Genomic DNA, 56,712 nt, shown 5'->3' with positions numbered 1-56,712 from the left:
CCTCGACACAGCCCTTGTCGAAGTACAGCGGCGGGAAGTCCGCGGTTGGGGTGAGTTCGTAGGTCAGGCCATGTTCATCGCAGGTGGTTTCGATGACTTCGCGCACTTCGGCGATCATCGAGTCCAGGCGTTCCGGTTCCAGGTGGCGGAAGTCCAGGGTCATGCGCACTTCGCCGGGAATGACGTTGCGCGAGCCGGGATAGGCTTGCAGACAACCGACGGTGCCACAGGCATGGGGTTGATGGCTGAGGGCGGCGCGGTTGAGCGCACCGACGATCACCGCGGCGCCGACCAGGGCGTCCTTGCGCAGGTGCATCGGGGTCGGGCCGGCGTGGGCTTCGACGCCACGCAGTTTCAGGTCGAACCATTTCTGCCCGAGAGCGCCCATGACCACGCCAATGGTCTTGCGCTCGTCTTCCAGGATCGGGCCTTGCTCGATATGGGCTTCGAAATAGGCCCCGACTTTATGGCCGCTGACTTTACGCGGGCCGGCGTAGCCAATGGCATTCAGCGCCTCACCCACGGTCACGCCATCGGCATCGACCTTGGCCAGGGTTTCTTCGAGGGTGAATTTTTCCGCGAACACACCGGAACCCATCATGCACGGGGCAAAGCGCGAGCCTTCTTCGTTGGTCCAGACCACCACCTCCAGCGGTGCTTCGGTTTCGATGTTCAGGTCATTGAGGGTGCGCAGCACCTCGACGCCCGCCAATACACCGAAGCAGCCATCGAACTTGCCGCCGGTGGGCTGGGTGTCGATGTGGCTGCCGGTCATCACCGGTGGCAGGTCGGGATTGCGCCCGGGGCGTCGGGCGAAGATGTTGCCCACAGCGTCGATGCTGACGGTGCAGCCGGCATCGATACACCATTTGACGAAGATGTCCCGAGCCTGGCGATCGAGATCGGTCAGGGCCAGGCGACACACCCCACCCTTGACCGTGGCGCCAAGTTTGGCCAGTTCCATGAGCGACTGCCACAGGCGGTCGCGGTTGATGTGTTGATGGCTGGACTGCAGAACGTCGACGGCCGCGTTCATGATGATCTCCTCTGGCTGTTCTTATGGATTCCTTCAGGTGTTTCTTCGGTGGACTCAAAGCCCTCATCGCGAGCAAGCTCGCTCCCACATTGGATCTCCAGTGTTTACAGATCCCCTGTGGGAGCGAGCTTGCTCGCGATGGGGCCAGTGCTCACACCGCAGATTTCGCGACGGACGGACTCGGCCGCATCACACTCAACCCGTAATAAATCACCCCGCCCAGGATCGAGCCGGTGAACCAGCCGTAGCTGTAGAACCAGCTGAACGCATCGCTGCCCAGGGACGCCAGCGTCAACACCACCGGCACGCCGAAGGCCATGAAACCGCTCCAGTTCCACGCCGGATACACGTCATCGCGGTACAGGCCGGCAAGGTCCAGTTGCTGTTTCTTGATCAGGAAATAGTCCACCACCATGATCCCGGCGATCGGCCCGAGCAGGCTGGAATAGCCGAGCAACCAGTTGGAATAAACGGTTTCCAGGCTGAGATCCGAGACAATCAGGCCGAGCTTTTTCAGCAGCTCATGAGCCATCAACGCCAAGCCGACGAAGCCGGTCAGCAGCACGGCGTTGGTGCGGTTGATCACCTTGGGGGCGATGTTCTGGAAGTCATTGGTCGGTGACACGATATTGGCCGCGGTATTGGTCGACAGCGTGGCGATGATGATCAGCGCCATGGCCAGCGCCACCCACACCGGGCTCTGGATATGGCCGATCAGGGTCACCGGATCGGAAACCGTCACGCCCACCAGCTTCACCGAGGCCGCGGTCATCACAACCCCCAGGGAAGCAAACAGGAACATGGTCAGCGGCAGGCCAATGATCTGCCCGACAATCTGGTCCTTCTGGCTTTTCGCGTAGCGGCTGAAGTCCGGAATGTTCAGTGACAGCGTGGCCCAGAAGCCGACCATCGCGGTCAGCCCGGCGGCGAAATAACTGGCCACCCCGGCGCCTTCGGGACGCTTGGCCGGAATCGCCAGCAACTCGGTCATCGACACGTTCGGCATGGCCCAGACCAGCAGCCCTACGCCCACCAGTACCAACAGCGGTGCAGACAGGGTTTCCAGCCATTTGATCGACTCGGCGCCGCGTATCACCACCCAAAGGTTCAGCGCCCAGAACACCATGAAGCCGATGACCTCGCCGGTGCCACCCAGGGATTTCCAACCCTCGAACACCGAGCCGAGGAACAGGTGAATCGCCAACCCGCCGAACATGGTCTGGATGCCGAACCAGCCGCACGCCACCAGGGCACGGATCAGGCACGGAATATTGGAACCGAGCACGCCGAAAGACGAGCGCAGCAACACAGGAAAGGGAATGCCGTACTTGGTGCCGGGAAAGGCGTTCAGGGTCAGGGGAATCAGCACGATGATGTTGGCAAACAGAATCGCCAGCAGCGCTTCACCGACGGTCAGGCCGAAGTACGCGGTCAGCACGCCACCGAGGGTGTAGGTCGGCACGCAGATCGCCATGCCCACCCACAGCGCGGTGATGTGCCATTTGTTCCAGGTGCGTTCGCGCACCTTGGTCGGTGCAATGTCATGGTTGTAACGGGGACTGTCGAGTACATCGCTGCCGGCTTCCAGCTCGAACAAGCCGTCGCGCTCGGTCACTTGCGATCTGATCTGTTGCATGGCCGCTCCACTGTTCTTTGAATTATTGTTTGCTCATCGGGGGCTGGCGGCTTCAATAAACGTGCCGGGTACCCCGATTACGCATCGGGCAGTTCCATAAACACATTGCAACCAACTGATGTTTATCAGTTTTATTCGCTGACTCGACTAGTTGTCAGGCCACTCAGGCCGAATGCCAGGCAAGTTGTCCGGACAGTCAGGACTCAAACTGGTGCGTTGATCTTTTTTTCAATGGCTGCGCATCAACCATAGACCATACTCAAACAGCTGATTTCACATAAGAAATCTTGACTATTTTTCGATCCTGTCAAGTGCGTCAAAATGGTGAGGTCGCTCACCATTTTGGTGATTCTTGTATTTAATCGTTAAATATCAATCAGTTAATAACTGAATAAGCTTATAAAAAATATTCTTGCCGATTCGAATAACTGCAGCTAGCGTTTAATCCTGACAGCATTGACAGGAATACACCTGTTGACGCTGGCGTCATATAAAACATCTAGAACCGGCACAAGCCGGTCATTGCCTGCGAGGAACTCGGAATGTCTCTGTTGATCCGTGGCGCCACCGTTATTACCCATGATGAAAGTTATCGCGCCGATGTGTATTGCGCAGACGGCGTGATCAAGGCCATCGGCGAAAACCTCGAAATCCCCGCAGGCGCCGATGTGCTCGACGGCAGCGGCCAATACCTGATGCCCGGCGGCATCGACCCGCACACCCACATGCAGCTGCCCTTCATGGGCACCGTGGCCAGCGAAGACTTCTACAGTGGCACGGCGGCGGGACTGGCCGGCGGCACCACCTCGATCATCGACTTCGTGATTCCCAATCCGCAGCAATCCTTGCTTGAAGCCTTCCATCAGTGGCGCGGCTGGGCCGAGAAGTCGGCGTCGGACTACGGCTTTCACGTCGCCATCACCTGGTGGAGCGACCAGGTCCGCGAGGAAATGGCCGAACTGGTCAGCCAGCACGGCGTCAACAGCTTCAAGCATTTCATGGCCTACAAGAACGCGATCATGGCCGCCGATGACACCCTGGTGGCGAGTTTCGAACGCTGCCTGGAACTGGGTGCGGTGCCGACCGTGCATGCGGAAAACGGCGAACTGGTCTATCACCTGCAACGCAAGCTGATGGCCCAGGGCATCACCGGGCCGGAAGCGCATCCGCTGTCGCGGCCGTCACAGGTAGAAGGCGAGGCCGCTAGCCGGGCGATCCGCATCGCCGAAACCCTGGGTACGCCGTTGTACCTGGTGCACGTCTCGACCAAGGAGGCCCTCGACGAAATCACCTATGCCCGCGGCAAGGGCCAGCCGGTGTACGGCGAAGTGCTGGCCGGGCACCTGCTGCTGGACGACAGTGTCTACCGCCACCCGGACTGGCAAACCGCTGCCGGTTACGTGATGAGCCCGCCGTTCCGCCCTCGCGGCCATCAAGAGGCGCTCTGGCATGGCCTGCAATCGGGCAACCTGCACACCACCGCCACCGACCACTGCTGCTTCTGCGCCGAGCAAAAAGCCGCCGGCCGCGACGACTTCAGCAAGATCCCCAACGGCACCGCCGGCATCGAAGACCGCATGGCAGTGTTGTGGGATGAAGGGGTGAACAGCGGACGCTTTTCGATGCAGCAATTCGTCGCACTGACGTCCACCAACACCGCGAAGATCTTCAACCTCTACCCACGCAAAGGCGCGATTCGCGTGGGGGCCGATGCCGACCTGGTGCTGTGGGACCCACAAGGCACGCGGACCATTTCCGCCAAGACCCACCATCAGCAGGTGGACTTCAACATCTTCGAAGGCAAGACCGTGCGCGGCGTGCCCAGCCACACCATCAGCCAGGGCCTCGTGGTCTGGGCCGACGGCGACCTGCGGGCCGAACGTGGCGCCGGGCGCTACATCGAACGGCCGGCGTACCCGGCTGTGTTTGACTTGCTGAGCAAGCGGGCCGAGCTGCACAAGCCGACGGCAGTGAAACGCTGAGAGCGGCCTTCGCTCCCACATTTGGAATGCGATCCCTGTAGGAGCTGCCGAAGGCTGCGATCTTTTGATCTTGATCTAAAAAACAAAGTCAAAAGATCGCAGCCTTCGGCAGCTCCTACAGGAGATCGAGTTGAATCAATGCCCATTCAGAGGCAGCACCTCAAATAACCGTGAGGCCAACACCGTGATCAAGACCCTGGACCACCTCCCGCATCCCGTCGAGAATGCGGCCGCCCTCGCCGGCCATTTCACCGATCTGGCACCGCCACTCAACGAGCGCCAGGCTCAGCTCGAAGCTTCGCGCTGCCTGTATTGCTACGACGCGCCCTGCGTGAATGCCTGTCCGAGCGAAATCGACATTCCCTCGTTCATCCGCAATATCCAGCAGGACAACGTGCAAGGCGCCGCGCAGAAAATCCTCTCGGCCAACATCCTCGGCGGCAGTTGCGCCCGGGTGTGCCCGACGGAAATCCTTTGCCAGCAAGCCTGCGTGCGCAACAACGCCCACGAATGCGCACCGGTCATGATCGGCCTGTTGCAGCGCTACGCCGTGGACAACGCCCATTTCAGCACGCACCCCTTCCAGCGTGCGGCCGCCACCGGCAAACGCATCGCCGTGGTGGGCGCCGGTCCGGCCGGGTTGTCCTGCGCCCACCGCAGCGCCATGCACGGGCATGACGTGGTGATTTTCGAGGCGCGGCAAAAGGCTGGCGGACTCAACGAGTACGGGATCGCCAAATACAAACTGGTGGATGACTACGCGCAACGGGAGCTTGAGTTCCTGCTGGAAATCGGCGGAATCGAAATCCGCCACGGGCAGAAACTCGGGGACAACCTGACCCTCAGCGAACTGCATCAACAGTTCGATGCGGTGTTCCTCGGCCTCGGGCTCAACGCCAGCAAACAACTGGGCCTGGCCCACGAAGACGCGCCCGGCCTGCTCGCCGCTACCGACTACATCCGCGAACTGCGCCAAGCCGATGACCTGAGCCAATTGCCCCTGGCCGAGCATTGCATCGTCCTCGGCGCAGGCAACACCGCCATCGACATGGCCGTGCAAATGGCCCGCCTCGGCGCCCGTGACGTGAACCTGGTGTACCGGCGCGGCGCCGAAGACATGGGCGCCACCCATCACGAGCAGGACATTGCCAAGGCCAATCAAGTGCGGCTAATGACCTGGGCGCAACCCGAAGAAGTGCTGCTCGATGATCACGGCCGAGTGCGCGGCATGCGTTTCGCCCGCACCCATCTGGTCGAAGGTCGTCTGCAAACCACCGGCGAAACCTTCGAACTGGCCGCCGACGCGATCTTCAAAGCCATCGGCCAGGCCTTCGATGGCAACTCCCTCGCCGATCCACTGGCGCGTGAGCTCAAGCGTCAGGGCGAGCGCATCGAAGTCGATGAACAGCTGCGCACCAGCATCCCCGGCGTGTATGCCGGCGGCGACTGCACCAGCCTCGATCAAGACCTCACCGTGCAAGCCGTGCAACACGGCAAGCGCGCCGCCGAGGCGATCAATGCTCAACTGATGCTTAACGTGGAGGCTGCATAAATGGCCGATCTGTCGATTGTCTTCGCCGGCATCAAGGCACCCAATCCGTTCTGGCTGGCCTCCGCGCCACCCACCGACAAAGCCTATAACGTGGTCCGCGCCTTCGAGGCCGGCTGGGGCGGCGTGGTCTGGAAAACCCTGGGGGAAGATCCGGCGGCGGTCAACGTGTCGTCGCGCTACTCGGCGCACTTCGGGGCGAACAGGGAGGTGCTGGGCTTTAACAACATCGAGTTGATCACCGACCGCTCGCTGGAGATCAACCTGCGGGAAATCACCCAGGTCAAAAAGGACTGGCCGGACCGCGCGCTGATCGTGTCCTTGATGGTGCCCTGCGTCGAGGAATCCTGGAAACACATCCTGCCGCTTGTGGAAGCCACTGGCGCCGACGGCATCGAACTGAACTTCGGTTGCCCCCACGGCATGCCGGAACGCGGCATGGGCGCCGCGGTCGGCCAGGTGCCGGAATACGTGGAACAGGTCACCCGCTGGTGCAAGACCTATTGCTCGCTGCCGGTGATCGTCAAGCTCACGCCGAACATCACCGACATCCGCGTCGCCGCCCGCGCCGCCCACCGAGGCGGCGCCGATGCGGTGTCTCTGATCAACACCATCAACTCGATCACCAGCGTCAACCTCGAGCGCATGGTGGCCAACCCCATGGTCGGCAGCCAGAGCACCCACGGCGGTTACTGTGGCTCGGCCGTCAAGCCGATTGCCTTGAACATGGTCGCCGAAATCGCCCGAGACCCGCAGACCCAAGGCCTGCCGATCAGCGGCATCGGCGGCATCGGCAACTGGCGCGACGCCGCGGAATTCATCGCGTTGGGCAGCGGCGCGGTGCAGGTGTGCACGGCGGCGATGCTGCATGGCTTCCGGATTGTCGAAGACATGAAGGACGGATTGTCACGCTGGATGGACAGTCAGGGCTACGCCAGCATCGCGGAATTTTCCGGGCGCGCGGTGGGCAACACCACGGACTGGAAGTACCTGGACATCAACTACCAGGTGATCGCGAAAATCGACCAGGAAGCGTGCATCGGCTGTGGTCGTTGCCACATTGCCTGTGAGGACACCTCGCATCAGGCCGTGGCCAGCCTCAAGCAAGCGGATGGCACGCATAAGTACCAGGTGATCGATGAGGAGTGCGTGGGCTGCAACCTGTGCCAGATCACCTGCCCGGTGCAAGACTGTATCGAGATGGTGCCGGTGGAGACTGGCAAGCCGTTCCTGGACTGGAATCATGATCCGAGGAATCCGTATCACGTCAGCCCTTAGCATTAGCTGCGACTGAACCGTCGCCTTCGCGAGCAAGCTCGCGATGGCGTCAGCCGGTACAACACAGACCTCAAGGCTCCAACCCGATCCCCCGCAAAATCACACTGGTCACCGTCTGCACTGCCTTTTCAAATTGCATGTCCGACAGCGGCTGGTGATCGTTGAGAATATTCACCTGGTGATCGAAGTCGGCATAGTGCTGGGTCGAGGCCCAGATCATGTACAGCAGGCTCGACGGCTCCACCGGCAGGATGCGTTTGTCGTCCACCCACTGACGGATTTTCGCTTCCTTCATCTTGGCCCAGTCGTACAGGCTCGCATCCAGCGCTGCGCCGAGGGTCGGTGCGCCGTGGATGATTTCGTTGGCCCAGACTTTCGAACCATGAGGCCGGCTGCGGGAATGGTTCATCTTGGCGCGGATGTAGCTGCTGAGCACCACGCGCGGGTCGTCGAACATCTCGAAGCACAGCGCGTCCTGCTTCCAGACTTCCAGCAAATCGAACAGCACCGCGCTGTACAGTTCGGTCTTGGTGCTGAAGTAGTAATGCAGGTTGGAACGCGGCAGTTGCACTTCAGCGGCGATGTCGGCCATGGCCGTGCTGCCGAAGCCCTTTTCAGCGAAGACCTTTTCCGCCCCGAGCAGGATTTTTTCGACGTTACTGCGACGAATCTCGATCTTGTGATTGCCCATGCGGGTCCCCGACAACAGCGTTGAGCAAGACTAGCATCCGCTCTGGACTGCGGCGACAGGGTAAAACGAATCTTCGTACAGCCGCTGTCGGAAAGCTAAACTCTGCGCACTTGGAAACTGCCTGAGGTACTCACGATGCTGCTCAAGAAAACCCTGACCATCACGGCCCTGCTCGGCTCACTGCTCGCCGCTTCTTCGGTGTTGGCCCACGCCCACTTGAAAAGCCAGACACCGGCCGCCGACAGCACCGTGACCGCGCCCACGCAATTGCGCCTGGAGTTCTCCGAGGGTGTCGAGGCCAGTTTCACCAAAGTCACCCTGACCCGGGATGGCGCACCGGTGGCGGTAAAAGCATTGACCACCGAAGGCAACGACAAGAAGACCCTGATCGTCACCCCCGCCGCGCCGTTGGCCCCTGGCGCCTACAAAGTCGAATGGCACGCGGTATCGGTCGACACCCACAAAAGCGAAGGTGCCTACGCCTTCAAGGTTGGCCAGTAACTCATGGCGAGTGCGCTGGTGCTGTGTCGCTTCCTGCATTTCATCGTGGTGCTGATGCTGTTCGGGGCCTGGCTGTTCAGACCCTTGCTATCCAATGACGAAAGCGCACTGGATCAGCGCCTGGCACGCACCTGCCGTTGGCTGGCCGTGGTGGCGCTGGCCAGCGGGGTCTGCTGGTTGTTGCTGATTACCGCGAGCATGGCCGGGGCCTGGGACGCGGCCTTCGATCCGTCGACCCTGGGCCTGGTGCTGGGCAATACCTTTTTCGGTCAGGTCTGGCGCTGGCATTTGCTCATTAACCTCGCGCTGGTGGCGTTGCTGCTGACACCCTTGCGCGCAAGCCTTGCACTGCGCCTGAGCCTCAGCGGCCTGCTGCTGGCCACCCTGGCCCCGGTCGGCCACGGCGCCATGCTCGATGGCAGCGCAGGCCAGCTGCTGATCCTCAATCAACTGATCCACTTGTTCTGCGTGGGTGCCTGGCTCGGCGGTCTGTTGTTGCTGGTGATGATTCTGCGACAGCCTGCGGGGCATTCGATCCGCGTGATGTTGCAGCGTTTCAGCGGCGTCGGTTACGGCCTGGTCGCCGGGCTGCTGATCACCGGGCTGATCAATGTAAGGGTGCTCACCGGGGCGTTCTGGCCGACGCCGTTGTTCAGCGGGTTTGCGTTGATCCTGTTGATCAAGGCTGCGTTGGTGGCGACGATGCTGGGCTTGGCCTTGTTCAATCGCTTGCGGATCAATGATTGCGAGCAGCGCCTGCAGGCATTGCGCACCAGCGTGATGCTGGAGTGGATGCTGGGGCTTGGTGCAGTGGCAGCGGTTTCTTTACTCGGCACCCTGCCCCCCATGATTTCCAGCTGACAATCCATTCCCCTGTGGGAGCGGGCTTGCTCGCGAAGGCGTCGTAACATCCAACATTGATATCGCCTGTGCTGACGCCTTCGCGAGCAAGCCCGCTCCCACAGGTGTTTCTCGGATATCCCTAAGTCCGCACCAAGTCATCGTATAACTTCCGATTGACAACCCACAAAAATCCCGCAAATATCGCCCCCCTATGTTGTACGACGACGTATGACAACAATAAAAACAAGAAACAAGGGAGCGTCACAGTGAGCAAGCTCGTCCGTAATTCGTCCGCCCGTTCTTCGCGTGCAAACCTTTCTCGTCGTCATACCCTGAGCCTGATCGGCTGCAGCGGGCTGGCCCTCGTCTTGCCCATCAACGCCCAGGCCGCAGGTTTCACCGACGACGCCAAGGCCACGCTGAACCTGCGCAACGCCTACTTCAACCGCAATTTCATCAACCCGGCCTACCCCCAGGGCAAGGCTGAAGAGTGGACGCAAAACTTCATCCTCGATGCCAGGTCCGGGTTCACCCAGGGCACCGTTGGCTTCGGTGTCGATGTATTGGGCCTGTATTCGCAGAAGCTCGATGGCGGCAAGGGTACTGGCGGCACGCAACTGTTGCCGATCCACGACGACGGCCGCCCAGCCGACAATTTCGGCCGCCTGGGCGTGGCGCTCAAAGGCAAGATTTCAAAAACCGAATTGAAGGTCGGCGAATGGATGCCGGTGCTGCCGATCCTGCGTTCCGACGACGGTCGTTCGCTGCCGCAGACCTTCCAGGGCGCCCAGGTGACGTCCGCCGAAATCAGCGGCCTGACGCTGTATGGCGGTCAATTCCAGCAAAACAGCCCGCGCAATGACGCGAGCATGGAAGACATGTTCATGAACGGTAAAACGGCGTTCACCTCCGACCGTTTCAACTTCGGCGGCGGTGAATACGCGTTCAATGAAAAGCGCACGCAGGTTGGCGTCTGGTACTCGGAACTCAGCGACATTTACCAGCAGCAATACTTCAACCTGACCCACAGCCAGCCCGTCGGCGACTGGACCCTGGGCGCCAACCTGGGCTACTTCATCGGCAAAGAAGACGGCAGCGCCAAGGCCGGAGACCTCGACAACAAGACCGCGTTTGCTCTGCTCTCGGCCAAATATGGCGGCAGCACCTTCTATGTCGGCCTGCAAAAACTCACCGGCGACGACGTGTGGATGCGGGTCAATGGCACCAGCGGCGGCACGCTGGCCAACGACAGCTACAACTCCAGCTATGACAACGCCCGGGAGAAATCCTGGCAGGTGCGCCACGACTACAACTTCGTCGCCCTCGGTATTCCCGGCCTGACCCTGATGAACCGCTACATCAGCGGTGACAACGTGCACACCGGCGCCATCACCGACGGCAAGGAATGGGGCCGCGAATCCGAACTGGCCTACACGGTGCAGAGCGGTGTGTTGAAAAACCTCAACGTGAAATGGCGTAACGCGAGTATCCGCAAGAGTTTCAGCACCAACGAATTCGATGAAAACCGGATTTTCATCAGCTACCCGATCAGCCTCCTGTAAACACAGAACCACTGTGGGAGCGGGCTTGCTCGCGAAGGTGGAGTGTCAGTCGACATGTTGTTAACTGATACTCCGCCTTCGCGAGCAAGCCCGCTCCCACAGGAGGGTATTTCAGTTCAGCGAATAGGGACGACCCTCCGTCAATTTCCACCCATGCCGCGTTGACAAGCAGCGGAGACCCTAACGATACTTCACTCAAGTCATACGACAACCTACAACAAACCAATAACAGCGCACCCAGGATTCCCATGACGACCACAGCAACCGCCCGCCCCCCTTTCAACCGCCTGCTGCTGACCGGCGCCGCCGGTGGCCTCGGCAAAGTCCTGCGCGAAAGCCTGCGCCCTTACGCCAATGTCATTCGCCTGTCGGACATCGCCGACATCGCGCCCGCCATCGATGATCGCGAAGAAGTGATGCCGTGCGACCTCGCCGACAAGCAAGCGGTGCATCAACTGGTCGAAGGCGTGGACGCGATCCTGCACTTCGGCGGCGTGTCGACCGAGCACTCGTTCGAAGAGATCCTCGGCGCCAACATCTGTGGCGTATTCCACATCTACGAAGCCGCGCGCCGCCACGGGGTCAAGCGAGTGATCTTCGCCAGTTCCAACCATGTGATCGGCTTCTACCGGCAGGACGAAGTCATCGACGCCCACTCCCCTCGCCGCCCCGACAGCTACTACGGCCTGTCCAAGTCCTACGGCGAGGACATGGCCACGTTCTACTTCGACCGCTATGGCATCGAGACCGTCAGCGTGCGCATCGGCTCCTCGTTCCCCGAGCCGCACAACCGGCGGATGATGAGCACCTGGCTGAGTTTCGGCGACCTGACGCAACTGCTCGAACGCGCCTTGTACACCCCGAACGTCGGCCACACCGTGGTCTACGGCGTGTCCGACAACAAGAACGTCTGGTGGGACAACCGCTACGCTACAGCCCTGGGTTTTGTCGCGCAGGACAGCTCCGAACAGTTCCGCGATAAAATCGAAGCCCAGCCGATGCCTGCCGCCGATGACCCGGCGCGGCTGTACCAGGGCGGCGCCTTTTGCGTAGCCGGCCCGTTCGGTGACTGAACCTTCGCGCCCCGCTTGATCCCCACAACAAAAGCCAAGGGAATGAGTTGCCATGCAAGCTGAATTGATTGTCGACGCCCGTAACGCAGTCGGTGAAAGCCCGGTCTGGGTGCCTGAGGAAAGCGCTCTGTACTGGGTCGATATTCCCGCCGGTGGTTTACAGCGCTGGAGTGCCGACACCGGGCGGGTAGATACCTGGAAAACCCCGGAGATGCTCGCTTGCATCGCGCGTCATGCCGACGGCGGCTGGGTCGCCGGCATGGAAAGCGGGTTCTTCCGCCTGCATCCGCGCAACGACGGCAGCCTCGACAGTGAACCCTTGGCCCATGTCGACCATGCCCGCGCCGACATGCGCCTGAACGACGGCCGCTGCGATCGCCAAGGACGCTTCTGGGCCGGCAGCATGGTGCTGAACATGGGCGCCAACGCCGCCAACGGCAGGTTGTACCGCTACAGCGCCGGGCAACGCGGGCCACTCGATTCCCGGCTGAGCGGGTTCATCGTGCCCAACGGCCTGGGCTTCAGCCCGGACGGGCGCACGATGTATCTGTCCGACTCCCATCCGCAGGTCCAGCAGATCTGGGCCTTCGACTACGACATCGAAACCGGCACCCCTTCCAACCGCCGCGTGTTCGTTGACATGAACCGGCACGAAGGTCGACCCGACGGTGCGGCGGTCGACGCCGATGGCTGCTACTGGATTTGCGCCAACGATGCCGGCCTGATTCACCGTTTCACCCCCGATGGACGCCTCGACCGTTCCCTCGCCGTTCCGGTGAAAAAACCCAGCATGTGCGCCTTCGGTGGCAGTCGGCTGGACACCCTCTTCGTGACCTCGATTCGCCCCGGCGATGACCATGACGTTCAGTCGCTGGCCGGTGGCGTGTTTGCCCTTGATCCCGGGGTGAAGGGATTGCCTGAGCCTTTGTTCAAGTCCTGACGGATCGCAGCCTCGTTGCACCTGTAGGAGCTGTCGAGTGCAACGAGGCTGCGATCTTTCCCCCCCTTCCAACGCAGAACGAAAAACAATGAATCTGCTCGAACTCGAAGACGACCTCACCCGCCTCACCCTCGCCCCCGACATTGGCGCCAGCATCGTCAACTGGACCGTGCGCAGCAGCGGCCAGCCCTTGTTGCGCCACGCCGATGAGCACGCCCTGAACACCGGCCTGCCCGGCAAGCTCGGCTGCTTTCCCTTGGTGCCCTGGTCCAACCGCATCGCCGAAGGTGGCTTCGACTGCCCCGATGGCTGGCTGGCATTGGCGCCCAACAGCCTCACCGATCCGCTGCCGATCCACGGCAGCGCCTGGCAGCAGGCGTGGGATGTGGTTTCCCGGTCGGAAAATGAAGTGGTCCTGCAACTCGACAGCACAACCCCCTTCGCTTATCGCGCCCGGCAACGTTTCCGTTTGAGCGGGGGCAAGCTGAGCATCGAATTGAGCGTTACCCATCTGGCCGAACACGCGGCCTGGCATGGACTGGGCCTGCATCCGTATCTGCCGCGCACCGCCCACACCCGACTGCAGGCCGTGGCCCGCGAGGTATGGTTGTGCAATGAGAAAAAACTACCGACGCAACTCAGCGCATTGCCGGTCGAGTGGGATTTTCAGCAGCTCAAGCCATTGCCCGAATCGCTCGTGGACAACGGCTTCTGCGAATGGAACGGCCACTGCCTGATCCGCCAGCCTGACCTCGGATACGAACTGGACTGCCAGGCCACCGGCAGCGATTACTACCTGCTCTACTGCCCCGTGGGCCTGGAATTTTTCTGCATCGAACCGGTGAGCCACCCGGTCAACGCGCACCACCTGCCCGGTCGGCCGGGGTTGCGCTTGCTAGAGCAAGGTCAAGCCATCGAACTGGGCTTGACCTTGCAGTATCGGCCGTTTCAGGCAGATGCCCCCAACAGTTGACTCAACACCGCTCGCAACTTGCCGGGCTTCACCGGTTTGTTCAGCAAGGGCGCATTGAGCCGCTGCAACGCACGCCGACAATGGTCGGTGCGGTCGGCAGTAATGATCACCGCGGGAATGTACTGGTGGAAATGCTCGCGCAAATGTCGCACCACATCACAGCCGACCACCCCGTGATCGAGGTGGTAGTCCGCGAGAATCAGTTCCGGCGCCTGCCCGCCTGACGCCGCCAGCGCAGCCGCTTCATCGGTGGCGACCAGAACCTCGCAGCCCCACTGCCCGAGCAACGCGCCCATGCTCTGGAGAATGCTCACTTCGTTGTCGATCACCAGTAAACGGCGTCCCGGCAACGGGTTGCCGGTACCCGGCTGTGGCACCGCCTGGCTCACGGGCAATGGAACCTCGTCGGATAACGGCACCTCGATGCTGAACATCGAACCCCGCCCCGGCAACGAGTGAACGCCAATCCTGTAGCCAAGGATCTTGGCGATGCGCTCGACAATCGCCAACCCCAGGCCCACGCCCTTGCGGTCGGCGGCGCGGCCGACGTCCAGTTGGTTGAACTCGAGGAAGATCGAATCGAGCCGGTCGGCGGCGATGCCACGCCCGGTGTCCCAGACCTCCAGGCGCAACATCTCGCCCCGACGCCTTGCCGCCAGCAGGATGCTGCCGTCATCGGTGTAGCGGCAGGCATTGCTGAGGAAGTTGCGCAGGATCCGCGTCATCAGGCGCAAGTCGGTGCTGATGGCGTAATCGGCCATGTGCACCCGCAGGTTCAAGCCGGCCGCCTGGGCGACGGACTGGAACTCCGACACCAGAGGCCCCAGCAGTTCGTCGAGGCGGTATGACGCAACGTCCGGCTTGACCGCGGCCTGATCGAGCCGGGAAATGTCCAGCAGATCCGTCAGCAGGTCTTCGGCCCCTTCCAGGGCCTGGTGAGTGCGTTCCACCAGCACCTGTTCGGCTTGCGGCAATTGGCGTTCGCGCAAGGTCGATATCAGCAACCGCGCGGCGTTCAGCGGTTGCAGCAGGTCGTGGCTGGCGGCAGCGAGGTATTTGTCCTTGCTGTGGTTGGCGGCCTCGGCGGCATCGCGGGCATCGCGCAAAGCCTTGGCAATCTGTTTACGCTGGGTGATCTGCTGCTGAAGGTTGCGGTTGGCTTCGAGCAATTCATCGGTGCGCGCGACGACGCGCTGCTCCAGTTCATCATTGAGTTGCTGCAGGCGTCGCTGGGCCAGCTTGCGCTCGGTGATATCGGAGACGAAACCTTCCACCAGGCCCTCCTGGCCGGGCTTGAGCAGCAGGTTCATCAACACATCCAGGTGACTGCCATCCTTGCGTCGCAAGCGGGTTTCATAGCCGTGCAGGCTGCGCTGGTGCCTGAGGATTTCGCCGATGGCTTCCAGTTCCTGCGCGCCGTCGACGAACAGGGTGCTGCCCAGGTCAGTCAGGGAGAACAGCACCTCCTGCGGGTCCTGGTAGCCGAGCATGTGTGCCAGCGCCGGGTTGGCGGCGCGCATGCCATCGTGCAGGCTGGCCTGGAAGATCCCGTGCACCGCGTTTTCGAACAGCCACTTGTAGCGGTTGCGCTCGGCTTCCAGATCATCCAGGCGCGCGGCCAGTTCCGGGTAATGACTCTTACGCGCCGAATGGCTGCCCAGCCCCAGCAGCCCGGTGAGGGCCCGTTGTTGCTCGTCAGAGGGCTTCGCCATAGACGACCTCGACATCGCGCTGGCTGGATTCGCGCGGGTTGGTCAGGATGCACGGATCGTGCATCGCATGCTGCGACAGGAACGGAATGTCCGAGGTCCGCACGCCATGCAAACCGAGGGTTTCGTGAAAGCCGATGGCGTGCTTGAGGGCGATCAGGTGTTCGACCAGGCGCCCGCAGATCTGCCGGTGATTCAGGCCCCGGCAGTCGATGCCGAACGTCTCGGCGATTACCTTGAAGCGCTCCGGTGCCGAGTTGTAATTGAAGGCCACCACATGCTCGACCAGCACCGCGTTGCACAGGCCATGGGGCAGGTCGAGAAAGCCGCCAAGGCTGTGGGACATGGCATGCACGGCGCCCAGGATGGCGTTGGAGAACGCCAGCCCGGCCTGCATGCTGCCGAGCATGATCTTCTCGCGCAGGGCAATGTCGCTCGGGTTGGCGATCATCTGCACCAGGTTGCCATTGATCAGGCGCATCGCCTCCAGCGCATGAGGATCGGTCAGCGGCCCGTGGCCCGTGGACACGAAGGCTTCGATGGCATGCACCAGGGCGTCGATGCCGGTGCAGGCCGACAGGAACGGATCCATGCTCAGGGTGGTTTCCGGATCGATCAGCGAAACGTCCGGCACCACGGCCTTGCTGACGATGGAGAACTTCATGCGCTCCTGCTGGTTGGAAATGATCACGAATTGCGAGACATCGGCCGAGGTGCCGGCGGTGGTCGGAATCAGGATCAGTGGCGGGCTGGGCACGCGGATGGTGTCCACGCCCTCGAAATCGAGAATGCTGCGGCCATGGGCGACGACAATGCCGATGCCCTTGCCGCAGTCCATCGGGCTGCCGCCACCCACGGCGACGATCACGTCGCAGTGGTTTTCCCGGTACATCTCGGCACCGAGCATCACCTCTTCAACCCGAGGGTTGGGCGAGACATCGCTGTACAGGCAGTACTCGATGCCCAGCGCCTGCAGGCTGGCCTCGACATCGGCGACCCAACCGGCGGCGATCACGCCGGGGTCACTGACCACCAGGACCTTGCGTGCACCAAAGGTCTTGGCGTAATTGCCGACACTGTGCCGGCTACCGGCACCGAAAATGATTTCAGGGGAAACGAACTTGCGCAGCTGGTTGAGACTCTGGCTCATTGGAAAGCCTGTTTTTATTGTTTTGGAAGGTAGAAACCACACTAAACCATCCTGCTGTGAATGCAATCAGACCAATGGGTAGCACTGCCAGGAGTGTACTCACATTCAAATTCACCGCAGCCCCCCTGTGGGAGCGGGCTTGCTCGCGAAGAGGCCTTAACATTCAACATTTATATTGCCTGACCCACCGCTTTCGCGAGCAAGCCCGCTCCCACAAGGGATCTGTGTCGCCAGACTAGCCGCGGTAGATCAGCTGCGAAGCCTTCGCGTTGCGCAATGTCAGATGCTCCATCCCCATCCCCGGCGCCTCGGCTTCCTCACGGGCCTTGAGGATCACTCCGTGGTGCGGCGACTTGCTGCACACCGGGTCGGCATTGGCGGCATCGCCGGTCAGCATGAAGGCCTGGCAGCGGCACCCGCCCAGGTCCTTGTGCTTTTCGTCGCAGGAGCGGCACGGCTCCTTCATCCAGTCGTCGCCGCGAAAACGATTGAAGCCGAACGAGTCGTTCCAGATGTGCGAGAGGCTGTGCTCGCGCACGTTGGGAAACGCTACCGGCAACTGCCGGGCGCTGTGGCAAGGCAAGGCCGTGCCGTCGGGGGTGATGTCGAGAAACAGGTTGGCCCAGCCGTTCATGCAGGTCTTGGGACGTTCCTCGTAGTAGTCCGGGGTGACGAAGATCAACTTGCACGGGTGACCCTGGGCTTCAAGGCGTTCGCGGTATTGGTTAGTGATGCGCTCGGCGCGCTGCAATTGCTCGCGAGTGGGCAGCAGGCCGACGCGGTTGAGTTCAGCCCAGCCGTAGAACTGGCAGGTGGCCAACTCGACAAAGTCCGCCTCCAGCTCCAGGCACAGCTCGATGATCTGCGCGATCCGGTCGATGTTGTGCCGATGGGTGACGAAATTCAGCACCATCGGATAGCCCTGGGCTTTCACCGCACGGGCCATGGCGAGTTTCTGGGCAAAGGCCTTGCGCGAGCCGGCGAGCATGTTGTTCACCGCTTCGTCGGCGGCCTGGAAGCTGATCTGGATATGGTCCAGCCCGGCCACCTTGAAGTCGCGCACCTTCTGCTCGGTCAGGCCGATGCCGGAGGTGATCAGATTGGTGTAGTAGCCCATGTCCCGGGCGGCCTTGATCAGTTCGGCGAGGTCCTGGCGCACCAGCGGCTCACCACCGGAAAAGCCCAATTGCGCGGCGCCCATGTCCCGCGCTTCGCGGAATACGCGAATCCATTCTTGTGTGCTCAGTTCCTCGCCGTGCCGGGCAAAGTCCAACGGATTGGAGCAATAGGGGCACTGCAACGGGCAGCGGTAAGTCAGCTCGGCGAGCAGCCACAACGGCGGTCCGGGCAGCGTCTCACTCGATCCAGAATTGCGCATGGGCCACCTCCAGAAACGCCAGCACGTCTTCGTCGATCCCGGGCACGCCGGGGAAATTCGCGCTCAATCGCTCAATGATCGCCGCCACACTGCGCTGGCCATCCACCAGGTCGAGAATCTGCCCGGCACTGGCGTTGAGCTTGATCATGCCTTCGGGGTACAGCAGCACATGGCAGTCCTGACGGGGCTCCCATTGCAGACGAAAACCGCGACGCAAGGCCGGTGACTGCTGGCGGTCGATCAGGCTCACAGGGCGATCCCCCGGTGCCAGACCTTGTCGCCGGTAACCGTGTGATACGGCGGGCGCGCAAGTTCGTAGGCCATGCTCATGGCATCGAGCATGCTCCACAGCACGTCGAGCTTGAACTGCAGGATCTCCAGCATGCGTTGTTGCCCCTCGGCCGTCACGTAGTGCGCCAGGGTGATGCGCAACCCATGCTCGACATCGCGCCGCGCCTGGCTCAGGCGCGTGCGGAAATAGTCGTAGCCGGCGACGTCGATCCACGGGTAATGGGTCGGCCAGGCATCGAGTCGCGACTGATGGATCTGTGGGGCAAAGAGTTCGGTCAGCGAACTGCTGGCCGCTTCCTGCCAGCAGGCGCGACGGGCGAAATTGACGTAGGCGTCCACCGCGAAACGCACGCCGGGCAGCACCAGCTCCTGGGAGAGGATCTGCTCGCGATCCAGACCCACGGCTTCGCCCAGGCGCAGCCAGGCTTCGATTCCGCCCTCGCTGCCGGGGGCGCCGTCGTGGTCGAGGATCCGTTGCAGCCACTCGCGGCGCACGTCGCGGTCCGGGCAGTTGGCGAGAATCGCGGCGTCCTTCAGGGGAATGTTGATCTGATAGTAGAAGCGATTGGCGACCCAGCCCTGGATCTGCTCGCGGCTGGCGCGGCCGGCGTACATGGCTTGATGGAAAGGATGGTGGATGTGGTAGTAGGCGCCCTTGGCGCGCAGGGCGGCTTCGAATTCGCTGGGGGACAGGGGGGTGTCGGTCATTGCGGGTCTCCGGGGAATCTTCGGTGTCTGATCCGGCCTCTTCGCGGGCAAGCCCGCTCCCACAGGGTTCGGCAGTGTCCACAAAACCTGTGGGAGCGGGCTTGCCCGCGAAGGCGTCCTTCGCTACAGCTCAATACTCATGCCGTCGTATGCCACTTCGATCCCCCGCCGCTCCAGCAAAGCCCGCTCGGCCGAGTCTTCATCGAGAATGGGATTGGTGTTGTTGATGTGGATCAGCACCTTGCGCTGGCGGTTGAAACCCTCCAGCACGTCCAGCATCCCGCCGGGGCCGCTTTGTGGGAGGTGCCCCATTTCGCTGCCCTGGCTCTGGCCGACTTCGCACAGACGCATCTCGTCGTCGCGCCACAGGGTGCCGTCCAGCAGCAGGCAATCGGCACGCTGCATCCAGCCCAGCACTTCATCGTCGATTCGGCCAAGGCCCGGCGCATAGAACAGCGACGCGCCGCTGCGCAGGTCTTCAACGAACAGGCCAATGGTGTCGCCCGGTTGCGGGTTGCCGCGATTGGGCGAATACGGCGGCGCGTTGCTCACCAGGGGAATCGCGCGAAATTGCAAATGCCCGCAGGCCGGGATGCCGAACGGCTGGCGATCGAGGCCGACCGGTTGCCAGTGCAGTCCGCCGTTCCAGTGTCCGAGCATGGTGAACAGCGGGAAACCGCTGCTCAGGTCCTGATGCACACGCTCGGTGCACCAGACGTCATGGGGGCAGCCTTCGCGCAGGCTGAGCAAACCGGTGCAATGGTCGATCTGGCTGTCCAGCAGCACGATACCGGCGATGGCGCTGTCACGCAGGCGCCGCGCCGGTTGCAGTGGTGCAAAACTCTCGAGTTGCGCGCGAATGTCCGGTGACGCGTTGCACAGCACCCACTCCACCCCGTCGTCACTCAAGGCAATCGACGACTGCGTACGGCGCTGGGCCCGCAGGCTGCCATTGCGCACACCGGCGCACTGGCGGCAGTTGCAGTTCCACTGAGGAAAACCACCGCCAGCGGCGGAACCGAGAACGCGGATGTGCATGGCGGATGCTCCAGGAGGCAGGTCCGGCCAACCCATCGGCTGGCCGGGTGATCATTCAACGGTTGGCGAAATACATCGTCACTTCGAAGCCAATGCGCAGATCGGTAAACGCGGGTTTAGTCCACATGGGTCATTCCTCTTCTTGTGCCGGGTGATTCCGGTAGAGCCATTAATACACGGTGGGTCGGGGGGCCGAATGCTACTTTCGAAGGAGGTTCGGGGGTGATTTGGTAGGGGGTAACCGTATACATGAAACACACACAAACCCCTGTAGGAGCTGCCGAAGGCTGCGATCTTTTGATTGTGAATTCCAAGATCAAAAGATCGCAGCCTTCGGCAGCTCCTACAGGGATTGTGTGCATTCAGTGGGTTAGAAGAACCCCAGCGGATTGATGTCGTAGCTCACCAGCAGGTTTTTCGTCTGCTGATAGTGGTCGAGCATCATCTTGTGGTTTTCCCGGCCGACGCCGGACTTCTTGTACCCGCCGAACGCCGCATGCGCCGGGTACAGGTGGTAGCAGTTGGTCCACACCCGTCCGGCCTTGATCGCCCGGCCCATGCGATAGGCGCGGTTGATGTCGCGGGTCCACAGGCCGGCGCCGAGGCCGAACTCGCTGTCGTTGGCAATCGCCAGGGCTTCGGCTTCGTCCTTGAAGGTGGTGACACCCACCACCGGACCGAAGATTTCTTCCTGGAACACGCGCATCTTGTTGTGGCCCTTGAGCAGGGTCGGCTGGATGTAGTAACCGCTGGACAGGTCGCCCTCCAGGCGTTCGGCCGCGCCGCCGGTGAGCAGCTCGGCGCCCTCCTCCTGGGCAATGGTCAGGTACGAGAGGATCTTGTCGTATTGCTGCTCGGACGCCTGGGCGCCGACCATGGTGTCGGTGTCCAGCGGGTTGCCGCGCTTGATCCTGGCGATCTTCTTCATCACCTCGGCCATGAACGGCTCGTAGATCGACTCCTGCACCAGCGCCCGGGACGGACAGGTGCAGACTTCGCCCTGGTTGAAGAACGCCAGCACCAGGCCTTCGGCGGCTTTTTCGATGAACGCCGGTTCCGCGTTCATGATGTCTTCGAAGAAGATGTTCGGCGACTTGCCGCCCAGTTCGACGGTGCTCGGGATGATGTTCTCGGCGGCGCAATGCATGATGTGCGCGCCCACCGGGGTCGAACCGGTGAAGGCGATCTTGGCGATGCGCTTGCTGGTGGCCAGGGCCTCGCCGGCTTCGCGACCGAAGCCCTGGACGATGTTCAGCACGCCCGCGGGCAGCAGGTCGGCGATCAGCTCGGCGAACACCATGATCGACAGCGGCGTTTGCTCGGCAGGCTTGAGCACGATGCAGTTGCCGGCGGCGAGCGCCGGTGCGAGTTTCCAGGCGGCCATCAGCAGCGGGAAGTTCCACGGAATGATCTGCCCGACCACGCCCAGGGGCTCATGGAAGTGATAGGCCGTGGTCAACTCGTTGATCTCGGCAGCCCCGCCTTCCTGGGCACGGATGCAGCCGGCGAAGTAACGGAAGTGGTCGGCCGCCAGCGGTACGTCGGCGTTCAGGGTTTCGCGCACGGCCTTGCCGTTGTCCCAGGTTTCGGTGACGGCCAGGACCTCAAGGTTCTGCTCGATGCGGTCGGCGATTTTCAGCAGCACCAGGGAGCGGTCCTGGGCCGAGGTCTTGCCCCAGGCGTCGGCAGCGGCATGGGCGGCGTCGAGGGCCTTGTCGATGTCGGCGGCGCTGGAGCGCGGGAACTCGGCGATCACTTCACCGTTGACCGGCGAGGTGTTGGTGAAGTACTCGCCATTGATCGGGGCAACGAACTCGCCACCGATGAAGTTGCCGTAGCGCGGCTTGAAGGTAATGACGGCGCCTGGGGTTCCGGGTTGTGCGTAGATCATGGTGGGCCTCTGTCTGGGTCGATGCCTGTCGTATTGACAGGCGATGAGCCGATACTAGAGAGCCCCGCGTGCCAGACGAATGCGTCGTTGGCAGGAGGGTCTCTCGTTATTTGGTCGTAGGTTTCACACGAATTAATGTGGGAGCGGGCTTGCTCGCGAAGGCGTCGTGTCAGCCACAAAGTTGCTGAATGACACACCGCATTCGCGAGCAAGCCCGCTCCCACAAGGGATCAGTGTTTGGCTACAAGGTCCTTGGGCAGCTTGAAGGTCCAGAGCATGCCGCCCTGATTGAAGTCCTTGACCCGCTTGGCCACTTCGCCGCCCCACAGCGGTACCGCGCCGCCCCAGCCGGAGAGCACCGAGACGTACTGTTCGCCGTCCATTTCCCAGGTCACGGGCGAGCCGAGCACGCCGGAGCCGGTCTGGAATTCCCAGACCTTTTCGCCGGTCTTGGCGTTGAACGCCTGCAGGAAGCCTTCAGGCGTGCCGGTGAACACCAGGTTGCCCTTGGTGGTCAGCACACCGCCCCACAGCGGCGCGTAGTTCTTGTGACGCCAGACTTCCTTGCCGGTTTTCGGATCGATGGCCCGCAGCACGCCGATGTAGTCTTCGTTCAACGGCTTGATGGTGAAGCCGGCGCCGAGGAACGCCGCGCCTTTCTTGTAGGCGATGCCTTCGTTCCAGATGTCCATGCCCCATTCGTTGGACGGCACATAGAACAACCCGGTGTCCCGGTTATAGGCCATCGGCATCCAGTTTTTCGCACCGAGGAACGCCGGCGCCACGAACACCGAGCTGCCCTTGACTTCCGAACCCGGGGCGCCGGGACGGCTGGCTTCGTTGTAGATCGGCCGGCCGTCCTTATCCAGGCCGGTGGCCCAGGTGATCTTGTCCACGAACGGGAAGCCACGGATGAATTTGCCGTTGGTACGATCCAGCACGTAGAAGAAACCGTTACGGTCAGCCGTGGCCGCCGCCTTGATCTCCTTGCCGCCTTCGTTGTAGTTGAACGACACCAGCTCGTTCACCCCGTCGTAGTCCCAACCGTCGTGGGGCGTGCTCTGGAAGTGCCATTTGATGGTGCCGTCATCCGGGTTGAGCGCCAGGCGCGACGAGGAGTAAAGGTTGTCGCCAGGGCGCAGGTGCGAGTTCCACGGCGCCGGGTTGCCGGTACCGAACAGCAGCAGGTTGGTTTCCGGGTCGTAATAACCGCCAAGCCAGGGGGCTGCACCGCCGGTTTTCCACAGATCGCCCGGCCAGGTCTTGCCCGCCTCGCCGCCGGAGATGCCGTTCTCCACGGCTTTGCCGTCCTTGTAGACATAGCCCATATGGCCTTCGACCGTCGGACGGGTCCACAGCAGATCACCGTTTTTCGGGTCGTAGGCCTCGATCTTGCCCACCACCCCGAACTCGCCACCGGCCACGCCGGTAATCAGCTTGCCATTGATCACCAGCGGCGCGGCACTGATCGAGTAGCCTTCCTTGTGGTCGGCGACTTTCTTGCTCCACACCACCTTGCCGGTGTCCTTGTTCAGCGCCACGAGCTTGGCGTCGAGGGTGCCGAAAATCACCAGGTCGCCATACAGCGCGACGCCACGGTTGATCACGTCGCAGCAAGGGCGGATGTCATCGGGCAGGCGCGCATCGTATTGCCAGAGTTTCTTGCCGGTGCGCGCATCCACGGCAAACACCCGGGAGTAGGAACCGGTCATGTACATCACGCCGTCCTTGACCATCGGCTGCGCCTGCTGGCCCCGCTGTTTTTCACCGCCGAAGGAAAACGCCCAGGCCGGGCGCAGTTCCTTGACGTTGTCGACGTTGAGAATATCCAGCGGGCTGTAGCGCTGCCCTTGAACGCCGAGGCCGTTGGTCACGACCTGTTCCGGATTCTTCGGGTCCTGGAGAATGTCCTGGTCGGAAACCCCGGCCAATGCCTGGCCGGACAACAGCATGGCACTGAGCAGCAGGCTCAGGACGAAGGGCTGGCGACGTGCGGGTTGAGTCATGACGGCTTCCTCTGCGGATTTTTGTTATGTCCGGAAATTTTCCCGGTCTGGTGCAGATTCTTGGTCGCCGCCGCCCTGGCAACAATTGCCCGCAATGAGGAGATTGCTAGTTCCTTGGTACAGGGTGGGAAGGGATGAGCAGCGATTTTGTACCCGACACAGCCCCCCCCTGTGGGAGCGGGCTTGCTCGCGAAGAGGCCGGCACATTCAACATCGTTGTTGCCTGACACTCCGCCTTCGCGAGCAAGCCCGCTCCCACATTGGATCGGGGTGGGTCAGTTATTTGCGTTGGAATCCACCCGCATCATCCGCTCGCGCTCATAGCGCGGGTACAGATGACTGACGCTGCGGATCAGTTCATAACGGCTCAGGTTGATCCCGGCGAAGCGTTCGGGGATGGGGCTGCGGATCATCTCGGCCATATCACTGCCACTGGCCGCGCCGTCGCGCATGAGCTGATCGAGCCAGGTCAGGTAATCGCGCATCTGTTCGAAGGGTTGCCGGTCACTGGCCACCGGCCCATGGCCCGGCACGACCTGCGTCCAGGGCAAATCTTGCAGGGTCGCGATGTCCGCCAGCCACACTGACAGCCCCGGACTGTTGGGCGTGGTCAGCGCCCGCTGATAAAACACCAGGTCCCCGGCATACAGCACGCCGGTTTGCTGGTCGAGAATAGCCAGATCCGCGCCCGTATGCCCACCCAGGCTCAGCAAGCGCAGATCGTGATTCCCAAAACTTTTCACGCCGGGTGTCAGCGTCTGCGTCGGCAACACCACTTCGGTGCCACGCATCCAGTCGCCGACCATTCGGTACATATTCTCGGCCATCGCATCGCCTTGCCGGTGCAACAGTTCGGTGGTGCCGGCCAGGGCGCCGATCGGCACGTCGGTGAAGGCCTGATTGCCCAGCACATGGTCCGGGTGGTGATGGGTCAGCAAGACCTCGATCACCGGCTTGTCGGTGGTGGCGGCAATGGCCTTGCGCATCGCTTCGCCGTAACGCCGGGACGGCCCGGTGTCGATCACCACCACACCGCGTTCAGTGACGATAAACGCGGTGTTGACGATGTTGCCGCCATTGGCCTTGGCAAAATTATCGGTGCTGCCTTCCAGCAGCCAGGTGTCCCGGGCGATCTGCCGGGGCTTGAGTGAGTAGTCGAGATCGGCCAGGGCCGGCAGACTGATGCTTAACACCATCAACAGGATCCAGCGCATGCCACGCTCCTTGGGGTCAGGGGATCGACGCATCGAACTCATTGCCGCTGTTGTCCCGTAGCAACAGACGCGTTTGCCCTGCCCCCTCGATGTCAAAGGCCAGGTTGGGGTTTTCGCTGACCGCGGGGAACAGCTCCAGCCGGGCCAGCACGTGCTCGTTGTGGTCGCGCAGCTCGGCATGGTTGATGAAAAATTCCGGAATGCCGCTGACCATGCCGTTGTCCATGGGATGGGCCACCTGCATACGCACACGGCTGAACCCGTCCCGGGGATAGCGCCCGCCGAGCACTTCGCCGATGTGCTCCTCCCAGCCCGGCTGGGTGCGCACCACACTCGGCGCGGTGCAACCGCCACCTGCGGCGTCAATCAGGGTCGAGCCGACATGCCACAACCCGTCGCGGGTCAACACCGCCGCACGCAGGGGTGTGGCCTGTTCGATGCGAATGCGCAACGACAGCCAGGGCAAAACCGAATCCAGCGGCTGGAAGTCGACAATTTTCGGCAACGGATTCAGTTCTGCCCAGGCGAGGATTCTTACCACTTCGCCCTTGAACGCGCGGGCGTCGATTTCCAGCGGCACCTGCCGGGCGTCTTCGGCAAACGGCGGCGCCAGCAACTTGACCCGCTCATCGAAAACGAACGGCGCATTGCCCAGAAACTGCTGGTGATAGAAAGCCCACATCACCGATGGCACCGGGTCTTTGCCAGGATCGATCGCGCCAGCCTGTGCCGCCAGGCTCAACCAGCAGGCCAACAGACAACTCCCTCGCCATTTCATCGCCTGCTCCTTATTGATACATCTCGGGCACGTCGTACTGCAGGCCGTAATGGCCGTAGATGGTCTTCACCGCGCCCTCGCGGATCAGGCCTTCGAGCGCCTCTTCCACGGCATAGGCCAGTTGCCGGTTGCTTTCGTGCACCGCCAAGCCGATTTCCCAGAGCTGCTTGCCCATGTTCGGGTAGGCGTTTTCTGCCAGCGCCAGCTGCGGGTCGGCCGCTTCGTGCACTTGCCAGTCGATTTCGCCGCGCATGGCCATCACCGCGTCGACCTCACCGGCCTTCATCGCGGCAAACGCCTGGGGCACGCCCGGATAGTGATGGGTCTTGCCGGCCAGCATGCCGTTGAACACCGAGGTCAGGTAGAACGACGGCACGCTGTCGACTTCGACACCAATCGGGTGCTGCTCGAACACCGCGACGCTGGCGACCTTGTCCAGCCTTCGGCGGTCATAGGCCACCTGCCATTGTTCGTTCTGGTAGGGACCGAACATCACCACATGGCCGTTGACCAGCTCACCGAGCTCGTTGCGCTTCTGCGCGTAGTCATGGTCGTAGGGCACGCGCATCATCAGGTCGGCCAGTTGCTGGTTGTGCAAGGCACTGGCACGCCAGATGTAATCGCGCAGGTCGTCGTCGAGCTTTTCCCCGGCCGGCGCCCAGATCAGCGTCAGGCGCACGCCGAGCGCCTTGGCCAGGGCTTCGGCCAGCTCGACATCGACACCCTGGGGCTTGCCGGCGCGCTCAAAACTGTAGGGGGCGAAGTCCTTGTAGACCGCCACCTTCAGCTCCCCGGCGGCGATCATTTCGTCGTAGTTGCGAACCTGCGCCTGCGCCGCCTGGCAGCACAGCCACAGAGCGCTGATCAACACCGCGAACAGGCGCATGGGTCACTCCTCGACGTGCACAGTGTCCAGGTAAGTGCGCACCGCCCACAGGGCTTCCTGGCTCAGGTAGTCGGCCATCTTCGGCATGTACACGCGACCGTCGCGTACCGCACCATGGCGCACCCGTTCGGCGAACCATTCATCGCCCGCCTCGCCGACATCGAGCATGCGCAAATCAGGGGCGATGCCGCCGGACTTGGCTTCCAGGCCATGGCAGGCCGCGCAGTTCTGGGTGTAGGCCGAGGCACCGATTTCCACTGCCTTGTCGTGTTCCGGGGCGGTGCGATACGGGTTCACCGCGGCCCAGCCATCGGCATCGAGTTGCACACCGGCTTCCTTGATCGGGGTCAGCCCCGGGGTGGCCACGGCCTGTGGGACCACGTTGCCGTGGGCCCAGACAGAACCTGCGCTGATCAAACTGGCCAATAGCCCGGTGACGAGCAAGGCGTTGCATTTTGTTGTCATTGTCATGCCCTCTGGATTGCACGCAAAACCTCTTGGCAGAGGCTATGGCAGCCATCTTAGAAAGCCCTGCGCCCAGACCCCATGCTGCTTTGGTGGTCGCCACCTACTCCCTTGGTCGTAAGGCGATCGTTGGACGCGGGACGCGGACCCTGGAGCCGGTCGACGCCGATCAGGGTCAGGATCAGCAGAAACGGCAGGAGCAGTGCTTTGACGATACGCATGGTCAATCCCCTCCAGATCATTGGCCGTGGTTACCCATGCTAGAACCGCGCCGTGTGTGGCGGGCTACTACCTTGGTACTGGCCCTTCGGTACTTTCTGCATATTTTCACTGCACCCCAGGCTTCCTATGCTGGCGCTAACGGTCATGGAGAGCCTTATGCGCCAGCTTGCCCCTTACGCCCTGATCTACCTGCTGGCGATTGCCTGCGCCGCCGGCCTGGCCACCCAAAGCCAGGCCGCCGATGCACTCTTGCAGGTGCGCATCGGCTACCTGAGTTATCGCCCCGACCCCGGCCCGTTGCTGTCCAACGTCATTCCCGAACCCACCGATGCCGGGCTGCGCGGCGCCGAACTGGCGATCACCGACAGCAACAGCACCGGGCGCTTTCTCAACCACGGCTACAGCCTGGTCAGCGCCAGCGTCGACAGCCCCGAAGCCTTGCTCGAAGCGGCGAAGGCTCAGCACGAACAAGGCCTGCGCCTGTTTGTGGTGAATGCCCCCGCGACCAGCCTGCGCCAATTGAGTGCGGCACTGCCCGACAGTTTGCTGTTCAACGCCGGCAGTGCCGATGACAGCCTGCGCACCACCGCTTGCCTGCCGAACGTGCTGCACACCTTGCCGAGCCGGGCGATGCTCGCCGATGCGCTGGCGCAGTTTCTGGTGTTGCGCAAATGGCAACGGGCGCTGCTGATTGTCGGCCCGACGCCGGACGATCAAGCCTATGCCGCCGCCCTGCGCCGCGGGGCCAAGCGTTTCGGCTTGCAACTGGTGGCGGAAAAAACCTGGAGCTTCGATAACGACCAACGCCGCAGCGCCCAGGCCGACATGCCGCTGTTCACCCAGACCGCCGAGTACGACGTGGTACTGGTGGCCGATGAACGCGGCGATTTCGGTGAATACGTGCCCTACCAGACCTGGTACCCACGCCCGGTCGCCGGCACCCAGGGCCTGACCCCGGTGGGTTGGCACAAGACCGTGGAAACCTACGGCGCCGCACAGTTGCAAAAACGCTTTGAAGCCCTGACCGGGCGCTGGATGAATGACCGCGATTTCGCCGCCTGGATGGCCGTGCGCAGTATCGCCAGCGCCGTGAGCAAATTGCGCCAGGCCGAGCCGATGGCGATCCGTACGCTGGAAATCAGCGACCAGTTGCCCCTCGACGGTTTCAAGGGTCGCAAGCTCAGCTACCGGCCATGGAACGGCCAGTTGCGCCAACCGATTCCCATCGTCCAGCCCCGGGCGCTGGTCAGCACCTCACCCCAGGACGGCTTTCTGCACCCGTTCAACGAGATGGACAGCCTGGGCTACGACAAACCCGAAGTCAGCTGCCGCTTTCCCTGATCCGAACATCACAACAACAAGGAATCCGCCATGCGCCGCACCCTGCTCTCGTGCACCTTGCTGCTCGCCGCCGGCCATGCCGTTGCCAGCACTGCCTGGGTCTCCAACGAAAAGGACAACAGCCTGAGCCTGATCGACATGCAGACCCTGCAAGTCACCGACACCCTGCCCGTCGGCCAGCGCCCTCGCGGCCTGCTGCTGTCCCATGACAACAAGCTGTTGTACATCTGCGCCAGCGACTCGGACCGGGTCCAGGTGATGGACGTGGCCACCCGCAAGATCATCAAGGAACTGCCCTCGGGCAAAGACCCCGAGCAATTCGCCTTGCACCCGAACAACCGCTGGCTGTACGTCTCCAACGAAGACGATGCGCTGGTGACGGTGATCGACACCGAGACCTCCAAGGTACTCGGCCAGATCGATGTCGGCGTCGAGCCCGAGGGCATGGCCGTCAGCCCTGACGGACAGTGGGCGGTCAACACCAGCGAAACCACCAACATGTTGCACTGGATCGACACCAGCACCCAGACCCTGGCCGACAGCACCCTGGTGGACCAGCGTCCGCGCTTCGTCGAGTTCTCCCCCGATGGCACGAAACTCTGGGCCTCGGCGGAAATCGGCGGCACCGTGACCATTCTCGATGTGGCCAGCCGCACCGTGCTCAAGACCCTGAACTTCCAGATCAAGGGCGTGCACCCGGACAAGGTCCAGCCGGTCGGCATCAAGCTCAGCGCCGATGGCAAGTACGGCTTCGTCGCCCTCGGCCCGGCCAATCATGTGGCAGTGATCGATGCCAGGACTTACGAGATACTCGATTACCTGCTGGTGGGTCGACGAGTCTGGCAGATGGCGTTCACCCCGGATCAGAAGCAGTTGCTGGCCACCAACGGCGTCAGCGGCGATGTCTCGGTGATCGATGTCGACAGCCTCAAGGTCAGCAAGTCGGTGAAGGTCGGGCGCTATCCCTGGGGCGTGGTGGTGACACCATGAACGCCCTCGAAGTCAGCGACCTGAGCTTTGCCTACGGCGCCCGTGAGGCCTTGCGCAAGGTAAGTTTCAGCCTGGAACCCGGACGTTTCGCCGCGCTGCTGGGCCCCAACGGTGCCGGCAAGTCGACCCTGATTGCCCTGCTGACCCGGCTCTATGATCTGCAGCACGGCGAGATCCGCGTTGGTGGCTGTTCATTGCGCAGCGCGGCACGCCCGGCACTCAGGCAGTTGGGCGTGGTGTTCCAGCAAAGCACCCTGGACCTGGACCTCAGCGTCGAGCAGAACCTGCGTTATCACGCGGCATTGCATGGCCTGTCCCGGCGCCAGACCGACCTTCGGGTCGACGCCGAACTGGCCCGCCAGGCCCTGACCGAGCGCCGCCGCGAACGGGTGCGCGAACTCAATGGCGGCCATCGTCGCCGGGTGGAAATTGCCCGCGCCCTGTTGCATGAGCCGCGCCTTTTGCTGCTCGATGAAGCCAGTGTCGGCCTCGACCCGGCGAGTCGCCTGGCGCTCAACCAGCACATCCGCAGCCTGTGTCGCGAGGAGCACATCAGCGTGCTCTGGACCACCCACCTGCTCGACGAAGTGCAGCCCAGCGATGACTTGCTGATCCTGCATCAAGGCCGGCTGGTGGCCAGCGGACAAGCCGATGCACTGAGCCTGGAGCACGGCGGTGACCTCGGTTCGGCCTTCACCCGCCTGACTACATCGGGAGCTGCCCAATGAACGCTTACTGGCAATGTTTCAGCGGTATCGTGCTGCGCGAGTGGCTGCGCTTTGTGCTGCAACGCACCCGATTTCTCAGCGCCTTGGTGCGGCCGTTGCTGTGGCTGCTGGTGTTCGCGGCGGGTTTTCGCGCAGCGCTGGGGATCGCGATCATCGAGCCCTACGACACCTACATCCCCTACGAGGTCTACATCATTCCCGGCCTGGCCTGCATGATCCTGCTGTTCAATGGCATGCAGGGTTCTCTGTCGATGGTCTACGACCGCGAGATGGGCAGCATGCGCGTGCTGCTGACCAGCCCCCTGCCGCGTACCTTCCTGCTGTGCAGCAAGCTGCTGGCCACGTCACTGATTTCGCTGCTGCAGGTCTATGCGTTCCTGGCGATTGCCTGGGTCTACGGCGTGCGACCACCGGCCATGGGCCTGTTGCTGGCGTTGCCGGCGCTGCTGCTGGTGGCGTTGATGCTCAGCGCACTGGGCCTGTTGCTGTCGAACGCGATCCGCCAGCTGGAGAACTTTGCCGGGGTGATGAATTTCGTGATCTTCCCGCTGTTTTTCCTGTCATCGGCGCTGTATCCGCTGTGGAAGATGCGCGAAGCCAGCGAATGGTTGTACTGGCTGTGCGCGGTGAATCCGTTCACCCATGCGGTGGAGCTGGTGCGTTTTGCCCTGTATGAACGCTTCAATCCGCTGGCGCTGGCGGTGTGCATGGGGCTGACGCTGCTGTTCGCGTTGCTCGCCGTACTGACCTTCAACCCGCAGCACGCGGCCTTGCGCAAAGCCAGCTGACAACACAGGTCAACTGTGGGAGCGGGCTTGCTCGCGAAAGCGTTGTGTCAGTCAACTCATTCATTGAATGTGACGCCGCCTTCGCGAGCAAGCCCGCTCCCACAAGGGGGCTCTTCATTGAACAGGATGAAATTACTACTTTAGTACTGGTTTCCCTGTCTATCGTCGCATTCCCAACGCCCCCCGACTGGCATGTAATAGGTCCATAACTATAAGGACTGACCCCATGCCGCGTACCCGACGTTGCCTGTTGCGCCTTACTCTCGCCGCCCTGTCGCTGGGCCTGCTGCTGAGCACCGCGCAGGCCGACACCGCACTGTTCTCCAGCGACGGCTATCGCATCGGCCTGTACCGCAGCCCGACGCCCGACCAGCTGCAAGGCGCAACCATCGTCGATACCCCCGCCCTGCAAGCCCTGCTCGGCCAAACCCCGCGTCCGCTGCTGATCGATGTCTACCGCCGCCAGTGGCTGCAAGGGCAATTCATCGAAGACCAGCCCCATGAAAACCTGCCCGGCAGCCATTGGCTGGCCAATACCGGTGACGGTGAACTGACGCCGCAATGGCAGGACTATTTCGCCGCCAACCTGAAAAAGCTGACCGCCGGTGACCCGACGCAACCGCTGGTCTTCTATTGCCGTTCCGACTGCTGGTTGAGCTGGAATGCGGTCAAGCGCGCAGCCACCATGGGCTATAAGACCCTGTATTGGTATCGCGATGGCCTGGACGCCTGGCAAGCGGCCAGTCTGCCGGTTTCGCCAGCCCGGCCCGAACCCTTTCCCTGAGCTTTACGCGTGCGTGTCGATGCCACACCATAATCAAAATAATGAGGTGAAAGGCCATGTACAAAATCCTGATTGCCGACGATCACCCGCTGTTTCGCGAAGCCATCCACAACGTCATCAGCGACGGTTTTGCCGGCAGCGAAGTGATGGAAACCGCCGACCTGGACAGCGCCCTGGCCCTGACCCAGGAACACGACGACCTGGACCTGATCCTGCTCGACCTGAACATGCCCGGCATGCACGGGCTCAATGGCCTGATCAACCTGCGTAACGAAGCGCCGACCATTCCGGTGGTGATTGTCTCCGCCGAACAGGACAAACAGATCGTGCTACAGGCCATCACCTACGGCGCGGTGGGTTTCATCACCAAGTCTTCACCCCGCGCCCAGATGACCGATGCCATCCAGCAGATTCTCAATGGTAATGTCTACCTGCCCCCGGACATCATCCGCACCGCCAAAAGCAGCACCCACCGGCGGATGAACGACACCCCGAGCTTCCCGCCCGAACTGCTCCAGGCCCTGACCCGCAAGCAGTTGCAGGTATTGGAACGCATGACCAAGGGCGAATCGAACAAACAAATCGCCTACACCCTGGAAATCGCCGAGACCACGGTCAAAGCCCACGTCTCGGCGATCCTGCGCAAGCTCAACGTGCACAACAGGGTGCAGGCGATCCTGAGTGCCGGGGATATTGATTTCGGGTCTTATTTGCGGCGTTGAAACTGAAGATCGCGTCGCTTCCATCGCTGGCAAGCCAGCTCCCACAGGGTTTTGTGAACAGCACACATCCACTGTGGGAGCTGGCTTGCCAGCGATGAGGCCCTCACAAACACCGATAGGTTCATGGCCTTGCAAGCAAATGACTCATCGCCGTCTTCAGCTTCATCGGCCGCACCGGCTTGTGCATCAGGGTGTGGCCCAGTTCGCGGATCTGCTGCTTGAGTTCGTTGCTGTAGTTGGCCGTGATCATCATCGCCGGCACCGGTGACGCGCGCCGGGCATTGATGCGCGCCACGGCGTCGACACCGTTGCGATCGTTGTCCAGGTGATAATCGGCAATCAGCAGGTCGGCCTCGGCGTGGAAATTGTCCACTTGCCGCGCCAGGTCCTCCTCCGACAGCGCCGTCACCACCCGACACCCCCATCCCTCCAGCAAGGTGCGCATGCCGGCGCAAATGGTCGCGTCGTTGTCCAGCACCCATATCCGCGCGCCCCGCAGGCGCTCGAGCATCGGCTCGCTCATCTGCAATGCGGGCTGCGGCTTTGGCGCGGTGGCGCTCAACGGCACTTCGACCGAGAACATCGACCCCCGGCCCGGCCATGAGCGCACATGAATGGGATGCCCGAGGATGCCGGCAATCTTCTCTACGATCGCCAGGCCCAGACCCAGGCCGCGATCCTGATCGGGACGCTGCACATCACCGCGCTTGAACTCCTGGAAAATCTCCTCCAGGCGATGCTCGGCAATGCCCATGCCGCTGTCCCAGACTTCGATCGTCAGGCACTGATGATGCCGCCGGCAACCGAGCACCACGCGACCACTGTAGGTATAGCGAATCGCATTGCTCAGCAGGTTGCGCAGGATCCGCGCCAGCAGCTGGATGTCACTGCGCACCAGCGCCGAACAGCCGATGAAGTGCAATTGCAGGCCTTCACTGCGCGCCACCTGGTTGTATTCGGCGGCCAGGTTGTCCAGCAGTTCACTGAGGGCGAACGGCGCAATGTCGGCCTTGATCACCCCCGCATCGAGCTTGGAAATATCCACCAGGGTGCCGAGCAGGTTCTCCACGTCTTCCAGGGAATTACTCACATTGCGCACCAGCGTCTCGCTGGACATCGGCTCGCGCCGTTCCAGCAAGGCACTGGTAAACAGGCGCGCGGCATTCAACGGTTGCAGCAGGTCATGGCTGACGGCGGCGAGGAACTTGGTCTTCGACAGGTTGGCCTGCTCGGCTTCCTGCTTGGCCTCGCGCAAGCGTGACTCGACCAGGCGACGCTCATCGATCTCGCGCAGCAACTGGTCGTTGAGGGTGGTCAACTCCGCCGTGCGCTCGCGTACCCGCAGCTCCAGGTTCTGATACGCCTGATGCAGCGCCTCGGCGGTGCGGCGGCGTTCGGTGATGTCGCGGATCAGCACGAAAATCCCCACCACCTCGCCACTGGCCAGACGGTTGGGCACATAGGAGCGCAGCATGTAGCGCTCCTGGTTGTTGACGTTGGTTTCGGCGAACTCGAACGTCACGCTCTCGCCGGCCAGTGCCCTGGCCACGTAGGGCTCCAGCCGCTGGTAATGCTGTTCGCTGTGCACTTCGCGCAGGCTCTGGCCGAGCATCACGCCGCGAGGCCAGCAGTACCACTCTTCGTAGACCTTGTTGGTGAACTCGTAGACCAGATCGGCATTGAGGTAGGCAATCAATGCCGGGACATGATCGGTGATCAGGCGAATCCAGTGTTCGCTTTCACTCAGTGCCTCGGCGTGCTGGTAGCGCTCGGTAATGTCGGTGAAGGTGTTGACGAAACCGCCGGTGGGCAACGGATGGGTGCGGATTTCCAGGACCCGGCCATCGTACAGGCGCTGCTCACATTCGCGCACCAGTCGTCCGTTGCCATCGCGACTGGCCGGGGTCAGCAGGTTCAGCTCGCTGTCGGCGATCACCTCGGCAAAGGGGCGATGGGCCGCCACCGGCGCCAGGCCGCTCAATTCCAGGAAACGCCGGTTCCACAACTCCAGGATGCCCTCGGCGCTGACCATCGCCACCCCTTGGGACAGGTTGTCGACCGCCCGTTGCAACAGATGCGACTTCTGCGCCACCGCCTGCTCACGGCGTACGGTTTCGCTGAGTTTGACGTCGGTAATGTCGGTGAACAGGATCACCCGCCCCCCTTCCTGGGTCGGCCGCTCGCTGACTTGCAGCCAGCGCCCGTTCTGCAGGCGGTAAAGCAGGTTTTCGTCGGCATGCCCGCGCGGCTCTTCGGTGAACAGGGCGTTGTTCATCATCAGCCGCTTGACCTCGGTCAGGCGCATGCCGGCGTTGATCCGCACCCGGCTGTTGCTCCAGAACGCCTTGAAGCGACTGTTGAACAGCACGATGCGCTGGTCGGCGTCGAACAGCACGAAGGCGTCGGAAATGCTTTCGATGGCATCGATCAGGTGTTGGTGCGCCGTTTCCGCGCGCAGGCGGGCTTCGCTGAGCAAATGATTGCCGGCCTTGAGTTCGGCCATGGCCTGGTTCAGGGCATCGGTGCGTTCGCGCACTTGCTCGGCCAGCACCACCGAATGCTGGAATGCCGCATACGGATCGTTGCCGCGGGTTCCCCCTGACTCGACCCGTTCAATCAGCGCGGCATTGATGCGCTGCAGTTTATGGTTTTCCAGGCGCAGCCCGGCCAGTTCGGCCTGCAGTTCAGCGATGTCCTGGGGCACGGCCACGGGCAATGGCAACGCCGGTGAAGGTCTGGTTGATGTGCATGCCATTGAACTGTTCTCCGTAGGTGTTGAAACCCATCACCCGTTGCTCGCGCAAAAAACCGCCGATCTGATCAAGACTGCCGTCGTCTTCGAGTTCCAGACGCCGCAGGAAACAGTCGCAACCGATGGTCAGCAGCAAATCGCCCAGGCGCTCCTGCAACCCCTCGAACAGGCGCTGCAGGTTCGGCAGCATCGGCCCCGGGGTCATGGCGGTGAGGACGATGCCGTTTTCCACGGCGCAATAGAAACTCAGGCTCAGGTCCGGATGCACCTGCTGGATGGCCCGCACGTAGTACTGCTGGTTGATCCGCACCGCCAACGGGTGCGCGGCGAAGACCCGGTGATCGAGCTGCGCCACCGGCACGCCGATGTGCCGGGCGTACTCCTCGGCAGCAGGCTCCGCATTGAGCTCGAAGACCCGGCGCAAGGTGCTGTCGGCCCCGGTGACCACCAGCTTTTCGGCGCGGGGCAGTACGTGGTGGGTGGTGAACACTTCGAAATCCAGCCAGGTATTGACCAGCACCACCACGGCCGCGCCGCTGTGGAACTCGCCATCGAAGTACACATGGGTATGGGTCAGGTAGTTATCGTCGCCGGCCGAGCCGCCGAAATGCGGAATGTCGCCCAAGGCCGCGCTCAAGGCTGCCAGGACCATTTCTTCGCGGCTGGACAGGCCATCGAGCAGGGTCAGGGCAAAGCTGTTGCCCTTGATCGGGGCCAGGGTGTTGCTGCGACAGCCACTGACCAGGCGCTCGACCATTTGCTGGGCGTCGATCAGGCTGAAGTGTTCCATCTGGTCGATCAGCTCGATCGAGATGGAAAAGTGCCGGTGATCGAAACCCACCGCCGTCACGCAATTGCGCCCGTAGCCCAGCGGGGTGATTTCCCCGGCGCTGGTGCAGCCCGCCAGGCGAATGCCGCCGAAGCTTTGCTGCAAGGCCTGGCCCAGTGCCTGCAAGTCGTATTCGGCGGAACAGAAGAACAGCACGAACCCCAGGTGCGGGTGCAACAGCTGTCGTGCCAGTTCCTGCGCGACCTGCCGGGCATCGGTGGCCTGGGACATTGCACTGACGACGCCTTCGCTCTGCTGCATCCTTACCTCCCGCAGGTGCGTGTGTATGAGGCACGAGTGTACGAAGTCTGTGGGGGGCGACGAATGCTACTTGGGTAGCGGGTAGCCGCTTCGATGGGATGAGACAGATAAAGCTCCCACACTAGTTTTGGTTATCCGCAGGTGTTGCGTACACCCGGTAACCCTGTGGGAGCGAGCTTGCTCGCGATGGGGCCATCACAGCCAACATCCATGTCGCCTGACACTCAGCCATCGCGAGCAAGCTCGCTCCCACAATTATTTGAATTCCAGCCTGCTACCAGGTCAGCACCGCGCCCACGGCAAAGGTGTCGGTGTCTTCGTTCTGCTCATCGGTGTCGTGGCCGTTGATTTCGAACTGGTTGTACTCGGCCACCAGCTTGAGGTTGTCGTTCACGTCATGGAACAACGCGATGCCACGGGTCTCGTAGTCCGCACCGCTGCCGACCACGCCGTTGCCGTCGTCATTGGTCTTGCCGTAGGACAAGGCCAGGCGGTTCTTGCCCAGTTTGTAGGAGCCCTGCATCAGGTAGCCGTCGCTGTCGACGTTGCGCAGGGTCGGCTCGCCGGCATTGTTGGTGAAAAACGGATTGATGCCCTTGGCCTGGAAGCCGGACCCGGTGAGGGACAAGCCGCCCATCTTCGCCTGCACGCCATAACCGACGCCCTTGGAGGTGACGGTCTCGACCGTCGAGTCGGTGTTGTCCGAGGTCTGGTAGCTGCCGTTGACCCAGCTGTAGATCTTTGCCCCGGCCAGGTCGAACTGATAGGTGACTTCGCTCTCGGTACGCGGGTTTTCCTGATAGGCCTTGCCCGTCGGGCTGCTGTCGTTGGTGTCCACCGGGTCCATGATGCCGACCGCCACGCGCAGACCGTCCATCACCGGGGTGCGATAGGTGATCTGCGAGGTCGGGAACGGATACGGGTAACCGGTGCCGATGTTGCCGAACGACACCCCGCCGCCATCCACCAGCCCCAACGTATCGCTGACCTGGCCGTAACCGGCGAGCATTTCGTCGAGCAGGATGTTGGAACGGGCGAACAAGCCGAAGTCCTTGCCGATCAGCACCTCGCCCCACTCCGGGTTGGCCACGGTGCCGAAGAACTGCCGCACATCGATGGCGGTGTCGGTGCCGTTGGTTTGGCTGTCGTTGATGGTGACCCAGAACGAGGCGCGGGCGCCGAGCTTGAGATCGTCTACCTGCTTGCCCATGTTGAACCCCAGGTAGTTGGGCAAAAAGCCCATCTTGACCCGTGACTGCCGACGGTCGTACTGATCGCCGGCGCGGTCGACATCGCTGTTTACGTAGAAGGCGTTGATGTAGCCGTCGGTGGAGAACGTGGTCTGGTCCTTGTCGTACAGCATGATGTCCGCCTCAGCCACCTGGCTCAGGCCCAGGGCAGACAGGCTGGCGATAAAGGCAGGCAGAAAACGATGCGTGACGTTCTTATTGTTGTGCATGGCGCGCTCCGAAACGGGGGACTGAGTGTCGGAGGCGATTATCGAAACCTGACGGGCGGCGCCATACGCTGCCTTGGGGCTGGTTTTGAGGTGCTTTGGATTGGCTGGCGGCGCGTGACCGCTATGGCGTAAGACCGCTCGTCGGCGAGGCTCGCCACTTAGGGCGTAGGCCTGTGGACCCGACTGGCATCCACAGGAACCGCTACCGGCTAGGCGTTGGCCTTGAGCAACATGTAGGCGGCGACCACCACGCAGATGCTGGCGAACCCGACCTGCAACGCCCGCGCCGGCACCCGGGCGCACAGCTTGCGGCCGATGATCATGCCGATGATGCTCGCGCCAATGAAGGTGGCCCCCACGCTGTCGATGCGCACGCCGGCATGGAACGCGCCGATCACGCCGATGGCCGAAATCAGGCTGATCACCATCAGCGAGGTGGCGATGATTCCGCGCATCTGCACATCGGTCAGTTGCTTGAACGCCGGGACGATCAGGAAGCCGCCGCCCACCCCCAGCAACCCCGAGACCACACCCGTGACCGCTCCGAGCGCGGCGAGGGTCGCGGTGCATTTGGCGGTCCAGGAAAAGCGCCCGGTCTGTTGATCGAGCATGCAGTTTTTCTGGCCCCAATTGGCGTGCCCGTGGTCGCTCGGGCCTTCGTCCTTGCGTTCACGGCGCAACATCCGCCAGGCCACCATGACCATCAGCAGGCTGAACAGGATCATCAGGATTTTTTCCGGCAACTGATGGGCGAAGTAGATGCCCACCGGTGAAAACACCGCACCGAGGGCGGCGATCAGCAACGCCGCGCGATACCGCACCAGGCCATGACGCAATCCATCGATGGCGCCGACCGCTGCCGCACTGCCCACCGCAAACAACGCCACCGGAGCGGCCTGGGTCATGCTCCAGCCCAATCCCAATACCAGGGCCGGCACCGCGAGAATCCCGCCGCCCGCTCCAGTCAACCCCAATACCAACCCCATCACCACACCAAACAGACTTGCCAGCAACATAGGGAGTTCTCAGTCGACCCTGGACAGACGCGTCAGCCACTCGCGACCCTTGAGCATACCGTTCCAATAGAACCACGGTAGCAGTGTTGCCTTGAGCCACCACGCCGAGCGGCGCGGCCTCGTCGGGTCAAGGGGAAAGGTCGGCAGCAATTTGCCCGCATAACCGAACTCGGCCAGGATCACCTTGCCCTTCTCCACCGTCAGCGGACAGGAGCCATAGCCGTCGTACTTCAGCGGCAATGGTTGTTGCTTGCGCAAAGCCAGCAGGTTTTCGGCCACGACCACTATCTGCTTGCGCACCGCCGCGGCGGTTTTTGCATTGCTGGTGCCGCAGATATCCCCCAGCGCGAAGACGCCTGGATAACGCGGATGCTGCAGGCTGTGGGGATCGACTTCACACCAGCCGGCGGCGTCGGCCAGCGGACTCCGGGCGACGAAATCCGGGGCCACCTGAGGCGGTACGACATGCAGCAGGTCAAAGGGTTTTGCCTGGCGGGTGACAATGCCCTCGGCGTCCTTGACCTCGAACCACGCAGTCTTCGCCGGGCCGTCGACCTTGACCAGATTCGAATTGAATGCCAGCCGGGCGTTGTACTTCTCGATGTACTTCATCAGCGGCGGGACAAAGGTCGCCACGCCGAACAATGCAGCGCCCGCGAGATTGAACTCGACGTCAATGTTGTTCAGCGCACCGCGCCTGTTCCAGTGATCACAGGACAGGTACAGCGCTTTTTGAGGCGCTCCCGCACATTTGATCGGCATGGCCGGCTGGGTGAACAGCACCTTGCCGCCGCGCAGTTTCTGCACCTGGTCCCAGGTGTAGGTCGCGTGCCGGTAGCTGTAGTTGGAGGTCACGCCGTGCTGGCCGAGGGTCTCCTCCAGGCCTTCGATTTTCTCCCAGGCCAGGCGCAGGCCGGGGCAGACCACCAGGTTCTGATAGCTGACCGTACGTGCGTCGCTGAGGATGAGCCGACAATGGTCGGGGTCGATGCCGGTCACGGCAGCCTGCAGCCAATTGACCCCGCGCGGCATCACCGACGCCATCGGCCGCACGGTGTTTTCCACGTTGTAGGCACCACCGCCGACCAGCGTCCAGGCCGGTTGATAGTAGTGCCGGGAGTCGGGTTCGATCAGGGTGATGTTCAACTGCGGGTTACGCTTGAGCAGGCTGGCGACAAGGCCTATGCCCGCCGTGCCGCCGCCGATCACCACGATATCTGCACTGATGGATGGGCCCCAGTGTTGATCGTTCATTGCTTGTTCCTTTTGCTGCACGCAAGTTTTCTATTAGCCGCGACACAAAACTACTGTGGGAGCGGGCTTGCTCGCGAAAGCGGTATGTCAGTAGACATTAACGTTGGCTGACACACCGCCTTCGCGAGCAAGCCCGCTCCCACAGGTTCGGTGTGTTGAACAAGATCAAGGTTGAACCCAGCTTTTAAGCACCGCCCCGCAATACAGCCCGGAGAGGGTTTTCATCACCTGGATCACCTCGTGACTGGCGAGACCGTAAAAAATGTACTTGCCTTCACGACGGGTCGCGACCAGTCCTTCATCGCGCAGGATCCCCAGTTGCTGGGACAGGGTCGGTTGGCGCACGCCGGTCATTTTTTCCAGCTCGCCGACGTTGCGCTCGCCCTGGGTCAACTGGCACAGGATCAACAGGCGATCCTCATTGGCCAAGGCCTTGAGCAGCGCACAGGCCTTGGAGGCCGAGGCGCGCAGTTGGGCGACTTCACATTCGGTCAGACTGGATTGCATTTGCAGGATGCCTTCAACGTCACTTAAGCTGCAAACATTATGTTTAAACATATATTGTTGCAACCCGTGATCGAAATTTCGTCCTCTTGCTCAGGTTCATGTCCATGCCCGCACTGATTGAAGCGTTCCTCGACCCCGCCTCCTCGACCTACAGCTACGTGGTCTACGAGGCTGATGGCGGGCAGTGTGCGATTGTCGACCCGGTGCTCGACTACGACGGTGCGGCCGGGCGCACCGCTTCCACCCAGGCTGACAAAATCATCGCCTTCGTCCGTGCCCACACACTGCAAGTGCAATGGCTGCTGGAAACCCACGCCCACGCCGATCACCTGTCCGCCGCGCCCTACCTGCGCGAGCAACTGGGCGGCAAAATCGCCATCGGCGAATCGATCAGCAAGGTGCAGGACGTGTTCAAGGCACTGTTCAATCTGGAGCCATCATTTCGCGTCGACGGTTCGCAGTTCGATCACCTGTTCGCCCCCGACGAGTCGTTCATGATCGGCAACCTCAAGGCGACCGCCCTGCACGTGCCCGGCCATACGCCGGCGGACATGGCCTACCTGATCGACGGTGATGTGATTCTGGTGGGCGATACGATGTTCATGCCCGATGTCGGCTCTGCCCGTTGTGATTTCCCCGGTGGCAATGCCAACCAGATGTTTGCCTCGATCCGCAAGCTGCTGGCCTTCCCCGCCAGCGTGCGCCTGTACGTCTGCCACGACTACCCGCCAGAGGGACGCGCCTCCCAATGCATGACCACCGTCGGTGAACAACGCAAAAACAACATTCACGTGCGCGACGGTATCGACGAAAACGCCTTCGTGGAAATGCGCACCCGGCGCGATTCGGGGTTGGGGATGCCGACACTGTTACTGCCGGCGATCCAGGTGAATGTGCGGGCGGGGAACTTGCCGCCGGCCGAGGACAACGGCGTCACCTACCTGAAAATCCCCATCAATCAGCTCTGACCCTGTAGGAGCTGCCGCAGGCTGCGATCTCTTGATTCCGGCGAAAGGTGGATCCCTGAAGATCAAAAGATCGCAGCCTTCGGCAGCTCCTACACAGCACGATCCTTGATTTTCAGTTGCCACCTGAAATCCCCCGTCAATCAGCTCCTACACAGCACCATCCTAGATTTTCAGGTGCCACCTGAAAGCCCCCATCAATCAGCTCTGCCCCTGTAGGAGCTGCCGCAGGCTGCGATCTCTTGATTCTGGCGAAAGGTAGATCCCTGAAGATCAAAAGATCGCAGCCTTCGGCAGCTCCTACACAGCGCCATCCTAGATTTTCAGGTGCCACCTGAAAGCCCCCATCAATCAGCTCTGCCCCTGTAGGAGCTGCCGCAGGCTGCGATCTTTTGATTCTGGCGAAATGTGGCTCTCTCAAGATCAAGAGATCGCAGCCTTCGGCAGCTCCTACACAGCACGATCCTTGATGTTCAGTTGCCCAACGTCAGCCCATTGGCCGGCAGCGGCAGCGCGGTCTTGTACCGCACCTGCTTGAGCGCAAAGCTCGATCGAATGTTCGCCACCCCGGGCACCTTGGTCAGGAAATCCATCATGAAACGCTCCAGCGACTGGATGGTCGGCACCAGCACCCGGATCAGGTAGTCCGGGTCGCCGGCCATCAGGTAGCACTCCATCACCTCGGGGCGGTCGGAAATCGCTTCTTCGAAATGCTGCAACGCCTCTTCCACCTGCTTCTCCAGGCTGACGTGAATGAACACGTTCACGTGCAACCCCAGCAGGTCGGCATCGAGCAGCGTCACTTGCTCGCGGATCACCCCCAGTTCTTCCATGGCCTTGACCCGGTTGAAACACGGCGTCGGCGAGAGGTTCACCGAGCGTGCGAGGTCGGCATTGGTGATGCGCGCATTCTCCTGAAGGCTGTTGAGAATGCCGATGTCGGTACGGTCCAGTTTGCGCATGAGACAAAACCACCTGTTTTTTTTGTTTATGCAGGTTTTTTATCTGCAAATGATCTTTGGTGCAACGAAACAGAGAGAAATATTCTTCTTGGGCGGGCCTATGATTGTTGTAGGACAAGATTTCTTCTACCGAACGAAATCTGTCAGCTCACTACAAGAAATTCACAAGATCGAGCGTAGAAGCCATGACCCAAGCGTATGAACCGCTGCGCCTGCACGTCCCCGAACCCTCGGGCCGTCCCGGCTGTAAAACCGACTTCTCCTACCTGCATCTGACCGATGCCGGCACGGTGCGCAAACCTCCAATCGACGTTGAACCGGCTGACACGGCTGACCTGGCCCGTGGCCTGATTCGCGTGCTCGACGACCAGGGCAATGCCCTTGGGCCGTGGGCCGAAAACGTGCCGGTGGAGATCCTGCGCAAGGGCATGCGCGCCATGCTCAAGACCCGCATCTACGACAACCGCATGGTGGTCGCCCAGCGTCAGAAAAAAATGTCGTTCTACATGCAGAGCCTCGGCGAAGAAGCCATCGGCAGCGCCCAGGCCCTGGCCCTGAACATCGACGACATGTGCTTCCCGACCTACCGCCAGCAAAGCATCCTGATGGCCCGCGACGTACCGCTGGTCGACCTGATCTGCCAGTTGCTGTCCAACGAGCGCGATCCGCTCAAGGGCCGGCAGTTGCCGATCATGTACTCGGTCAAGGAGTCCGGTTTCTTCACCATCTCCGGCAACCTCGCCACCCAGTTCATCCAGGGCGTGGGCTGGGGCATGGCCTCGGCGATCAAGGGCGACACCAAAATCGCCTCGGCCTGGATCGGCGACGGCGCCACCGCCGAGTCGGACTTCCACACCGCCCTGACCTTCGCCCACGTGTACCGCGCGCCGGTGATCCTCAACGTGGTCAACAACCAGTGGGCGATCTCCACCTTCCAGGCAATCGCCGGTGGTGAAGCCACCACCTTCGCCGGTCGCGGCGTCGGTTGCGGCATTGCCTCCCTGCGGGTCGACGGCAACGATTTCTACGCCGTGTATGCCGCCTCCGCCTGGGCCGCCGAACGTGCGCGCCGCGGCCTCGGCCCGACCATGATCGAATGGGTCACCTACCGCGCCGGCCCGCACTCGACCTCCGATGATCCGTCGAAATACCGCCCTGCCGATGACTGGAGCCACTTCCCGCTCGGCGATCCGATTGCGCGCCTCAAGCAGCACCTGATCAAGGTCGGCCAGTGGTCCGAAGAGGAACACGCCGCGGTCAGCGCCGAGCTCGAAGCCCAAGTGATCGCTGCTCAGAAAGAAGCCGAACAGTACGGCACCCTCGCCGGCGGCCAGATTCCAAGCGCTGCGACCATGTTCGAAGACGTCTACAAAGAGATGCCGGAGCACTTGAAGCGCCAGCGTCAAGAGTTGGGGATCTGACATGAACGATCACAACAACAATATCGAGCTGGAAACCGCCATGACCACGACCACCATGACCATGATCCAGGCCCTGCGCTCGGCCATGGATGTGATGCTTGAACGTGACGATAACGTCGTGGTCTTCGGCCAGGACGTGGGCTACTTCGGCGGCGTGTTCCGCTGCACCGAAGGCCTGCAGAACAAGTACGGCACCTCCCGGGTGTTCGACGCGCCGATCTCCGAAAGCGGCATCGTCGGTGTCGCCGTGGGCATGGGCGCCTACGGTCTGCGCCCGGTGGCCGAGATCCAGTTCGCCGACTACGTCTACCCGGCCTCCGACCAGATCATTTCCGAAGCCGCCCGCCTGCGCTATCGCTCGGCAGGCGAGTTCACCGCACCGATGACCCTGCGCATGCCGTGCGGCGGTGGCATCTACGGCGGCCAGACCCACAGCCAGAGCATCGAAGCGATGTTCACCCAGGTCTGCGGTTTGCGCACGGTGATGCCGTCCAACCCGTACGACGCCAAGGGCCTGTTGATCGCCTCCATCGAAAACGATGACCCGGTGATCTTCCTCGAGCCGAAACGCCTGTACAACGGCCCGTTCGACGGTCACCACGACCGCCCGGTAACCCCGTGGTCGAAACACCCTGCCGCGCAAGTGCCGGACGGTTACTACACCGTGCCGCTGGACGTCGCTGCGATCACCCGTCCGGGCAAGGACGTCACCGTGCTGACCTACGGCACCACGGTGTACGTCTCGCAAGTCGCTGCTGAAGAAAGCGGCGTTGACGCCGAAGTCATCGACCTGCGCAGCCTGTGGCCGCTGGACCTGGAAACCATCGTCAAATCGGTGAAAAAGACCGGCCGTTGCGTGGTGGTGCACGAAGCGACCCGTACCTGCGGCTTTGGTGCCGAACTGGTGTCGCTGGTGCAAGAGCATTGCTTCCACCACCTGGAAGCGCCGATCGAACGCGTCACCGGTTGGGACACCCCTTACCCGCACGCGCAAGAGTGGGCGTATTTCCCAGGGCCGTCCCGAGTGGGCGCGGCGTTGAAACGGGTCATGGAGGTCTGAATGGGCACGCACGTCATTAAAATGCCGGACATTGGTGAAGGCATTGCAGAAGTTGAATTGTCGGTCTGGCACGTCAAGGTCGGCGACATGGTCGTCGAAGATCAGGTGCTGGCCGATGTCATGACCGACAAGGCGATGGTCGATATCCCGTCGCCGGTGCATGGCAAGGTGATTGCCCTCGGCGGTCAGCCGGGCGAAGTCATGGCGGTTGGCAGTGTGCTAATCAGCATTGAAGTCGAAGGCGCGGGCAACGTTAAGGAGTCGGCGCAACCGGCTCCTGTGAAAGAAGCGCCAGTGGGAGCACCTAAAGTCGAAGCCGTGGTTGAAAGCAAACCGGTCGCGGCCCCAGCGCCGAAAGTTGCTGTATGCCAGGGCCCGATGGTTGCTCGCGCAGCCGATGAACGTCCGCTGGCGTCCCCGGCCGTGCGCAAGCATGCGCTGGACCTGGGCATTCAGCTGCGCCTGGTACGTGGCAGCGGCCCGGCCGGTCGTGTGCTGCATGAAGACCTGGATGCCTACCTGGCTCAGGGTCAGTCGAATGCATCGACGGTCAGCAGCGCTTACACCCAGCGCACCGATGAACAGCAGATCCCGGTGATCGGCATGCGCCGCAAGATCGCCCAGCGCATGCAGGACGCCACCCAGCGCGCCGCCCACTTCAGCTACGTCGAAGAAATCGACGTCACCGCCGTGGAAGAACTGCGCGCGCACCTCAACGAAAAACACGGTGCGACTCGCGGCAAGCTGACCTTGCTGCCGTTCCTGGTCCGCGCCATGGTCGTCGCCCTGCGTGACTTCCCGCAGATCAACGCCCGCTACGACGACGAAGCCCAGGTCATCACCCGCCTCGGCGCAGTGCATGTCGGCATTGCCACACAAGCCGATATTGGCCTGATGGTGCCGGTGGTACGTCACGCCGAAGCCCGCAGCCTGTGGGACAGCGCAGCGGAAATCTCGCGTTTGGCCACCGCCGCGCGCAATGGCAAGGCCAGCCGCGATGAGCTGTCCGGCTCGAGCATCACTTTGACCAGCCTCGGCGCCTTGGGCGGCATCGTCAGCACGCCGGTGCTGAACCTGCCGGAAGTGGCGATTGTCGGCGTGAACAAGATCGTCGAACGGCCGATGGTGATCAAAGGCCAGATCGTGGTCCGCAAGATGATGAACCTCTCCAGCTCCTTTGATCACCGCGTGGTCGACGGCATGGACGCGGCGCTCTTCATCCAGGCCATTCGTGGCCTGCTCGAACAACCCGCCACGCTCTTTGTCGATTAAGCATTTGTGGAGAAAGTCATGCAGACACTGAACACCACGCTGCTGATTATCGGCGGCGGTCCCGGCGGTTATGTGACGGCGATCCGCGCCGGCCAGCTGGGCATCCCGACTATCCTGGTGGAAGGCCAATCTCTGGGCGGCACCTGCCTGAACATCGGCTGCATTCCGTCCAAGGCACTGATTCACGTCGCCGAGCAGTTTCATCAGACGCAGCAGCACCATCAGCTTTCGGCCCTGGGCATCAGCGTTTCGGCGCCGACCCTGGACATCACCAAGAGCGTCGAATGGAAAGACGGCATCGTCGATCGCCTGACCACCGGCGTTGCCGCGCTGCTGAAAAAGAACAAGGTCCAGGTCATTCAAGGCTGGGCCAATGTGGTTGACGGTAAAACCGTCGAGGTCGGCGACACACGCATCCAGTGCGAGCACCTGGTGCTGGCCACCGGTTCGAAAAGCGTGAACTTGCCGATGTTGCCGATTGGCGGGCCGATCATCTCGTCCACCGAAGCCCTGGCGCCGACATCCGTGCCCAAGCGTTTGATTGTGGTCGGCGGTGGCTACATCGGTCTGGAACTGGGCATTGCCTATCGCAAGCTCGGCACCGAGGTCAGCGTGGTGGAAGCGCAGGAGCGCATCCTGCCGGCCTACGACGCCGAACTGACCCAGCCTGTGCACGATGAACTGAGAAAACTCGGCGTGAAGCTTTACTTGAAACATAGCGTGCAAGGCTTTGATTCAGAACAACATACCTTGCAAGTACTGGCCCCGAACGGCGCAACCCTGAACCTGGAAACCGACCAGGTGCTGGTGGCCGTCGGTCGCAAGCCGAACACCCAGGGCTGGAACCTCGAAGCGCTGAACCTGGACATGAACGGTTCGTCGATCAAGATCGACAACCGTTGCCAGACCAGCATGCGCAACGTCTATGCCATCGGCGACCTGAGCGGCGAACCGATGCTCGCGCACCGGGCCATGGCCCAGGGCGAGATGGTCGCCGAGCTGATCAGCGGTAAGTCCCGCGAGTTCAACCCGACCGCCATCGCCGCCGTGTGCTTCACCGACCCGGAACTGGTGGTGGTCGGCAAGACCCCGGACGAGGCCAGGATTGCAGGCCTGGACTGCATCGTGTCGAGCTTCCCGTTCGCCGCCAATGGCCGGGCGATGACCCTGGAGTCGAAAAGCGGCTTCGTGCGTGTGGTCGCCCGTCGGGACAATCATGTGATTGTCGGCTGGCAGGCGGTGGGGGTTGGCGTGTCCGAATTGTCCACGGCGTTCGCGCAAAGCCTGGAGATGGGCGCGCGGCTGGAAGACATCGGCGGCACCATCCATGCGCATCCGACGCTCGGCGAGGCGGTGCAGGAAGCGGCGTTGCGTGCGCTGGGACATGCGTTGCACCTGTAAAAAATCAAAAGATCGCAGCCTTCGGCAGCTCCTACGCGCCTGTGGGCGCCGCCGCAGGCTGCGATCTTTTAGCGTTTTTGCACTGCGAATCAGCCCAAGAATGAAGTATTGTTGTGCCCATCCGGAAAAACGTCAGAAGCCTTGAACCGTTTCGGCGGTTGTTAAGTGATAGAGGGTGTCATGGGTAACGAAAGCATCAATTGGGACAAGCTGGGTTTTGACTACATCAAGACCGACAAGCGCTATCTGTCGTACTTTCGCAATGGCGAATGGGACAAGGGCACCCTGACCGAAGATAACGTGCTGCACATCAGCGAAGGCTCCACAGCCCTTCACTATGGCCAGCAATGCTTCGAAGGCATGAAGGCCTATCGTTGCAAGGACGGTTCGATCAACCTGTTCCGCCCGGACCAGAACGCCCTGCGCATGCAGCGCAGCTGCGCCCGTCTGCTGATGCCGCAAGTGGACACCGAGCAATTCATCGAAGCCTGCAAGGCCGTGGTCCGCGCCAACGAGCGTTTCATTCCGCCGTACGGCACCGGCGGCGCGCTGTACCTGCGCCCGTTCGTGATCGGCGTGGGTGACAACATCGGCGTGCGTACCGCTCCCGAGTTCATCTTCTCGATCTTCTGCATCCCGGTCGGCGCCTACTTCAAGGGTGGCCTGACCCCGCACAACTTCCAGATCTCCAGCTACGACCGCGCTGCGCCACAAGGCACCGGTGCGGCCAAGGTCGGTGGCAACTACGCTGCCAGCCTGATGCCGGGCTCCAAGGCCAAGAAAGCCCACTTTGCCGACGCCATCTACCTGGATCCGATGACCCACACCAAGATCGAGGAAGTCGGTTCGGCCAACTTCTTCGGGATCACCCACGACAACAAGTTCGTGACCCCGAACTCGCCATCGGTACTGCCGGGCATCACCCGTCTGTCGCTGATCGAGCTGGCCAGGACCCGTCTGGGCCTGGAAGTGGTTGAAGGCGACGTGTTCATCGACAAGCTCTCCGACTTCAAGGAAGCCGGTGCTTGCGGTACTGCGGCGGTGATCACACCGATTGGCGGCATCGACTACAACGACCACCTGCACGTGTTCCACAGCGAAACCGAAGTCGGCCCGGTCACCCAGAAGCTCTACAAAGAGCTGACCGGCGTGCAAACCGGCGACATCGAAGCGCCAGCGGGCTGGATCGTCAAGGTTTGACCTGACACCAGACGCACAAAAGCCCCCCATCGGGTGACCGACGGGGGGCTTTTTTATGGCCGAATGAAAAGATCGCAGCCTTCGGCAGCTCCTACAATGGATATTTCGCGGCTCTTGTAGGAGCTGCCGCAGGCTGCGATCTTTTGCTCTTCTCCTCGATATCCAGCCGCAACTCAAGCCCAAAACGCCCCGCCATCTCCTTGCGCCCCAACGCCGTCAACGCCAACGCCCGACTGTCCAGATCCTGGGTCACCCACTGGCGCTTGAGCGCCGTTTGCAGCAACGCCGCCCCCAGCGACCCGCCCAGATGCGGCCGACGCATGCTCCAGTCCAGGCACGGGCAGGCAAAGCGGCGGCGCAGCGTGCTCAGATCCTGCACTTCAATCCCTAGCCCCTGAAACATTGCCGAACCACTGTCACTCAAGCGATAGGCCTGTTCGTCGGTTTCCTCCAGCCAGCCCGCTTCGAGCATCCGGTCATGCAACAGTACCGCCAGGGTACCCGCCATGTGGTCGTAGCAGGTGCGGGCAAACTGCAGGCGATCCGGAGTCCGCGCCTGGAAGCGCGGCGCCGTGTTCTGGCCGATCACCATCAGCGCTTCCAGGGCCTGGGCGACGCGTTTGTCCGCCAGGCTGTAATAGCGGTGACGTCCCTGGACGTGCAGCCGCACCAGTGCCAGCTCCTTGAGTCTGGCCAGGTGGGCACTGGCGGTCGACGCGCTGACTTCGGCCACCGCCGCCAGCTCGGTGCTGGTGCGGGCGTGGCCGTCCATCAGCGAACAGAGGATTTTCGTCCGCGCTGGCTCCGCGATGGCCGCCGCCACCTGCGAGACGCCCATGTCGTGTTGTTCTGCGCTCATATTTCGCTCCCGGACGAATCAACGCCCTTTCGGACTGGAGATAGTAGCAACACTTTCCAACAACAGAAGGCTGTGCCCCATGGACCCGATCATCGCTGTGACCCAGGCCGATCCTTATCCCTACTACGCACAACTGCGTGCCGAAGGCGGGTTGGTTTTCCATCCAGGGCTGAACATATGGGTGGCCAGCAACGCCCGGGCGGTGGCCGCCGTGCTGGCGCATCCTGATTGCAACGTTCGCCCCGCGCAGGAGCCAGTCCCCAGGGCGATTGCCAATGGTATGGCCGGCCTGGTGTTCGGCCAATTGATGCGCATGAATGAGGGTGAGCGCCAGCGTTGTCCACGGTCGGCGATTGCGCCGGAACTGGAGTTGATCGATACACGGGAAGTCGAGAGTCTGGTCAGCGCCCGGTTGATCTCCACCGACGCCGTCGGCCTGCACAACGCCATGTTCCGTGGGCCGGTGTGCGTGGTGGCGGCGTTGCTGGGATTCACCCCGGCTCAGGGTCGAATCATCAGTGAACTGACGGCGGACTTCGTGGCTTGCCTGTCGCCCTTGAGCACCTCGGCACAGCTGGCTGCCGCCCATGCCGCCGCCGAACAACTGAGCGGTTACTGTGTCGAGCTTTTGGCTGACCCGGACAACCACAGCCGCCTGCTTGCAGGCATCCGCCAGCGCTTCACCGGCAGCGCACCGCAAACGCTGATCGCCAACCTGATTGGCCTGTTTTCCCAGACGTTCGACGCCACGGCCGGGCTGATCGGCAACACTGTGCTGGCATTGATTCAACACCCGTCGTTACTCAGCGAATCACCCCATGTCGACGACCTGCTGGCCGAAGTGCAACGCCTGGACCCGCCGGTACAGAACACCCGCCGCTTCGTCGCCGCCCCCTGCGAGATTGACGGCGCAAGGCTGAATGCCGGGGACGTGATCCTGGTGCTGCTGGCCTCGGCCAATCGCGACCCACAGCTCAACGACAACCCCGACGACCTCCTGCTCGACCGCCCGAACCGGCGCAGCTTCACCTTTGGTGCGGGGCGCCATCAATGTCCGGGGCAGGCACTGGCGTTGAGCATCGCTGGCGCTACCGTCCGGCACATTCTGGCGATGAAGCCGGAACTGGATCGCCTGACCTGGGATTACCGCCCGTCCGCCAATGGACGAATTCCGCTGTTCAGGGATTGGCCGGTCGCTTGATCGACGCTCACTCCAACTGCCCAACCCGTGCAGCATCCGGCCAGAACAACGCCGCCTGCCCCAAACGCACACCCTGCTGATCAACCAGCGTCCACACCTTGCCTTCATGAATCATGAAGGCATTGCCCTGCCGATCCACCCGATAACCGCTGTAGCCATGCGCTATGCCATGGGCCGTGACCTGCTCCAGCAGGGTCTGGCGCCGGGCGCGGTCCAGTGGCGAGGCGCTGAAGCGTGAGGGCATGCCCAGAAACTCCGGGCGCGGGTACTTGAAGCACGCCAGCGCCTGTTCATTGGCGTAGAAGAAAAGTGGGTCGTCTTCAGTACCGTGGGCCAGCAAACTGTAGGGCGCGTGGGCGTGCAGCCAATGCAGGCGCTCCCTTCCTGCCAGCGACGGCGGTGCTGGCAGATGTTCGCCGGTCCAGTGCCGATAAGACTCATCCAGCAGTTCGATCGCCATGGCGTATTCGTTGATTGGCAACCCGCCCTCTCCTCTTCAGATCCTGGTTTCAAACCCGGCCCAGCCTAACCAAAGCAGCCTGAAAAGTCCTGCTGCCCGGTTGATTAGTTACACCGGGTTAAAACAGTCATGACGGGAAGTGCGTTTATCCCGCACGCCTTTCTCCATAGAGTCACCTGGATCATGGTGAACAACGAGGCTCGATTGATGCAGACCCCACTGGACAAGTCACTGAGTGTTTTTGCGCGGGCCGACCTGCTGCAAGGTCCCACGCCCATTCAGCGGGCTGCGCGACTCGAACAACGGCTGGGCCTGGACAAACAGGGGATCGGCCTGTTTCTCAAACGCGACGACCACATGTTGATCGGCGCGGGCGGCAACAAGCTGCGCAAGCTTGAATTCCACATCGGCGCGGCGCTGCAAGCCGGAGTCGATACGATCATTACCGTAGGCGGCATCCAGTCCAATCATGCTCGTTTGACCGCCGCGGTGTGCGCCCGGCTGGGCATCGCCTGCGAGTTGTTCCTGACCCGGGCCGTGGCCAAAGCCGAGGTGGATTACGAACTCAATGGCAACGTGCTGCTCGACCAGTTGTTCGGCGCGCAGATGCAGGTGTTTGCCGGCGGTACCGACTCACTGGCCAAAGCCGAGGCCAGGGCGGCGCAGCTTCGGGATTGCGGACGCAAGGTTATGGTGTTGCCGACCGGTGGTTCAACGCCCCTGGGTAGCCTGGGTTATGCCCGCTGCGCAGCGGAAATCGCCCGGCAAGAGGCCGAACTGCAACTCACGTTCAATCAAGTGGTGGTCCCCAATGGCAGCGCCGGAACGCATGCCGGGCTCGCGGCGGGCTTCCAGTTGCTGGGCCGGGGTACCTGCGTGGTCAAATCGTTCTCGGTGTTGTCCGACCAGGACTCATCAGCCGCGAGAACCCTGCAACTGACCCGCGAGACATTGGCGCTACTGGGCAGTGACGCCGAGGTGCAGACGACCGGGATGGTGATCGACGGCAGCCAGCTGGGTGCCGGCTATGGCCTGCCAACCGCCGCCATGCAGGACGCGGTACGCCTGATGGCGCGTACCGAAGGCCTGCTGGTCGACCCGGTGTACTCCGGCAAAGCCTTCGCGGGAGTACTGGCCGACCTGCAGCAGGGGCGTTTCGGCCCCGGGGACAACGTGCTGTTCGTCATGACTGGCGGTACACCCGGCCTGTATGCCTATCGGGAAACCTTTCAGGCCTGACGGTCAATCATCCCGCGTCAGCACTTCCAGCAATTCAATTTCGAAGATCAGGTTCGAATTCGGCGTGATCTTGCCCATGGTGCGTTCGCCATAGGCCAGGTGCGCCGGCACCAGCAACTTGCGCTTGCCACCGACCTGCATCCCCATGATGCCCTGGTCCCAGCCCTTGATGACCCGCCCGGTGCCGATCACGCACTGGAAGGGTTTGCCTCGGCTGTAGGACGAATCGAATTCGCTCCCATCCTCTAGCCAGCCACGGTACTGGGTGGTGATCAGCGCGCCTTTTACCGCAGCTTTTCCGTCACCCAACTTAAGATCGATAACCTGAAGCTCGTCATTCATTGAATTCACTCGTATGCTCACTCGCCCACAAGGGCCCGATGGGCGCCGTTTTCCCAGATTTGCCCGCAATTGGCAACCATTGCCGTCACCGCGCGCCGCGTTCAAAGCTGTTTGCTGAACTAAAATAATCAACTATTACCCGTACGGTTCAACGCCCTGATGGCCATGCCCGAATGATCCTGCTCTGGACCAGCGTCATCCTTGGTTCGACGACGCTCACCCTGATCGTCGCGCTGGTCTGGCGCGAACACTCGCTGCACAAGCAACTGGCGCAGTACCGCGCGATCATCAACAGCCTGTCCGAAGGCCGGAACATCCATCAGGATGGCGACGCCGAGCGCTTCAAGCGCAGCCAGTATTTCGCTCGCATCGGCACCTGGGATTGGGATGTCGACACCGATCGCCTGTACTGGTCCGACGCGATTTTCGGCATGTTCGGGTTCAAGATCGGCGAAGTGACGCCCTCCTATGCCCTGTTCTGCTCCTGCGTGCACCCTGACGACCGGCTGAGGGTCCGGGCCGGCGAACTGCGCTGCCTGGAAACCGGCGAAAACCATGATGAGGAATACCGCGTGGTCTGGCCCGACGGCACGATCCGCTGGCTGCGGGAAACCGGCAACGTGGTCAAGAATGACCACGACGAGACGATCAAGATGATGGGCGTGGTACGCGACATCACCGAAGAAAAGGCCTCGGCCAACTACCTCAAGCACCTGGCCCATTTCGACCCGCTGACCGGCCTGCCCAATCGCCTGGTGCTCGAAGAGCGCCTGTCCGAAGCGCTGGAGCAGGCGCGCGCCAGCGCCACGCGGGTGGCGCTGGTGTTTGTCGATCTCAATGGTTTCAAGGCCATCAACGACCGTTATGGCCATGCGGCCGGCGACCGCGTGCTGGTCACTACCGCCACACGGCTCAAGCGCATCCTGCGCGGCACCGACACCGTCGCCCGGATCGGTGGCGACGAATTCGTGGTCATCCTCCAGGACTTGCCCCAAGGCAACAGCCTGCAGGACGAAGCGCGCACCATCTGCCAGAACATCTTCGCCGAGCTCTCCCCGCCCATCACCATCGGCAACGACCAGCGCCACATCGGCACCAGCCTGGGCGTCGCCGTGTTCCCCGATCATGCGCCGAGCATTGACCGCCTGCTGCACATTGCCGACCTGGCGATGTACGAGGCCAAGCGCAGCGGGAACAATCAATATCGGCTGGGCACCGAGAGCGTGGTGCGGTTGTATAGCCAATAAGGCTGCGTCGTCCGACTACGCCAGTTCCGGAAAGATTCGCGACTCTTTGCGGTTTGTAGATCAGGCACGGTACCGATGGGTCAATGATCACCCCGGCAAACAGACAGCCCGACACCCTCCACGACTGGAGACACTCGAGCGGTGCCGATCGTTGTTCCTGCTAAACGCTCACTTTCTTCTTTCTACGCTGGAGCCCTGGCGCCTTGACGGCAGGAAACACGCCATCCCACTGCGCATCGATGCGCCAGATTCGCTCACTCAAATCAGGATGACTGGCCAGCAAACGGTCCAGGGACGAAGTCCCGCCCGCACAGAAGTACAGGTGACTGAACTCGTCTGCCCGGTCTGCGCTCATGTGCGAGCCTTGCGCATGGCCGCCAATTTTTTTCAATGCGCCGGCAATACTGTGTGGGTTACGGGTGTACTGCACCGCGGTGGCATCAGCCAGAAACTCCCGTTGCCGACTTACGGCGGCCTTGATCAGGCTGGCCATAAAACTCCCGGCAAACCCGGCGATGCACAAAACCACGCCGACCAGCAGGCCCACCAGTTTAAGACGGTTGTCACCGTTCTCACGGTTACTGACTCGACTCACTCTCAGCAGTATCAGGCTGCCCGCCAGGCCAAGCACCAGCAAGCCGTTGACGGTCGCCAGCATGTGCATGTTCAGGCGCATATCGCCGTTGAAGATGTGGCTGAACTCATGGGCAATCACCCCTTGCAGTTCTTCGCGTGTGAGCAGCGATATCGCTCCCTGCGTCACGCCGATCACTGCGTCCTGTGGAGTGAACCCGGCTGCGAAGGCGTTGATGCTCTCATCCGGTAGCAGATAGATGGGCGGTACGGTCATGCCCGAGGCAAGAGCCATTTCTTCGACGACGTTGATCAGGCGCTGCTCTTCGAGCGTTCGGGCGCCTTGATTGATCAGACGCCCGCCCAGGCTTTCGGCGATGACTTTGCCTCCGTGCCGTAGTTCTGCGTATTTGAACAAACTGCCCATCAGTACGACGGCGGTGATGACCGATGCCGTAATCTGCACCGCTTCCCAGTTGATCGCCAGAGCATCGCTGCCATCGTCGGCATGTTTGAGGCTGAAAACGAGGGAAGTCATGGTGATCAGGCTCAGCACCGCCAGGATCATCAATATCACGAGTAGCGCCGTCCGGTGTCTGGACTGACGCTGTTGTTCAAAAAAATTCATCGGACCGTCCGTGGGCAAATTGCGTCAGAAGGAAACCTGGGGGGCTTGTTGAATGGACGCGGTGTCGGAAAACTCCAGCGGTGTAGCGTCGGCGGCATGGCCGAAGCGGGCTGCCAACAGCACGGCGGGGAAGCTCTGCTTGAGATTGTTGTAAGCCAGTACGGCATCGTTGTACAACTGACGTGCGAAGGTCACTTTGTTTTCGGTGCTGCTGATCTCTTCACTCAGTTGCTGCATGGTCTGCGAAGCCTGGAGTTCAGGGTAGGCTTCCAGGGTGACGTTCAGTCGCCCCATGGCGCTGTTGAGTGCGCCATCAGCCAGACTCAGTTGTGCAATATTGCGCGCATCACCCGGTTGTGCCTGAGCTGCCTTGAGCCCGGCCAACGCGGTATTGCGTGCGTTAATGACGGCCTCAAGGGTTTCGCGCTCGTGGGCCAGATAGCCCTTGGCGGTTGCTACCAGGTTAGGGATCAGGTCGTAGCGCCGCTTGAGTTGAACCTCAACCTGCGCGAAGGCATTTTTGATTTCGTTGCGACGGGCGACCAAACCGTTGTAGAGCCCGATCGCATACAGAATGCAGAGAGTCAGAACGGCCAAAATGACCAGCAGGATGATGCCGTTGGTACTCATGGTGTGATGTCCTTGTTCACG

Annotated in this window: 53 protein-coding genes (1 of these 53 cut by a window edge); 24 read left to right on the top strand and 29 right to left on the bottom strand. The window is 61.9% G+C overall.

Features of this window, described 5'->3' with window-relative positions; genetic code table 11:
- Together C9422_RS27255 and C9422_RS27250 are read right to left on the bottom strand one after the other, a co-directional pair.
- Positions 1–1,036, bottom strand: the 5' portion of a protein-coding gene (locus C9422_RS27255) for a Zn-dependent hydrolase (protein ID WP_104447395.1). It extends 248 nt beyond the left edge of the window; only the first 1,036 of its 1,284 coding nucleotides appear in the window; its start codon is at positions 1,034–1,036; its stop codon lies off the left edge, out of view.
- Between the two features lie 151 nt (positions 1,037–1,187).
- Positions 1,188–2,672: an NCS1 family nucleobase:cation symporter-1 gene (locus C9422_RS27250; RefSeq protein ID WP_116582827.1), complete on the bottom strand. Its 1,485-nt coding sequence runs from the start codon at positions 2,670–2,672 to the stop codon at positions 1,188–1,190.
- A gap of 542 nt (positions 2,673–3,214) precedes the next feature.
- Here C9422_RS27250 and hydA point away from each other — a divergent pair.
- The 3 genes from hydA to preA all read left to right on the top strand — a co-directional run bounded on the left by hydA (position 3,215) and on the right by preA (position 7,481).
- Positions 3,215–4,654 (top strand): dihydropyrimidinase, encoded by a 1,440-nt coding sequence (gene hydA / locus C9422_RS27245; protein ID WP_116582826.1) that lies wholly within the window; start codon positions 3,215–3,217, stop codon positions 4,652–4,654.
- A gap of 184 nt (positions 4,655–4,838) precedes the next feature.
- Positions 4,839–6,206 carry an NAD(P)-dependent oxidoreductase gene (locus tag C9422_RS27240; protein WP_116582834.1) on the top strand — a complete coding sequence of 456 codons (1,368 nt, stop codon included), beginning with the start codon at positions 4,839–4,841 and terminating at the stop codon, positions 6,204–6,206.
- The gene (preA, locus tag C9422_RS27235) at positions 6,207–7,481 is read left to right on the top strand and encodes an NAD-dependent dihydropyrimidine dehydrogenase subunit PreA (RefSeq protein WP_116582825.1); all 1,275 of its coding nucleotides are present in this window, start codon (positions 6,207–6,209) and stop codon (positions 7,479–7,481) included. It begins immediately after the preceding gene.
- Between the two features lie 70 nt (positions 7,482–7,551).
- On the opposite strand, the gene C9422_RS27230 is transcribed toward preA, so the two are convergent.
- Positions 7,552–8,172: a TetR/AcrR family transcriptional regulator gene (locus C9422_RS27230; RefSeq protein ID WP_102702465.1), complete on the bottom strand. Its 621-nt coding sequence runs from the start codon at positions 8,170–8,172 to the stop codon at positions 7,552–7,554.
- 135 nt (positions 8,173–8,307) lie between these two features.
- On the opposite strand from C9422_RS27230, the gene copC reads away from it, so the two are divergent.
- The 6 genes from copC (at position 8,308) to C9422_RS27195 (ending at position 14,064) form a co-directional block, all read left to right on the top strand.
- Entirely contained in the window at positions 8,308–8,673 is a 366-nt protein-coding gene (gene copC, locus C9422_RS27225) for a copper homeostasis periplasmic binding protein CopC (RefSeq protein ID WP_116582824.1), read from the top strand.
- A 3-nt stretch (positions 8,674–8,676) separates the two neighbouring features.
- Positions 8,677–9,534: a copper homeostasis membrane protein CopD gene (copD, locus tag C9422_RS27220; protein ID WP_116582823.1), complete on the top strand. Its 858-nt coding sequence runs from the start codon at positions 8,677–8,679 to the stop codon at positions 9,532–9,534.
- Between the two features lie 248 nt (positions 9,535–9,782).
- Positions 9,783–11,078 carry an OprD family porin gene (locus tag C9422_RS27210; protein ID WP_116582822.1) on the top strand — a complete coding sequence of 432 codons (1,296 nt, stop codon included), beginning with the start codon at positions 9,783–9,785 and terminating at the stop codon, positions 11,076–11,078.
- Positions 11,079–11,326: 248 nt separating this feature from the next.
- Positions 11,327–12,151: an NAD(P)-dependent oxidoreductase gene (locus C9422_RS27205; protein WP_116582821.1), complete on the top strand. Its 825-nt coding sequence runs from the start codon at positions 11,327–11,329 to the stop codon at positions 12,149–12,151.
- Positions 12,152–12,203: 52 nt separating this feature from the next.
- Positions 12,204–13,091 (top strand): SMP-30/gluconolactonase/LRE family protein, encoded by an 888-nt coding sequence (locus C9422_RS27200; protein WP_116582820.1) that lies wholly within the window; start codon positions 12,204–12,206, stop codon positions 13,089–13,091.
- A gap of 88 nt (positions 13,092–13,179) precedes the next feature.
- Positions 13,180–14,064 (top strand): aldose 1-epimerase, encoded by an 885-nt coding sequence (locus C9422_RS27195; RefSeq protein ID WP_116582819.1) that lies wholly within the window; start codon positions 13,180–13,182, stop codon positions 14,062–14,064.
- On the opposite strand, the gene C9422_RS27190 is transcribed toward C9422_RS27195, so the two are convergent.
- The 14 genes from C9422_RS27190 to C9422_RS32320 all read right to left on the bottom strand — a co-directional run bounded on the left by C9422_RS27190 (position 14,040) and on the right by C9422_RS32320 (position 27,799).
- Positions 14,040–15,776, bottom strand: a complete 1,737-nt coding sequence (locus tag C9422_RS27190) for a NahK/ErcS family hybrid sensor histidine kinase/response regulator (RefSeq protein ID WP_116582818.1) — start codon at positions 15,774–15,776, stop codon at positions 14,040–14,042. The two genes, C9422_RS27195 and C9422_RS27190, sit on opposite strands and share 25 nt — an antisense overlap.
- The gene (gene ercA / locus C9422_RS27185; protein WP_007972176.1) at positions 15,760–16,923 is read right to left on the bottom strand and encodes an alcohol dehydrogenase-like regulatory protein ErcA; all 1,164 of its coding nucleotides are present in this window, start codon (positions 16,921–16,923) and stop codon (positions 15,760–15,762) included. The genes C9422_RS27190 and ercA overlap by 17 nt, the downstream gene beginning before the upstream one ends.
- Positions 16,924–17,158: 235 nt before the next feature.
- The gene (gene pqqE / locus C9422_RS27180; RefSeq protein ID WP_116582817.1) at positions 17,159–18,301 is read right to left on the bottom strand and encodes a pyrroloquinoline quinone biosynthesis protein PqqE; all 1,143 of its coding nucleotides are present in this window, start codon (positions 18,299–18,301) and stop codon (positions 17,159–17,161) included.
- On the bottom strand, positions 18,279–18,551 hold the full coding sequence (pqqD, locus tag C9422_RS27175) for a pyrroloquinoline quinone biosynthesis peptide chaperone PqqD (RefSeq protein WP_007972043.1): 273 nt from the start codon (positions 18,549–18,551) through the stop codon (positions 18,279–18,281). The genes pqqE and pqqD overlap by 23 nt, the downstream gene beginning before the upstream one ends.
- Positions 18,548–19,300, bottom strand: a complete 753-nt coding sequence (gene pqqC / locus C9422_RS27170; RefSeq protein ID WP_116582816.1) for a pyrroloquinoline-quinone synthase PqqC — start codon at positions 19,298–19,300, stop codon at positions 18,548–18,550. The genes pqqD and pqqC overlap by 4 nt, the downstream gene beginning before the upstream one ends.
- Before the next feature lie 123 nt (positions 19,301–19,423).
- Complete coding sequence (gene pqqB, locus C9422_RS27165; protein ID WP_116582815.1) at positions 19,424–20,338, bottom strand: pyrroloquinoline quinone biosynthesis protein PqqB; 915 nt, start codon at positions 20,336–20,338, stop codon at positions 19,424–19,426.
- Between the two features lie 55 nt (positions 20,339–20,393).
- The gene (gene pqqA / locus C9422_RS27160) at positions 20,394–20,465 is read right to left on the bottom strand and encodes a pyrroloquinoline quinone precursor peptide PqqA (protein ID WP_003253598.1); all 72 of its coding nucleotides are present in this window, start codon (positions 20,463–20,465) and stop codon (positions 20,394–20,396) included.
- A 243-nt stretch (positions 20,466–20,708) separates the two neighbouring features.
- Complete coding sequence (locus tag C9422_RS27150; RefSeq protein ID WP_102701836.1) at positions 20,709–22,229, bottom strand: aldehyde dehydrogenase family protein; 1,521 nt, start codon at positions 22,227–22,229, stop codon at positions 20,709–20,711.
- 230 nt (positions 22,230–22,459) lie between these two features.
- Positions 22,460–24,235 carry a PQQ-dependent methanol/ethanol family dehydrogenase gene (locus C9422_RS27145; RefSeq protein WP_102701835.1) on the bottom strand — a complete coding sequence of 592 codons (1,776 nt, stop codon included), beginning with the start codon at positions 24,233–24,235 and terminating at the stop codon, positions 22,460–22,462.
- 275 nt (positions 24,236–24,510) lie between these two features.
- Positions 24,511–25,449, bottom strand: coding sequence for a quinoprotein relay system zinc metallohydrolase 1 (locus C9422_RS27140; RefSeq protein ID WP_116582814.1), 939 nt, complete (start codon positions 25,447–25,449; stop codon positions 24,511–24,513).
- Positions 25,450–25,465: 16 nt separating this feature from the next.
- Positions 25,466–26,227, bottom strand: a complete 762-nt coding sequence (locus tag C9422_RS27135) for a quinoprotein dehydrogenase-associated SoxYZ-like carrier (RefSeq protein WP_116582813.1) — start codon at positions 26,225–26,227, stop codon at positions 25,466–25,468.
- 10 nt (positions 26,228–26,237) lie between these two features.
- Positions 26,238–27,113 (bottom strand): ABC transporter substrate-binding protein, encoded by an 876-nt coding sequence (locus C9422_RS27130; protein ID WP_116582812.1) that lies wholly within the window; start codon positions 27,111–27,113, stop codon positions 26,238–26,240.
- A gap of 3 nt (positions 27,114–27,116) precedes the next feature.
- Positions 27,117–27,578: a cytochrome c-550 PedF gene (pedF, locus tag C9422_RS27125; RefSeq protein WP_104447415.1), complete on the bottom strand. Its 462-nt coding sequence runs from the start codon at positions 27,576–27,578 to the stop codon at positions 27,117–27,119.
- 56 nt (positions 27,579–27,634) lie between these two features.
- Positions 27,635–27,799: a hypothetical protein gene (locus C9422_RS32320; RefSeq protein WP_165824819.1), complete on the bottom strand. Its 165-nt coding sequence runs from the start codon at positions 27,797–27,799 to the stop codon at positions 27,635–27,637.
- A gap of 157 nt (positions 27,800–27,956) precedes the next feature.
- Between C9422_RS32320 and C9422_RS27120 the strand changes: the two genes are divergently transcribed.
- The 6 genes from C9422_RS27120 to C9422_RS27090 all read left to right on the top strand — a co-directional run bounded on the left by C9422_RS27120 (position 27,957) and on the right by C9422_RS27090 (position 33,153).
- Complete coding sequence (locus C9422_RS27120) at positions 27,957–29,141, top strand: ABC transporter substrate-binding protein (protein ID WP_116582811.1); 1,185 nt, start codon at positions 27,957–27,959, stop codon at positions 29,139–29,141.
- A 30-nt stretch (positions 29,142–29,171) separates the two neighbouring features.
- Entirely contained in the window at positions 29,172–30,131 is a 960-nt protein-coding gene (locus C9422_RS27115) for a YVTN family beta-propeller repeat protein (RefSeq protein ID WP_116582810.1), read from the top strand.
- Positions 30,128–30,859: an ABC transporter ATP-binding protein gene (locus C9422_RS27110; protein WP_095967638.1), complete on the top strand. Its 732-nt coding sequence runs from the start codon at positions 30,128–30,130 to the stop codon at positions 30,857–30,859. The genes C9422_RS27115 and C9422_RS27110 overlap by 4 nt, the downstream gene beginning before the upstream one ends.
- Complete coding sequence (locus C9422_RS27105; protein WP_116582809.1) at positions 30,856–31,647, top strand: ABC transporter permease; 792 nt, start codon at positions 30,856–30,858, stop codon at positions 31,645–31,647. Before C9422_RS27110 ends, C9422_RS27105 begins: the two co-directional genes overlap by 4 nt.
- Positions 31,648–31,873: 226 nt before the next feature.
- A complete protein-coding gene (locus tag C9422_RS27095) occupies positions 31,874–32,431 on the top strand; it encodes a PQQ-dependent catabolism-associated CXXCW motif protein (RefSeq protein WP_116582808.1) in 558 nt (185 codons plus the stop codon).
- Between the two features lie 56 nt (positions 32,432–32,487).
- A complete protein-coding gene (locus C9422_RS27090) occupies positions 32,488–33,153 on the top strand; it encodes a response regulator transcription factor (RefSeq protein WP_007976602.1) in 666 nt (221 codons plus the stop codon).
- A 121-nt stretch (positions 33,154–33,274) separates the two neighbouring features.
- On the opposite strand, the gene nahK is transcribed toward C9422_RS27090, so the two are convergent.
- The 6 genes from nahK to C9422_RS27055 all read right to left on the bottom strand — a co-directional run bounded on the left by nahK (position 33,275) and on the right by C9422_RS27055 (position 41,231).
- Positions 33,275–35,908, bottom strand: coding sequence for a hybrid sensor histidine kinase/response regulator NahK/ErcS' (gene nahK / locus C9422_RS27085; protein ID WP_116582807.1), 2,634 nt, complete (start codon positions 35,906–35,908; stop codon positions 33,275–33,277).
- The gene (gene nosP / locus C9422_RS27080; RefSeq protein WP_095967634.1) at positions 35,838–36,995 is read right to left on the bottom strand and encodes a nitric oxide-sensing protein NosP; all 1,158 of its coding nucleotides are present in this window, start codon (positions 36,993–36,995) and stop codon (positions 35,838–35,840) included. Before nosP ends, nahK begins: the two co-directional genes overlap by 71 nt.
- 274 nt (positions 36,996–37,269) lie before the next feature.
- On the bottom strand, positions 37,270–38,454 hold the full coding sequence (locus C9422_RS27070) for a porin (RefSeq protein WP_116582806.1): 1,185 nt from the start codon (positions 38,452–38,454) through the stop codon (positions 37,270–37,272).
- 209 nt (positions 38,455–38,663) lie between these two features.
- On the bottom strand, positions 38,664–39,470 hold the full coding sequence (locus C9422_RS27065; RefSeq protein ID WP_007976598.1) for a sulfite exporter TauE/SafE family protein: 807 nt from the start codon (positions 39,468–39,470) through the stop codon (positions 38,664–38,666).
- A gap of 9 nt (positions 39,471–39,479) precedes the next feature.
- A complete protein-coding gene (locus C9422_RS27060) occupies positions 39,480–40,724 on the bottom strand; it encodes an FAD/NAD(P)-binding oxidoreductase (RefSeq protein ID WP_116582805.1) in 1,245 nt (414 codons plus the stop codon).
- 165 nt (positions 40,725–40,889) lie between these two features.
- Positions 40,890–41,231 (bottom strand): helix-turn-helix transcriptional regulator, encoded by a 342-nt coding sequence (locus tag C9422_RS27055; RefSeq protein ID WP_007976596.1) that lies wholly within the window; start codon positions 41,229–41,231, stop codon positions 40,890–40,892.
- 104 nt (positions 41,232–41,335) lie between these two features.
- Between C9422_RS27055 and C9422_RS27050 the strand changes: the two genes are divergently transcribed.
- On the top strand, positions 41,336–42,199 hold the full coding sequence (locus tag C9422_RS27050) for an MBL fold metallo-hydrolase (protein ID WP_116582804.1): 864 nt from the start codon (positions 41,336–41,338) through the stop codon (positions 42,197–42,199).
- A gap of 470 nt (positions 42,200–42,669) precedes the next feature.
- On the opposite strand, the gene bkdR is transcribed toward C9422_RS27050, so the two are convergent.
- Positions 42,670–43,158, bottom strand: coding sequence for a Bkd operon transcriptional regulator BkdR (gene bkdR, locus C9422_RS27035; RefSeq protein ID WP_007976593.1), 489 nt, complete (start codon positions 43,156–43,158; stop codon positions 42,670–42,672).
- A 185-nt stretch (positions 43,159–43,343) separates the two neighbouring features.
- Between bkdR and C9422_RS27030 the strand changes: the two genes are divergently transcribed.
- The 5 genes from C9422_RS27030 to C9422_RS27010 all read left to right on the top strand — a co-directional run bounded on the left by C9422_RS27030 (position 43,344) and on the right by C9422_RS27010 (position 49,512).
- Complete coding sequence (locus C9422_RS27030; RefSeq protein WP_007976592.1) at positions 43,344–44,579, top strand: 3-methyl-2-oxobutanoate dehydrogenase (2-methylpropanoyl-transferring) subunit alpha; 1,236 nt, start codon at positions 43,344–43,346, stop codon at positions 44,577–44,579.
- A gap of 1 nt (position 44,580) precedes the next feature.
- Entirely contained in the window at positions 44,581–45,639 is a 1,059-nt protein-coding gene (locus C9422_RS27025) for an alpha-ketoacid dehydrogenase subunit beta (RefSeq protein ID WP_015095444.1), read from the top strand.
- On the top strand, positions 45,640–46,911 hold the full coding sequence (locus C9422_RS27020) for a dihydrolipoamide acetyltransferase family protein (protein WP_116582803.1): 1,272 nt from the start codon (positions 45,640–45,642) through the stop codon (positions 46,909–46,911).
- Between the two features lie 18 nt (positions 46,912–46,929).
- Positions 46,930–48,312: a dihydrolipoyl dehydrogenase gene (lpdA, locus tag C9422_RS27015; RefSeq protein WP_116582802.1), complete on the top strand. Its 1,383-nt coding sequence runs from the start codon at positions 46,930–46,932 to the stop codon at positions 48,310–48,312.
- Between the two features lie 180 nt (positions 48,313–48,492).
- Positions 48,493–49,512, top strand: a complete 1,020-nt coding sequence (locus C9422_RS27010) for a branched-chain amino acid aminotransferase (RefSeq protein ID WP_102701816.1) — start codon at positions 48,493–48,495, stop codon at positions 49,510–49,512.
- A gap of 91 nt (positions 49,513–49,603) precedes the next feature.
- Here the strand turns inward: C9422_RS27010 and C9422_RS27005 are convergent, their stop codons facing one another.
- Positions 49,604–50,371: a helix-turn-helix transcriptional regulator gene (locus C9422_RS27005; RefSeq protein ID WP_116582801.1), complete on the bottom strand. Its 768-nt coding sequence runs from the start codon at positions 50,369–50,371 to the stop codon at positions 49,604–49,606.
- 79 nt (positions 50,372–50,450) lie between these two features.
- Between C9422_RS27005 and C9422_RS27000 the strand changes: the two genes are divergently transcribed.
- Positions 50,451–51,572: a cytochrome P450 gene (locus tag C9422_RS27000; RefSeq protein ID WP_116582800.1), complete on the top strand. Its 1,122-nt coding sequence runs from the start codon at positions 50,451–50,453 to the stop codon at positions 51,570–51,572.
- A 7-nt stretch (positions 51,573–51,579) separates the two neighbouring features.
- Here C9422_RS27000 and C9422_RS26995 read toward each other — a convergent pair whose 3' ends face one another.
- Positions 51,580–52,053: an MEKHLA domain-containing protein gene (locus C9422_RS26995; RefSeq protein ID WP_116582799.1), complete on the bottom strand. Its 474-nt coding sequence runs from the start codon at positions 52,051–52,053 to the stop codon at positions 51,580–51,582.
- Positions 52,054–52,239: 186 nt separating this feature from the next.
- On the opposite strand from C9422_RS26995, the gene C9422_RS26990 reads away from it, so the two are divergent.
- Positions 52,240–53,271: a D-cysteine desulfhydrase family protein gene (locus C9422_RS26990; protein WP_116582833.1), complete on the top strand. Its 1,032-nt coding sequence runs from the start codon at positions 52,240–52,242 to the stop codon at positions 53,269–53,271.
- A gap of 3 nt (positions 53,272–53,274) precedes the next feature.
- Here the strand turns inward: C9422_RS26990 and C9422_RS26985 are convergent, their stop codons facing one another.
- On the bottom strand, positions 53,275–53,613 hold the full coding sequence (locus C9422_RS26985) for an FKBP-type peptidyl-prolyl cis-trans isomerase (protein ID WP_116582798.1): 339 nt from the start codon (positions 53,611–53,613) through the stop codon (positions 53,275–53,277).
- Positions 53,614–53,786: 173 nt separating this feature from the next.
- On the opposite strand from C9422_RS26985, the gene C9422_RS26980 reads away from it, so the two are divergent.
- Positions 53,787–54,860, top strand: coding sequence for a sensor domain-containing diguanylate cyclase (locus C9422_RS26980; RefSeq protein WP_116582797.1), 1,074 nt, complete (start codon positions 53,787–53,789; stop codon positions 54,858–54,860).
- A 160-nt stretch (positions 54,861–55,020) separates the two neighbouring features.
- Here C9422_RS26980 and C9422_RS26975 read toward each other — a convergent pair whose 3' ends face one another.
- Positions 55,021–56,061: a M48 family metallopeptidase gene (locus C9422_RS26975; RefSeq protein ID WP_116582796.1), complete on the bottom strand. Its 1,041-nt coding sequence runs from the start codon at positions 56,059–56,061 to the stop codon at positions 55,021–55,023.
- Positions 56,062–56,085: 24 nt separating this feature from the next.
- Entirely contained in the window at positions 56,086–56,691 is a 606-nt protein-coding gene (locus C9422_RS26970) for a LemA family protein (protein WP_116582795.1), read from the bottom strand.
- Positions 56,692–56,712 lie beyond the last annotated feature (21 nt).

Source organism: Pseudomonas sp. B1(2018) (assembly GCF_003097365.1).
Classification (GTDB): domain Bacteria; phylum Pseudomonadota; class Gammaproteobacteria; order Pseudomonadales; family Pseudomonadaceae; genus Aquipseudomonas; species Aquipseudomonas laurylsulfatiphila.
Note: the sequence above shows the minus strand (reverse complement) of the source record. Positions and strands in the feature narration are given on the sequence as shown.

What these genes read in the sequence shown, in the direction of transcription:
- C9422_RS27250 (WP_116582827.1), bottom strand. Translation starts at nt 2,672, where the DNA reads ATGCAACAGATCAGATCGCAAGTGACCGAGCGCGACGGCTTGTTCGAG.
- hydA (WP_116582826.1), top strand. Translation starts at nt 3,215, where the DNA reads ATGTCTCTGTTGATCCGTGGCGCCACCGTTATTACCCATGATGAAAGT.
- preA (WP_116582825.1), top strand. Translation starts at nt 6,207, where the DNA reads ATGGCCGATCTGTCGATTGTCTTCGCCGGCATCAAGGCACCCAATCCG.
- C9422_RS27230 (WP_102702465.1), bottom strand. Translation starts at nt 8,172, where the DNA reads ATGGGCAATCACAAGATCGAGATTCGTCGCAGTAACGTCGAAAAAATC.
- copC (WP_116582824.1), top strand. Translation starts at nt 8,308, where the DNA reads ATGCTGCTCAAGAAAACCCTGACCATCACGGCCCTGCTCGGCTCACTG.
- copD (WP_116582823.1), top strand. Translation starts at nt 8,677, where the DNA reads ATGGCGAGTGCGCTGGTGCTGTGTCGCTTCCTGCATTTCATCGTGGTG.
- C9422_RS27205 (WP_116582821.1), top strand. Translation starts at nt 11,327, where the DNA reads ATGACGACCACAGCAACCGCCCGCCCCCCTTTCAACCGCCTGCTGCTG.
- C9422_RS27200 (WP_116582820.1), top strand. Translation starts at nt 12,204, where the DNA reads ATGCAAGCTGAATTGATTGTCGACGCCCGTAACGCAGTCGGTGAAAGC.
- C9422_RS27195 (WP_116582819.1), top strand. Translation starts at nt 13,180, where the DNA reads ATGAATCTGCTCGAACTCGAAGACGACCTCACCCGCCTCACCCTCGCC.
- C9422_RS27190 (WP_116582818.1), bottom strand. Translation starts at nt 15,776, where the DNA reads ATGGCGAAGCCCTCTGACGAGCAACAACGGGCCCTCACCGGGCTGCTG.
- ercA (WP_007972176.1), bottom strand. Translation starts at nt 16,923, where the DNA reads ATGAGCCAGAGTCTCAACCAGCTGCGCAAGTTCGTTTCCCCTGAAATC.
- pqqE (WP_116582817.1), bottom strand. Translation starts at nt 18,301, where the DNA reads ATGCGCAATTCTGGATCGAGTGAGACGCTGCCCGGACCGCCGTTGTGG.
- pqqC (WP_116582816.1), bottom strand. Translation starts at nt 19,300, where the DNA reads ATGACCGACACCCCCCTGTCCCCCAGCGAATTCGAAGCCGCCCTGCGC.
- pqqB (WP_116582815.1), bottom strand. Translation starts at nt 20,338, where the DNA reads ATGCACATCCGCGTTCTCGGTTCCGCCGCTGGCGGTGGTTTTCCTCAG.
- C9422_RS27150 (WP_102701836.1), bottom strand. Translation starts at nt 22,229, where the DNA reads ATGATCTACGCACAACCCGGAACCCCAGGCGCCGTCATTACCTTCAAG.
- C9422_RS27145 (WP_102701835.1), bottom strand. Translation starts at nt 24,235, where the DNA reads ATGACTCAACCCGCACGTCGCCAGCCCTTCGTCCTGAGCCTGCTGCTC.
- C9422_RS27140 (WP_116582814.1), bottom strand. Translation starts at nt 25,449, where the DNA reads ATGCGCTGGATCCTGTTGATGGTGTTAAGCATCAGTCTGCCGGCCCTG.
- C9422_RS27135 (WP_116582813.1), bottom strand. Translation starts at nt 26,227, where the DNA reads ATGAAATGGCGAGGGAGTTGTCTGTTGGCCTGCTGGTTGAGCCTGGCG.
- C9422_RS27130 (WP_116582812.1), bottom strand. Translation starts at nt 27,113, where the DNA reads ATGCGCCTGTTCGCGGTGTTGATCAGCGCTCTGTGGCTGTGCTGCCAG.
- pedF (WP_104447415.1), bottom strand. Translation starts at nt 27,578, where the DNA reads ATGACAACAAAATGCAACGCCTTGCTCGTCACCGGGCTATTGGCCAGT.
- C9422_RS32320 (WP_165824819.1), bottom strand. Translation starts at nt 27,799, where the DNA reads ATGCGTATCGTCAAAGCACTGCTCCTGCCGTTTCTGCTGATCCTGACC.
- C9422_RS27120 (WP_116582811.1), top strand. Translation starts at nt 27,957, where the DNA reads ATGCGCCAGCTTGCCCCTTACGCCCTGATCTACCTGCTGGCGATTGCC.
- C9422_RS27115 (WP_116582810.1), top strand. Translation starts at nt 29,172, where the DNA reads ATGCGCCGCACCCTGCTCTCGTGCACCTTGCTGCTCGCCGCCGGCCAT.
- C9422_RS27110 (WP_095967638.1), top strand. Translation starts at nt 30,128, where the DNA reads ATGAACGCCCTCGAAGTCAGCGACCTGAGCTTTGCCTACGGCGCCCGT.
- C9422_RS27105 (WP_116582809.1), top strand. Translation starts at nt 30,856, where the DNA reads ATGAACGCTTACTGGCAATGTTTCAGCGGTATCGTGCTGCGCGAGTGG.
- C9422_RS27095 (WP_116582808.1), top strand. Translation starts at nt 31,874, where the DNA reads ATGCCGCGTACCCGACGTTGCCTGTTGCGCCTTACTCTCGCCGCCCTG.
- C9422_RS27090 (WP_007976602.1), top strand. Translation starts at nt 32,488, where the DNA reads ATGTACAAAATCCTGATTGCCGACGATCACCCGCTGTTTCGCGAAGCC.
- nahK (WP_116582807.1), bottom strand. Translation starts at nt 35,908, where the DNA reads ATGGCATGCACATCAACCAGACCTTCACCGGCGTTGCCATTGCCCGTG.
- nosP (WP_095967634.1), bottom strand. Translation starts at nt 36,995, where the DNA reads ATGCAGCAGAGCGAAGGCGTCGTCAGTGCAATGTCCCAGGCCACCGAT.
- C9422_RS27070 (WP_116582806.1), bottom strand. Translation starts at nt 38,454, where the DNA reads ATGCACAACAATAAGAACGTCACGCATCGTTTTCTGCCTGCCTTTATC.
- C9422_RS27065 (WP_007976598.1), bottom strand. Translation starts at nt 39,470, where the DNA reads ATGTTGCTGGCAAGTCTGTTTGGTGTGGTGATGGGGTTGGTATTGGGG.
- C9422_RS27060 (WP_116582805.1), bottom strand. Translation starts at nt 40,724, where the DNA reads ATGAACGATCAACACTGGGGCCCATCCATCAGTGCAGATATCGTGGTG.
- C9422_RS27055 (WP_007976596.1), bottom strand. Translation starts at nt 41,231, where the DNA reads ATGCAATCCAGTCTGACCGAATGTGAAGTCGCCCAACTGCGCGCCTCG.
- C9422_RS27050 (WP_116582804.1), top strand. Translation starts at nt 41,336, where the DNA reads ATGCCCGCACTGATTGAAGCGTTCCTCGACCCCGCCTCCTCGACCTAC.
- bkdR (WP_007976593.1), bottom strand. Translation starts at nt 43,158, where the DNA reads ATGCGCAAACTGGACCGTACCGACATCGGCATTCTCAACAGCCTTCAG.
- C9422_RS27030 (WP_007976592.1), top strand. Translation starts at nt 43,344, where the DNA reads ATGACCCAAGCGTATGAACCGCTGCGCCTGCACGTCCCCGAACCCTCG.
- C9422_RS27025 (WP_015095444.1), top strand. Translation starts at nt 44,581, where the DNA reads ATGAACGATCACAACAACAATATCGAGCTGGAAACCGCCATGACCACG.
- C9422_RS27020 (WP_116582803.1), top strand. Translation starts at nt 45,640, where the DNA reads ATGGGCACGCACGTCATTAAAATGCCGGACATTGGTGAAGGCATTGCA.
- lpdA (WP_116582802.1), top strand. Translation starts at nt 46,930, where the DNA reads ATGCAGACACTGAACACCACGCTGCTGATTATCGGCGGCGGTCCCGGC.
- C9422_RS27010 (WP_102701816.1), top strand. Translation starts at nt 48,493, where the DNA reads ATGGGTAACGAAAGCATCAATTGGGACAAGCTGGGTTTTGACTACATC.
- C9422_RS27005 (WP_116582801.1), bottom strand. Translation starts at nt 50,371, where the DNA reads ATGAGCGCAGAACAACACGACATGGGCGTCTCGCAGGTGGCGGCGGCC.
- C9422_RS27000 (WP_116582800.1), top strand. Translation starts at nt 50,451, where the DNA reads ATGGACCCGATCATCGCTGTGACCCAGGCCGATCCTTATCCCTACTAC.
- C9422_RS26990 (WP_116582833.1), top strand. Translation starts at nt 52,240, where the DNA reads ATGCAGACCCCACTGGACAAGTCACTGAGTGTTTTTGCGCGGGCCGAC.
- C9422_RS26985 (WP_116582798.1), bottom strand. Translation starts at nt 53,613, where the DNA reads ATGAATGACGAGCTTCAGGTTATCGATCTTAAGTTGGGTGACGGAAAA.
- C9422_RS26980 (WP_116582797.1), top strand. Translation starts at nt 53,787, where the DNA reads ATGATCCTGCTCTGGACCAGCGTCATCCTTGGTTCGACGACGCTCACC.
- C9422_RS26975 (WP_116582796.1), bottom strand. Translation starts at nt 56,061, where the DNA reads ATGAATTTTTTTGAACAACAGCGTCAGTCCAGACACCGGACGGCGCTA.
- C9422_RS26970 (WP_116582795.1), bottom strand. Translation starts at nt 56,691, where the DNA reads ATGAGTACCAACGGCATCATCCTGCTGGTCATTTTGGCCGTTCTGACT.